This is a genomic window from Adhaeribacter aquaticus DSM 16391 (genome assembly GCF_000473365.1).
In the GTDB taxonomy this organism is placed as follows: domain Bacteria; phylum Bacteroidota; class Bacteroidia; order Cytophagales; family Hymenobacteraceae; genus Adhaeribacter; species Adhaeribacter aquaticus.
Genome location: NZ_KI421517.1, coordinates 403,699 through 461,369, shown reverse-complemented (window position 1 = coordinate 461,369; position 57,671 = coordinate 403,699). Strand labels below are relative to the sequence as shown.

The 57,671-nt window shown below is 39.6% G+C and carries 54 protein-coding genes and 1 riboswitch (1 of these 55 running past the window's edge); of the genes, 29 read left to right on the top strand and 25 right to left on the bottom strand.

Features of this window, described 5'->3' with window-relative positions; all coding sequences use genetic code 11:
* Positions 1-2,111 carry the 3' portion of a bifunctional UDP-N-acetylmuramoyl-tripeptide:D-alanyl-D-alanine ligase/alanine racemase gene (locus ADHAQ_RS0104020; RefSeq protein WP_026461842.1) on the top strand. Its footprint begins 370 nt before the window's first position, so 2,111 of the gene's 2,481 nt are visible here — the last part of the coding sequence; the start codon falls outside the window, past its left edge; it ends in the stop codon at positions 2,109-2,111.
* A 40-nt stretch (positions 2,112-2,151) separates the two neighbouring features.
* On the opposite strand, the gene ADHAQ_RS0104015 is transcribed toward ADHAQ_RS0104020, so the two are convergent.
* On the bottom strand, positions 2,152-2,565 hold the full coding sequence (locus ADHAQ_RS0104015; protein WP_026461841.1) for an STAS/SEC14 domain-containing protein: 414 nt from the start codon (positions 2,563-2,565) through the stop codon (positions 2,152-2,154).
* Between the two features lie 326 nt (positions 2,566-2,891).
* On the opposite strand from ADHAQ_RS0104015, the gene ADHAQ_RS0104010 reads away from it, so the two are divergent.
* Both ADHAQ_RS0104010 and feoB read left to right on the top strand, forming a co-directional pair.
* Positions 2,892-3,122, top strand: a complete 231-nt coding sequence (locus ADHAQ_RS0104010) for a FeoA family protein (protein ID WP_026461840.1) — start codon at positions 2,892-2,894, stop codon at positions 3,120-3,122.
* A gap of 6 nt (positions 3,123-3,128) precedes the next feature.
* Positions 3,129-5,282, top strand: a complete 2,154-nt coding sequence (feoB, locus tag ADHAQ_RS0104005; RefSeq protein ID WP_026461839.1) for a ferrous iron transport protein B — start codon at positions 3,129-3,131, stop codon at positions 5,280-5,282.
* Positions 5,283-5,329: 47 nt separating this feature from the next.
* Here feoB and ADHAQ_RS0104000 read toward each other — a convergent pair whose 3' ends face one another.
* The 4 genes from ADHAQ_RS0104000 to ADHAQ_RS0103985 form a co-directional block, all read right to left on the bottom strand.
* The gene (locus ADHAQ_RS0104000) at positions 5,330-6,046 is read right to left on the bottom strand and encodes an SAM-dependent methyltransferase (RefSeq protein ID WP_026461838.1); all 717 of its coding nucleotides are present in this window, start codon (positions 6,044-6,046) and stop codon (positions 5,330-5,332) included.
* A gap of 135 nt (positions 6,047-6,181) precedes the next feature.
* The gene (locus ADHAQ_RS0103995; RefSeq protein ID WP_026461837.1) at positions 6,182-6,961 is read right to left on the bottom strand and encodes an alpha/beta fold hydrolase; all 780 of its coding nucleotides are present in this window, start codon (positions 6,959-6,961) and stop codon (positions 6,182-6,184) included.
* A gap of 8 nt (positions 6,962-6,969) precedes the next feature.
* Positions 6,970-7,554 carry a PH domain-containing protein gene (locus tag ADHAQ_RS0103990; RefSeq protein ID WP_026461836.1) on the bottom strand — a complete coding sequence of 195 codons (585 nt, stop codon included), beginning with the start codon at positions 7,552-7,554 and terminating at the stop codon, positions 6,970-6,972.
* 262 nt (positions 7,555-7,816) lie between these two features.
* Positions 7,817-8,530, bottom strand: coding sequence for a pyridoxine 5'-phosphate synthase (locus tag ADHAQ_RS0103985; RefSeq protein WP_026461835.1), 714 nt, complete (start codon positions 8,528-8,530; stop codon positions 7,817-7,819).
* A gap of 243 nt (positions 8,531-8,773) precedes the next feature.
* On the opposite strand from ADHAQ_RS0103985, the gene ADHAQ_RS0103980 reads away from it, so the two are divergent.
* From ADHAQ_RS0103980 to ADHAQ_RS0103920, 13 genes are all read left to right on the top strand, one after another.
* Positions 8,774-9,235, top strand: coding sequence for a GatB/YqeY domain-containing protein (locus ADHAQ_RS0103980; RefSeq protein WP_026461834.1), 462 nt, complete (start codon positions 8,774-8,776; stop codon positions 9,233-9,235).
* Between the two features lie 175 nt (positions 9,236-9,410).
* A complete protein-coding gene (locus ADHAQ_RS0103975; RefSeq protein WP_026461833.1) occupies positions 9,411-9,929 on the top strand; it encodes a CvpA family protein in 519 nt (172 codons plus the stop codon).
* A gap of 70 nt (positions 9,930-9,999) precedes the next feature.
* Positions 10,000-10,560 (top strand): anthranilate synthase component II, encoded by a 561-nt coding sequence (locus ADHAQ_RS0103970; RefSeq protein ID WP_342667260.1) that lies wholly within the window; start codon positions 10,000-10,002, stop codon positions 10,558-10,560.
* Between the two features lie 43 nt (positions 10,561-10,603).
* Positions 10,604-11,380 (top strand): alpha/beta fold hydrolase, encoded by a 777-nt coding sequence (locus ADHAQ_RS0103965; RefSeq protein ID WP_026461831.1) that lies wholly within the window; start codon positions 10,604-10,606, stop codon positions 11,378-11,380.
* 22 nt (positions 11,381-11,402) lie between these two features.
* Positions 11,403-12,068: a CBS domain-containing protein gene (locus tag ADHAQ_RS0103960; RefSeq protein ID WP_026461830.1), complete on the top strand. Its 666-nt coding sequence runs from the start codon at positions 11,403-11,405 to the stop codon at positions 12,066-12,068.
* Positions 12,069-12,122: 54 nt separating this feature from the next.
* Positions 12,123-13,004: an NAD kinase gene (locus ADHAQ_RS0103955; protein WP_026461829.1), complete on the top strand. Its 882-nt coding sequence runs from the start codon at positions 12,123-12,125 to the stop codon at positions 13,002-13,004.
* Positions 13,005-13,136: 132 nt separating this feature from the next.
* Complete coding sequence (locus ADHAQ_RS0103950; protein WP_026461828.1) at positions 13,137-14,114, top strand: DUF6089 family protein; 978 nt, start codon at positions 13,137-13,139, stop codon at positions 14,112-14,114.
* A 33-nt stretch (positions 14,115-14,147) separates the two neighbouring features.
* The gene (gene porG, locus ADHAQ_RS0103945; RefSeq protein ID WP_034256561.1) at positions 14,148-14,903 is read left to right on the top strand and encodes a type IX secretion system protein PorG; all 756 of its coding nucleotides are present in this window, start codon (positions 14,148-14,150) and stop codon (positions 14,901-14,903) included.
* Positions 14,904-15,017: 114 nt separating this feature from the next.
* A complete protein-coding gene (locus ADHAQ_RS0103940; protein WP_026461826.1) occupies positions 15,018-15,761 on the top strand; it encodes an undecaprenyl pyrophosphate synthase in 744 nt (247 codons plus the stop codon).
* Between the two features lie 6 nt (positions 15,762-15,767).
* The gene (gene bamA / locus ADHAQ_RS0103935; protein WP_026461825.1) at positions 15,768-18,284 is read left to right on the top strand and encodes an outer membrane protein assembly factor BamA; all 2,517 of its coding nucleotides are present in this window, start codon (positions 15,768-15,770) and stop codon (positions 18,282-18,284) included.
* A 154-nt stretch (positions 18,285-18,438) separates the two neighbouring features.
* On the top strand, positions 18,439-19,119 hold the full coding sequence (locus ADHAQ_RS24445) for an OmpH/Skp family outer membrane protein (RefSeq protein WP_051359695.1): 681 nt from the start codon (positions 18,439-18,441) through the stop codon (positions 19,117-19,119).
* A gap of 23 nt (positions 19,120-19,142) precedes the next feature.
* Positions 19,143-19,781, top strand: a complete 639-nt coding sequence (locus ADHAQ_RS0103925) for an OmpH/Skp family outer membrane protein (RefSeq protein ID WP_026461824.1) — start codon at positions 19,143-19,145, stop codon at positions 19,779-19,781.
* Between the two features lie 92 nt (positions 19,782-19,873).
* Positions 19,874-20,899, top strand: a complete 1,026-nt coding sequence (locus ADHAQ_RS0103920; protein ID WP_026461823.1) for an RluA family pseudouridine synthase — start codon at positions 19,874-19,876, stop codon at positions 20,897-20,899.
* An 85-nt stretch (positions 20,900-20,984) separates the two neighbouring features.
* Here the strand turns inward: ADHAQ_RS0103920 and ADHAQ_RS0103915 are convergent, their stop codons facing one another.
* The 8 genes from ADHAQ_RS0103915 to mazG all read right to left on the bottom strand — a co-directional run bounded on the left by ADHAQ_RS0103915 (position 20,985) and on the right by mazG (position 28,274).
* Positions 20,985-22,583, bottom strand: coding sequence for a tetratricopeptide repeat protein (locus ADHAQ_RS0103915; RefSeq protein ID WP_026461822.1), 1,599 nt, complete (start codon positions 22,581-22,583; stop codon positions 20,985-20,987).
* A gap of 44 nt (positions 22,584-22,627) precedes the next feature.
* A complete protein-coding gene (locus ADHAQ_RS0103910) occupies positions 22,628-23,578 on the bottom strand; it encodes a PstS family phosphate ABC transporter substrate-binding protein (RefSeq protein ID WP_026461821.1) in 951 nt (316 codons plus the stop codon).
* Positions 23,579-23,735: 157 nt separating this feature from the next.
* Positions 23,736-23,981: a hypothetical protein gene (locus ADHAQ_RS24440; protein ID WP_051359694.1), complete on the bottom strand. Its 246-nt coding sequence runs from the start codon at positions 23,979-23,981 to the stop codon at positions 23,736-23,738.
* Positions 23,982-24,091: 110 nt separating this feature from the next.
* Complete coding sequence (locus ADHAQ_RS0103900) at positions 24,092-24,904, bottom strand: energy transducer TonB (RefSeq protein ID WP_026461820.1); 813 nt, start codon at positions 24,902-24,904, stop codon at positions 24,092-24,094.
* Positions 24,905-24,907: 3 nt separating this feature from the next.
* The gene (locus tag ADHAQ_RS0103895; protein WP_026461819.1) at positions 24,908-25,423 is read right to left on the bottom strand and encodes an ExbD/TolR family protein; all 516 of its coding nucleotides are present in this window, start codon (positions 25,421-25,423) and stop codon (positions 24,908-24,910) included.
* Between the two features lie 15 nt (positions 25,424-25,438).
* Positions 25,439-26,044, bottom strand: coding sequence for an ExbD/TolR family protein (locus ADHAQ_RS0103890; protein ID WP_026461818.1), 606 nt, complete (start codon positions 26,042-26,044; stop codon positions 25,439-25,441).
* Between the two features lie 27 nt (positions 26,045-26,071).
* A complete protein-coding gene (locus ADHAQ_RS0103885) occupies positions 26,072-26,959 on the bottom strand; it encodes a MotA/TolQ/ExbB proton channel family protein (RefSeq protein ID WP_026461817.1) in 888 nt (295 codons plus the stop codon).
* Between the two features lie 511 nt (positions 26,960-27,470).
* Positions 27,471-28,274 (bottom strand): nucleoside triphosphate pyrophosphohydrolase, encoded by an 804-nt coding sequence (gene mazG / locus ADHAQ_RS0103875; protein ID WP_026461816.1) that lies wholly within the window; start codon positions 28,272-28,274, stop codon positions 27,471-27,473.
* Between the two features lie 282 nt (positions 28,275-28,556).
* On the opposite strand from mazG, the gene glmM reads away from it, so the two are divergent.
* From glmM to ADHAQ_RS0103850, 5 genes are all read left to right on the top strand, one after another.
* Entirely contained in the window at positions 28,557-29,942 is a 1,386-nt protein-coding gene (gene glmM, locus ADHAQ_RS0103870) for a phosphoglucosamine mutase (RefSeq protein ID WP_026461815.1), read from the top strand.
* Positions 29,943-30,048: 106 nt separating this feature from the next.
* The gene (locus tag ADHAQ_RS0103865; protein ID WP_026461814.1) at positions 30,049-31,176 is read left to right on the top strand and encodes a cysteine desulfurase family protein; all 1,128 of its coding nucleotides are present in this window, start codon (positions 30,049-30,051) and stop codon (positions 31,174-31,176) included.
* A 111-nt stretch (positions 31,177-31,287) separates the two neighbouring features.
* Complete coding sequence (locus ADHAQ_RS0103860; protein ID WP_026461813.1) at positions 31,288-32,244, top strand: L-threonylcarbamoyladenylate synthase; 957 nt, start codon at positions 31,288-31,290, stop codon at positions 32,242-32,244.
* 71 nt (positions 32,245-32,315) lie between these two features.
* Entirely contained in the window at positions 32,316-32,897 is a 582-nt protein-coding gene (locus ADHAQ_RS0103855; RefSeq protein ID WP_026461812.1) for an LOG family protein, read from the top strand.
* 85 nt (positions 32,898-32,982) lie between these two features.
* Positions 32,983-33,459 (top strand): hypothetical protein, encoded by a 477-nt coding sequence (locus tag ADHAQ_RS0103850; protein WP_157433336.1) that lies wholly within the window; start codon positions 32,983-32,985, stop codon positions 33,457-33,459.
* 40 nt (positions 33,460-33,499) lie between these two features.
* Here ADHAQ_RS0103850 and hemH read toward each other — a convergent pair whose 3' ends face one another.
* Positions 33,500-34,528: a ferrochelatase gene (gene hemH / locus ADHAQ_RS0103845; protein WP_026461810.1), complete on the bottom strand. Its 1,029-nt coding sequence runs from the start codon at positions 34,526-34,528 to the stop codon at positions 33,500-33,502.
* Positions 34,529-34,784: 256 nt separating this feature from the next.
* On the opposite strand from hemH, the gene era reads away from it, so the two are divergent.
* The 3 genes from era to ADHAQ_RS0103825 all read left to right on the top strand — a co-directional run bounded on the left by era (position 34,785) and on the right by ADHAQ_RS0103825 (position 37,465).
* A complete protein-coding gene (era, locus tag ADHAQ_RS0103835; protein WP_026461809.1) occupies positions 34,785-35,675 on the top strand; it encodes a GTPase Era in 891 nt (296 codons plus the stop codon).
* Positions 35,676-35,904: 229 nt separating this feature from the next.
* Positions 35,905-37,218 (top strand): ribosome biogenesis GTPase Der, encoded by a 1,314-nt coding sequence (gene der / locus ADHAQ_RS0103830; protein WP_026461808.1) that lies wholly within the window; start codon positions 35,905-35,907, stop codon positions 37,216-37,218.
* A 46-nt stretch (positions 37,219-37,264) separates the two neighbouring features.
* Positions 37,265-37,465 carry a hypothetical protein gene (locus tag ADHAQ_RS0103825; protein WP_026461807.1) on the top strand — a complete coding sequence of 67 codons (201 nt, stop codon included), beginning with the start codon at positions 37,265-37,267 and terminating at the stop codon, positions 37,463-37,465.
* 102 nt (positions 37,466-37,567) lie between these two features.
* Here ADHAQ_RS0103825 and ADHAQ_RS0103820 read toward each other — a convergent pair whose 3' ends face one another.
* The 11 genes from ADHAQ_RS0103820 to metH all read right to left on the bottom strand — a co-directional run bounded on the left by ADHAQ_RS0103820 (position 37,568) and on the right by metH (position 51,363).
* On the bottom strand, positions 37,568-38,134 hold the full coding sequence (locus ADHAQ_RS0103820) for a hypothetical protein (RefSeq protein ID WP_026461806.1): 567 nt from the start codon (positions 38,132-38,134) through the stop codon (positions 37,568-37,570).
* A gap of 263 nt (positions 38,135-38,397) precedes the next feature.
* Positions 38,398-39,555 (bottom strand): 3-dehydroquinate synthase, encoded by a 1,158-nt coding sequence (locus ADHAQ_RS0103815; protein WP_157433511.1) that lies wholly within the window; start codon positions 39,553-39,555, stop codon positions 38,398-38,400.
* A gap of 145 nt (positions 39,556-39,700) precedes the next feature.
* Complete coding sequence (gene eboC / locus ADHAQ_RS0103810; RefSeq protein WP_026461804.1) at positions 39,701-40,612, bottom strand: UbiA-like protein EboC; 912 nt, start codon at positions 40,610-40,612, stop codon at positions 39,701-39,703.
* A 9-nt stretch (positions 40,613-40,621) separates the two neighbouring features.
* Complete coding sequence (locus tag ADHAQ_RS0103805; RefSeq protein WP_026461803.1) at positions 40,622-41,542, bottom strand: TatD family hydrolase; 921 nt, start codon at positions 41,540-41,542, stop codon at positions 40,622-40,624.
* A 39-nt stretch (positions 41,543-41,581) separates the two neighbouring features.
* Positions 41,582-42,451 (bottom strand): EboA domain-containing protein, encoded by an 870-nt coding sequence (locus tag ADHAQ_RS0103800; RefSeq protein WP_026461802.1) that lies wholly within the window; start codon positions 42,449-42,451, stop codon positions 41,582-41,584.
* 158 nt (positions 42,452-42,609) lie between these two features.
* The gene (locus tag ADHAQ_RS0103795) at positions 42,610-43,395 is read right to left on the bottom strand and encodes an NIPSNAP family protein (protein ID WP_026461801.1); all 786 of its coding nucleotides are present in this window, start codon (positions 43,393-43,395) and stop codon (positions 42,610-42,612) included.
* Between the two features lie 134 nt (positions 43,396-43,529).
* Positions 43,530-44,258, bottom strand: coding sequence for a diacylglycerol/polyprenol kinase family protein (locus ADHAQ_RS0103790; protein ID WP_245590569.1), 729 nt, complete (start codon positions 44,256-44,258; stop codon positions 43,530-43,532).
* 289 nt (positions 44,259-44,547) lie between these two features.
* Entirely contained in the window at positions 44,548-45,057 is a 510-nt protein-coding gene (locus ADHAQ_RS0103785) for a hypothetical protein (protein ID WP_026461799.1), read from the bottom strand.
* Positions 45,058-45,332: 275 nt separating this feature from the next.
* Positions 45,333-46,094, bottom strand: a complete 762-nt coding sequence (locus ADHAQ_RS0103775) for a tetratricopeptide repeat protein (protein WP_026461798.1) — start codon at positions 46,092-46,094, stop codon at positions 45,333-45,335.
* 502 nt (positions 46,095-46,596) lie between these two features.
* Positions 46,597-47,550 (bottom strand): methylenetetrahydrofolate reductase [NAD(P)H], encoded by a 954-nt coding sequence (metF, locus tag ADHAQ_RS0103770; protein WP_026461797.1) that lies wholly within the window; start codon positions 47,548-47,550, stop codon positions 46,597-46,599.
* 111 nt (positions 47,551-47,661) lie between these two features.
* The gene (gene metH / locus ADHAQ_RS0103765; protein ID WP_034256558.1) at positions 47,662-51,363 is read right to left on the bottom strand and encodes a methionine synthase; all 3,702 of its coding nucleotides are present in this window, start codon (positions 51,361-51,363) and stop codon (positions 47,662-47,664) included.
* Positions 51,364-51,450: 87 nt separating this feature from the next.
* Positions 51,451-51,561, bottom strand: a riboswitch (SAM riboswitch).
* Positions 51,562-51,800: 239 nt separating this feature from the next.
* Here metH and ADHAQ_RS0103760 point away from each other — a divergent pair.
* The 5 genes from ADHAQ_RS0103760 (at position 51,801) to pstA (ending at position 57,585) form a co-directional block, all read left to right on the top strand.
* Positions 51,801-52,781 (top strand): nucleoside hydrolase, encoded by a 981-nt coding sequence (locus ADHAQ_RS0103760; protein WP_026461795.1) that lies wholly within the window; start codon positions 51,801-51,803, stop codon positions 52,779-52,781.
* Between the two features lie 445 nt (positions 52,782-53,226).
* A complete protein-coding gene (locus ADHAQ_RS0103750; protein WP_084523724.1) occupies positions 53,227-54,534 on the top strand; it encodes a porin in 1,308 nt (435 codons plus the stop codon).
* Positions 54,535-54,562: 28 nt separating this feature from the next.
* Entirely contained in the window at positions 54,563-55,468 is a 906-nt protein-coding gene (locus ADHAQ_RS24435) for a phosphate ABC transporter substrate-binding protein (RefSeq protein ID WP_034256557.1), read from the top strand.
* 23 nt (positions 55,469-55,491) lie between these two features.
* Positions 55,492-56,697, top strand: a complete 1,206-nt coding sequence (pstC, locus tag ADHAQ_RS0103740) for a phosphate ABC transporter permease subunit PstC (RefSeq protein WP_026461793.1) — start codon at positions 55,492-55,494, stop codon at positions 56,695-56,697.
* A gap of 3 nt (positions 56,698-56,700) precedes the next feature.
* Complete coding sequence (gene pstA, locus ADHAQ_RS0103735) at positions 56,701-57,585, top strand: phosphate ABC transporter permease PstA (protein ID WP_034256555.1); 885 nt, start codon at positions 56,701-56,703, stop codon at positions 57,583-57,585.
* Positions 57,586-57,671 lie beyond the last annotated feature (86 nt).

Here is a 57,671-nt window from a genome sequence, read left to right as displayed (position 1 = left end):
GTAACGGTAAAACTATTGTGAAAGAATGGCTTTCGCAATTATTAAATCCAGACGAAATGGTGGTAAAAAGCCCCCGGAGTTACAATTCACAGATTGGGGTACCATTATCAGTTTGGCAACTTAACGATAATCATACAATAGGCCTTTTTGAGGCAGGTATTTCGCAACCTGACGAAATGGAAAATCTGCGCCAGGTAATTAAACCTACCTTCGGAATATTTACCAATATTGGACCTGCCCACGACCAAGGTTTTATCAGCCGGAAAGAAAAGGTAAATGAAAAATTAAAGCTCTTTCAGGAGGTAGAATTACTGTTTTATTGCCTGGATCAGAAGGAAGTTCAGGAAGCGGTAGCTGCCCAACAAATACCAGCCTTTACCTGGTCTAGGCATTTGCCGGCTGACCTGCAAATTTTGTCTAGTACACCTATTGGTAATGAGACTACTATTTTATTTAAGTATAAAGGAGTAGAACAAGGGCTGCATGTACCTTTTGCCGATGAGGCTTCTCTTGAAAATGTATTGCATTGTGTGGCTGTTTTGTTGTGGCGGCAACTACCTATTGAAGAAATTCAGCAACGGGTATATAAACTAACACCAGTTGCCATGCGACTGGAAATGAAAGAAGCCATTAACGGGTGTTACCTGATTGATGATACTTACAACAATGATTTAAGTGGCCTGGCCATTGCGTTAGATTTTTTACAGCATCAACCTCGGCAGGGGAAAAAGGTCTTAATTTTATCGGATTTACTCGAGTCTGGGCTTGGGGATGAAGTTCTGTATAGCCAGGTAGCCGAAATAGTTAAGGCAAAGCAGTTAGATAAACTTATTGCAATAGGAGAAAAGATAAGCCAGTACCAGTCTGAGTTTGATTTAGATAGCCAATTTTATTCTTCTACAACTGCTTTTTTAAATGCTTTTACTCCGGACAGTTTCCGCAACGAAACCATCCTCATAAAAGGAGCCCGTAAGTTCGAATTTGAAAAGATTGTAGCTGCTTTCCAGCGTAAAGTTCATGGCACTGTGCTGGAAGTTAATATGGATGCGCTGGTGCATAATCTAAATTTTTACCGGGCAAAACTTAAACCGGAAACTAAAATTATGGTTATGGTAAAAGCTTTTGCCTATGGAAGCGGCTCTTATGAAATAGCTAATTTGCTTCAGTTTCATAGAGCTGATTATTTAGCAGTTGCTTATACCGATGAGGGGGTGCAATTGCGGGAAAATGGCATTACGCTGCCTATTATGGTAATGAATCCGTCGCCTGATAGTTTTACTAAGATCCAACAATTCCACCTGGAACCGGAGATTTATTCTTTTGAAATTCTGGAAGCTTGTTTGGCAGCGCTGCCAGATCAGAATGCTACTCTAAATATTCATATAAAGCTGGATACGGGTATGCATCGGCTGGGCTTTACGGAAGCTGAGATTCCTGAAATTGCAAAAATCATTAAAGCAAATCCAAAAATTCATATAGCGAGTGCCTTTAGCCATTTAGCCGGGGCGGATGAAGCTTTTCATAACGATTACTCCAAACTACAGATAAGTAAGTTCAGGAAAATGGCGGCCGGGCTGGAAGAGCAGTTAGGTTATTCTGTTATTAAGCATACGTTAAACTCCGCCGGTATTGTTCGGTTCCCGGAAGACCAACTGGATATGGTACGCCTGGGTATAGGCTTATACGGAGTGGAGGCTACCAATACAGAGCAGAAAAGTTTACGCACCGTGGGTACTCTTAAAACTACAGTATCTCAGGTAAAACAAATACGGGCCGGGGAGACAGTAGGCTACAGCCGGCGCGGTATTGCCACTGAAGACAAAGAAATAGCTACTATTGCTATAGGTTATGCCGATGGGTACGACCGTAGGTTTGGCAATGGCGTAGGAAAAGTTTTAATAAACGGCCACCTGGCACCTGTTTTTGGTAATGTATGTATGGATATGTGTATGGTAGATGTTACCGGTCTCGGAGTGAAAGCCGGTGACCCAGTTGTTATTTTTGGAGAGGAGGTAAGCATCACCAAACTCGCTAAAAGTATTGGCACCATTCCCTACGAATTACTCACCAATGTTAGCGCCCGGGTAAAACGCGTATTTTATTCGGAATAACTAAAGTCCTTAATAGGCGACTGGAATATAAAAGAAGCGATTAAGTGGTTAATAACCATTCTTTTGCATCAGTTGGTGTTTTAAAGTGGCGGTGGATGCAAATACCCAGATCATTTGAAATGTTTTCTACTGTTTCTACGGCCAGTCTGGTAAAAATATTCTCATTAACTACTACAGCAATATGTAAGAACTTGCTGGAAGCGTACTGTGCTAGTTGCGGAATAATGGTAGTAGCCAACCATTTCTGATCATCAGGAGCAGCGATCTCCATTTTACGAATATCTACATATAGCCGGTTTAAGGCACTAATCTGAAATGCTTTCAATAACTCCAGGTGTAAAGCCCTGAATTCTTGAGATGTAGTTTTCCGTTTATAAACAACAGCTACCGAATTTATTTCTTTATCGGTAAAAATAACCACAGAATCGGTTTCGAAGTGGATATTTGGTTTCATGGTAGTAAATTAGGAGCTTAAAATCGTTCAAATATAGGTATTAATTTGTTGAAATACTTGTTTAGAAGGAGCAGGTATATCGGGAATAAATAAATATTAGACCTCTTGGAGAGGCTTACCTGACTACTTGTTTTAAAATTTAGTTAAAGACCTTGAGAAACAGAAGCATTAGGATATTAAAATTTTTATGGAATGTAACATATAGTATGAGCAGGTTGAAGAGGCAGGACTTGGTACAGCTGGTTTATAAATTAAAAACTATTTTGGAATAAAACGGAACACCTGTTAACTTGCATTTGTTTATAAAAAGTCTAAATAAGAATAAGGTGAAAAAAGGCCAGCGCAGTGTACGGGATCTTAAAATTGGTGAAAAAGGTACCATTTGCTGCCTTACTGATCCGGAAATGTCGCTTAAGTTATTAGAAATGGGTTGTATACCTGGTACAGAGGTAAAGCTGAACAGCAAAGCTCCGCTAGGTTGCCCGGTTACAATAATAGTAAACGATTATACCCTTTCTTTACGTTTAGACGAAGCAGCAACAATTGTGCTCAAATAAGGGTTTATGGCAGGAGTGATTGATACGGCAGAGGCGGCGGAAGTAAAGAAAGTAGTTGATAATTCTATTTCCAAGATAGCACTTATTGGTAATCCCAATTGCGGTAAGTCATCTTTGTTTAATCAACTTACTGGTTTAAACCAAAAAGTTGGTAATTTCCCCGGCGTTACCGTTGACAAAAAAACTGGTATTAGCCAGCTTACTCCCCAACACAAAGCTCAGGTTATAGATTTACCCGGAACCTACAGCCTTTATCCTAAATCTCTCGATGAGAAAGTAATCATAGATCTGCTTTACAACAAAAAGTCTGACCTGTACCCGGATGTTCTTATAATAACGGTAGATGCTTCTAACCTCAAGCGGAATCTTTTACTTTTTACGCAATTAGCAGATTTAGAAATTCCGGCAGTTTTAGGCCTGAATATGATGGATGTGGCCGAAACCCACGGCGTAAAAATCAACCTGAAGCAATTGCAGGAAGATTTAGGGGTGCCGGTTATTCCGTTAAATGCCCGGAATGGAATAGGCGTTGCGGCATTAAAAATTGTGACCTCGCAACCCCTGGATAAGCCTGAAAGAAAGTTCTTTCAGATACCAGAAGAGTTAATGGTTCTGGTTCGGCAAATCCGGTATTACTTTGAATTAAAAAATGATTACCTCGCGCTGCAATATGCGCATCAGTATAAAAAACTTTCTTTCTTAAGTGAAGCTGACAAAGATTATATAGCGGATTTACTTCAGAAGTATCAATTCAAATCTAATGCCTTACAGGCTTCCGAAACCATTGAGCGCTATACTGTAATAAATGAATTGCTCCTGGATTCTGTACAGGTTACCCGCGCAGAGTCAAATGAGAAGTTCAGTAATAAACTAGATCAGGTTTTAACGCATAAAGTTTGGGGCTACCTGATTTTCTTTACGGTATTGTTTATGTTGTTTCAGGCAATTTTTGCCTGGGCGCAATACCCCATGGACTTAATTGATCAGGGCATAGCCAACTTAAATAGTTGGATTCAGGGTCGATTTGATGGGCCTTTAGTGAATTTGCTAACCGAAGGTGTATTAGCCGGATTAGGTGGGGTATTCATGTTTATTCCTCAGATTGCCATTTTGTTTGCTTTTATTGCAATTCTGGAAGAAACCGGCTACATGGCGCGGGTTACTTTCATGATGGATAAAATTATGCGCAAGTTTGGCCTGAACGGTAAAAGTATTGTGCCTCTGATTTCGGGTGTAGCCTGTGCCGTGCCCGCCGTTATGGCGGCGCGTAATATTGATAACTGGAAAGACCGGATGATAACCATATTTGTTACGCCACTTATGAGTTGTTCTGCCCGGATTCCGGTATATACCGTACTTATTGCCCTGGTAGTGCCCGAAAAATATTACTTTGGTTTTCTTAACCTGCAGGGGATAATACTTATGGGATTATACCTGTTTGGCTTTATAGCAGCAGTCGGATCGGCCTGGGCCATGAAAAAAATCCTGAAAGCCCGTGAACGCAGTTACTTCATCATGGAATTTCCGGTTTACAAAATGCCTCGCTGGAAAAACGTGGGCATCACCATTGTGGAGAAAGTAAAGGCTTTTGTTTTTGAAGCGGGAAAGGTAATCATAGCCATTTCGGTTATCTTGTGGGTGCTAGCTTCTTATGGCCCTGGCAATAACTTAGAAAGGGTGGAACAAAAGGTACGTCAGGAAGCAGTTATTAAAAATCTAAGCGAAGCGGAAACTAATAATCTGGTTGCTTCTCAAAAGTTAGAGGCCTCTTATGCTGGTATATTTGGCCGCGCCATTGAGCCCGCTATTCGTCCGCTGGGCTTCGACTGGAAAATTGGAATAGCCTTACTTACGTCCTTTGCTGCCCGGGAAGTTTTTGTAGGTACGATCTCTACCATTTACAGTGTAGGAGAAGAAGAAAATATTGGTACCATCAAAGAAAAACTAATGGCTGAGAAAGATGAATTCGGACAGCCTTTCTTTACTCCAGCCCGCGCTTTTTCTTTATTAATTTACTACGTGCTGGCCATGCAATGCATGAGTACATTGGCAGTAGTTTACCGGGAAACTCGTTCCTGGAAATGGCCGGTGATGCAGCTCTTTTACATGAGCGGCCTGGCTTACCTCTGTTCGTATATTGTCTTCCAGGTTTTTAAATAACCTAATCTAAGCACGGTAGTATATTCTTATCAAATACTAGTTTAACCCTATTTGTAAAGCAAAAAAACAGTCGGTTGTTTGTGTAAATCAGGTAAATTTCTCTTCCAGTTGGCAATAGTATCGGTACGGATGAGTTCGTTAGGGGCGGTGATATTGGCGGCAATGCACAAACGATAGGTACCGGTGAGGTATTGAGTTAAATCCTGCAAAAGCTGATTGTTGCGGTAGGGCGTTTCCATAAAAATTTGGGTTTGATCTTTCTGCAACATTTCTTTTTCCAAGTTGCGGATAGCGGCAATGCGGTCTTTCTTCTCGATGGGAATGTAGCCATGAAAAGCAAAGGATTGGCCGTTAAAACCCGAAGCCATTAAGGATAATAAAATAGCGGAAGGCCCAACTAAGGGTACCACTTTAATGTTTTGGCGGTGCGCAAATTTTGCTAATTCAGCTCCCGGGTCGGCCACGCCCGGGCAACCAGCTTCTGAAATAATACCGGCGCTTGTACCGGCTTTTAAAGGCTCCAGCGCCTTTTTTACTTCAGCTTCCGAAGAATCCTTATCGATAACTACAATCTTTAATTCTTCAATTACTTTTTCGGGTGCCACGGTTTTAATGTAGCGACGGGCTGTGCGGGCATTTTCTACAATAAAATAAGAAAGGCTGGCTACACAATCTCTGACCTGAAGCGGAATTACCTCTTTAGCTGTGTCTTCGGCTAAAACGGATGGGATAAGATAAAGTATGCCTTTTTTGGTTACGTCCATAGGTGCAGGGCTCTTATACCAGCACTAGTAATTGCTGGTAGATAGAGTGGTTACTTTGGTTATATATTCTTATTAAACCCCACTAGCCAGAGGAAGCAGGCGGGGTTTAATAATTTAAGCAGATGCAGGTTTTATTTAAATTTTGCCTTCTTCTGCCAAAAAGTTAATTAGTAGGTTATAAAATTTTTCCGGTGCTTCGGCGTGTACCCAATGTCCGGCATTTTCAATGGTTTCTATTTTAGCTGCCGGGAAAATTTTTTCTATGGTAGCGGTGTCCTCGTCAGGTTTAATATAACGCGAATTTGCCCCCCGAATAAATAAAGTTGGTTTAGGAAAAGGTGTAGCGCTTTTTGTTTCCTGGCCAACTTCTTCAATATGTTGTTCTATAACCGGAAAATTCATGCGCCAAGCAAAAGAGTTGTCTTCTTTCCGATACAGGTTTTTAGCCAGGAACATCCGTACATCCAATTCCTGAATATGCTGAGCCAGGGCTTCATCTACCTCTGTGCGGTTTGTCACTTCAGCTAAATTAACAGCATGCAGGGCCGCCAAAATATCCTGGTGGTGCGGACGGTAAAATTTAGGAGCAATATCTACCACAATCAACCTGGTAACCATATCGGCATGACGCAACGCAAAATTCATGGCTACTTTTCCTCCCATGGAATGGCCCATGATAGTAGCTTCCGGGAGTTGCTGATCTTGCATAAATTGTAAAATATCCTGCTTCATAACATCATAGTTAAAGTCCGGGCTGTGAGGCGAGCGTCCATGATTGCGCAGGTCTATTAAATAAATCTTATATTCTTTTGCTAAATATTTAGCCAGTGTTTGCCAGTTATCTGATGAGCCAAATAAGCCATGTAATATTAATAAAGGTGAGCCTGTACCTAATTCTCTGAAATGTAATTTCATAAGCTGTGTTAAATAAAACAGATAGTTTTTTTCTGGATTGAAATAATGTTAGGCTTTATATACCGGGTTATTTTATCCAGTGGCATCAACAAAGAAGTAAGTGTAATTTGTTGGCCAGTCCGCAATTCAAAGGTAATGTATTCGTAGTTACTCCAGAAATACTTTGAAGTTCGGCATTTTACCTGAATAGCCTCAATAATGTCTTCTTTGCGATAATAAAGTTTCTGCCGGATGTCATAGATGGTAAATGTCTCATTTTTTTTATCTATTTCTACCAGCTTCTGAAAATCATTGAAAAAATACTGGAGGTGCAAAACAAATACCGGAAAAGAGAACGAAGCTAGCATCAAACCTAAAACTAAAAGCAACGAAGCCTCTAAAGGCGGTACCTGGGGCCGGCCAAAGTAAACTACTAGTAAAGGCCCCGAAATTAACAGGCACAACAAGGCCCAAAAGAGCATGAAAAAGTGTCGGCTTGCATCAGGAACATAAACACTTCTTTCTTTAGATAACAAGGTAATTAAGAAACGGAGCACATACATGAGTGCGGCCATCATTCCTAAAAACTTCAATAATTTTATGTATAGAGCCATTAAATATAGTGGTGGTGGAACAGCTGTTTTTCTATTAATAAACGAGTTTTATCCTGATAAATTTAGTTAGAACGTATTTAAAATTTTAATTACTTACCCTAAATGCGTCGGAGGAACTTTAAAGTAAAATAAGCTTAAGAGGTAACTGCAATACTAAATTAAGCCAGGCAGTAGCTGAACTGGCCTAAACCGAATTACTGCTTCCTGCCTGGCTTATGAAAATTTATTGGAATTAAATATTTTATTTTAAGCAGTAGGGGGCTTATTGTAATTGTCTTAGATAAAGCTGAATTGTGTTTTCCATGCCATAATAAAGGGCATCACAAATAAGTGCATGGCCAATAGAAACCTCTAATAATCCAGTAATATTTTGCTTAAAGTATTTTAGGTTGTCTAAATCAAGGTCGTGACCGGCATTAATTCCTAAACCTAATTCATTGGCTTTTTGTGCTGCCTGGGCATAAGGCGCTACCGCTGACGCCGGATCGTTTAGATAATTGGTAGCATAAGCTTCGGTGTATAACTCAATCCGGTCGGTACCTGTTTTAGCTGCTCCTTCCACCATTGCCACTATCGGATCTACGAAAATGGAAACACGGGTACCTATAGCCTTTAAGTCGGCAATAATCTCTTTTAGATAGTCCTGATTTTTAATGGTGTCCCAGCCAGCGTTAGACGTTATGGCATCGGGCGCATCTGGTACCAATGTTACCTGCTCCGGTTTTACCTTTTTTACCAGTTCCAGGAATTCGGGAGTAGGATTACCCTCAATGTTAAACTCAGTAGTTACTACTTTTTTTAAATCTAACACATCCTGGTACCGGATGTGCCGTTCATCAGGACGGGGATGAACAGTAATGCCTTGGGCTCCAAAACGTTCACAATCCAGGGCAACTTGCACTACATTAGGTCGGTTGCCACCCCGGGCATTCCGCAGCGTGGCAATTTTATTTATATTTACACTTAATTTTGTCATTGCTTTTCAGTTTCAATTGTTAGCAATTATTGTATACACCAAATGTACTTTGGTATTTTAAATTATAGAACAACCGGAAAGAAATCCGGTGGCGACCAAAAATAATACGTTTTTATTTAATATTATTTATTGTTTGTAGCATCCTGAATAAATCCGGTACTTTGTCTGTTTAATCCTGGAATGGTTCCAGAGGAGTTAAAAAGAATCTTTAACCAACACTTAACCTTAAATAATTCTTTAAAAATGAGCTTGAAAGAAAGAATAGAAGCCGATATTAAAAAGGCTATGTTAGCCAAAGATAAAACCCGTTTAACTGCTTTACGCAGCATTAAATCGCAAATTTTATTAGCCGAAACCGAAAAAGGGGCAGCGGAGGTTCTTACTCCGGATGCAGAAATAAAATTATTAACAAAGGCAGCAAAGCAACGTCGTGAGTCGGCAGATGTGTATGCAAAACAATTCCGGACCGATTTGCAGGAAACGGAATTAGCAGAGCTGGCCATAATTGAGGAATATTTGCCGCAGCAATTATCAGAAGGCGATTTGCTTAGTAAACTTGCTGAGATTATACAGCGGGTAGGTGCAGCTGGTCCATCAGATTTAGGAAAAGTAATGGGAATAGCCTCTAAAGAATTAGCGGGTTTAGCCGATGGTAGAGCTATTTCAGCGGCTGTTAGCAGATTGCTTAATAATACAAATGCTTAATCAAGGGTAAGTTTTAAGTTATAGGTACCCTGCTGCATGAAAAGTTTTGGGTAAAATGCCCTTCTACTATTTTTTACCCAAACCACATCTTGCTTGATAACTTTTTAATAGGTAACCCAGGTTGTATTAAAATTAGGGAAAGCTTATAACTTAAAACTTACCATTGCCTACAAAGATGAGTACATTTGATGTTTTCCTGCTAATACCTCTTGCATTTGGTGCATTTCAGGGTTTCCGTAAAGGATTCATGCTGGAAGTGCTGTCAGTGATTGCTTTATTCCTTAGATTTATTTTAGGCCTTAAATTTTTAACTACGGCCATTCCGGTTGTACAAAGTTATATAGGCAATGCTTTTGGTTTATTGCCGTTTCTTTCGTTCCTGTTGGTATTTGTTTTAATAATAATGGGGGTGCGCCTGGTAGGAGTCATTCTTAAGAAAGTTTTAGATTTTACGCCTTTTGGAATGGTGGATAATTTGCTGGGTGGTTTATTAGGTGGGTTAAAATGGTGTTTAGCTATAAGTTTACTACTTTATGTAGGAAGCCTGGCCGGTATTGCCATTTCAGAAAAAAGTGTTCAGGAATCCATTATATATCCTTTTGTAATTAAGGCTACTCCGGTGGCTTTAGACGTATTAAGTTGGATGCTGCCTTTCATAAAAGTTATTCTTACTACTTTAAAAGGCTTATTCTGAATTTTCTGCCTTGATTTCTCGTTTCTTATTATAGGTGTTTTACTATATTTAGATTAAGTTGATTCTGCTGTTGGATAATTTTGATTCTTATACCTATAATTTGCTGGATTACTTTGGCCAATTAGGTATTGAATCTACAGTAATAAGAAATGATGTGCCGTTAAACGAGCTTGACCAAATAGCTTTTGACGCTATTGTGTTATCACCCGGGCCTGGAACCCCGGCAACGGCAGGAAATTTAATGGCAGTTATAGATCGGTATCATCAATCTAAACCTATATTAGGTATTTGTTTAGGCCATCAGGCCATTGGCCAATACTTTGGCGCTTCTGTTACCAAGGGCTTGCGGCCAATGCACGGAAAAATTTCAGAAATATTTTGCACAAAGGACGCAATTTTTGAAAACCTACCGCTTCAAATGCCGGTAGTAAGGTATCATTCTTTGGTGCTTAAAGAAGTTCCGGAGGTATTATTACCCTTGGCATATACTGCAGAACAGGAATTAATGGCTTTTCGGCACCAGAAATTACCATTATATGCTTTACAGTTTCATCCGGAAGCTATTTTAACTACCTATGGATTAGATATATTACGAAATTGGGCTATTCTTACAGGTATGGTGGTTAAATAAAAAAACGTACCTTGGCAACTGAAATACCTTTTATTAATATAGAATGAATTTAGAAATCAAAGAAGAAGGGGGATATAAATATATAGATGAGGGCCAGGGAGAGGTCTTGTTATTGCTCCATGGTTTATTTGGAGCATTAAGTAACTGGAATGGAGTAGTTGAGGCCTTTTCAAAAGAGTACCGGGTTGTTATTCCGTTAATGCCCATTTATGAAATGCCTTTGCGGGAAGCAGGTGTGCCAGGATTAGTGAGGTTTGTAGAGGGTTTTGTAAAATTTAAATCATTAGATAACCTTTCTTTGCTGGGTAATTCATTAGGTGGCCATATTGCCCTGGTATATACCTTGAATAACCCTAACCAGGTAAACCGCCTGATTTTAACGGGGAGCTCGGGCTTATTCGAAGATTCTATGGGCGGCTCTTTTCCGAAACGCGGAAACTACGAATATATTAAAGAGCGGGTAGAGTATACATTTTATAATCCGGCTACCGCCACAAAAGAGTTGATAGACGAGGTATTTAATATAGCAAATAGTAATTCTAAATGCCTTCGGATAATAGCCATTGCCAAATCAGCTCAACGACACAACATGGCAAAAGACATAACCCGTATCAAAGTGCCAACTTTACTTATATGGGGGTTGAATGATAATATTACGCCTCCCGTAGTAGCACATGAGTTTAACCGGTTAATAAAAGGATCAGAACTGTATTTTATAGATAAATGCAGCCATGCGCCAATGATGGAACATCCAGGCCTGTTTAACCAGTACTTAGAAAGTTTCTTAGTAAGAACAAGAACCGAAGCAGCAGTAAATTAAGCTATTGCTTTAAAGATATGCTATGATTGCCGAAGAGCTCATAAATCAAATGATTCCGCCCCTGAAGAGTACCGACACGGTAGATAAAGCTGTGCGTTGGATGGAAGAATTTCGCGTGAATCAGTTGCCGGTAGTAAAAAACCGGCAGTATGTGGGCTTGGTTAGTGAGAGTGCACTCCTAGAGAACAATGATAGAGAAGCAACGCTGGATCATTTTCCTTTTGATTATGCCGATGCCGTAGTTATGCATTACCAGCATTTTTATAATGTAATGGAAGTAGCTATCCGGAATAAAATTCAGGTTGTTCCGGTTTTGGATGAGCATCGCGAATTTTTAGGAGTAATAACTGTAAACGACACCTTTGCTGCTTTTGGTCAAATGTCGGCCTTACAAGGTCAGGGGGGAATATTAGTGCTTAGCATGAATGAGCGCGATTATTCTTTAGCTGAAATTAGCCGGCATGTAGAGTCTAATAATGCCAAAATTCTGAGTGCGTTTGTTTCTCCGGATGAAACAGATGGATTTAAAGTAAAAGTAACTTTAAAAATAAATAAGAATGATTTGAATCGGATCATAGCTACCTTTGAGCGTTTTGATTACCGGATTACAGCTCAATTTCAGGAAGCTACTGATTTGAAAGATGATCATGACCGGCTGGATTTGCTTCTGAAATACATAAATATTTAACTACTATACTATAGCAACAGCTTTAGCAAATAAACCTTCCTCTGAGTAAAGCCCATGAAAATAGCAGTAATTGGTAAGCCTTTTTCCGATAAGCTGAAACCTTATATTCAGGGCCTTTTTGAAGAACTCATAAATCGCAACGCAGAAATAATTGTAGTAGAGTATTTTAAAATCTATTTACAAAATAACATATCCATACCCGAAGGAATGAGAGTATTTCGGCGGGGTGATAAATTAACAGACGTAAACTTTGTTTTTAGTATTGGTGGTGATGGCACTTTGTTAGATGCGGTAACGTACGTAGGAGCTCAGCAAATACCTATTTTAGGGATTAACACTGGTCGTTTGGGTTTCCTGGCTACCATTGCTTATGATAATATTCCTGCAGCCATAGATGCTTTGTATAAGGGGCACTATACGATTGATGAACGATCATTAATTAGAGCCGACACAGATCAGGAGGTATTTGACGGGATTAATTTTGGGTTAAACGAATTCTCTATTCTTAAAACCGATACTTCTACCATGATTGTGGTGCATACCTACCTGGATGGTGAGTACCTGAATTCTTATTGGGCTGATGGGCTTCTGGTTTCTACCCCAACTGGCTCAACGGGTTACTCCTTAAGTTGTGGCGGACCGGTAGTGTTACCTCAAACAAACAATTTTATTATTTCTCCCGTATGCCCTCATAATCTTAATGTAAGACCCTTGATTGTGCCTGATAAGAGCGTTATTACCTTTGAAATTGAAGGAAGGAGTAATAATTTTTTAATTTCTCTTGACTCGAGATCCAGGTCTGTAGATGCCTCTATTCAAATTGCTGTAAGAAAAGAAAACTTTAATGCGAAACTAGTTAAGATGACGCACGTAAATTTTCTGAACACACTACGCACAAAATTAAATTGGGGATTTGATAAGCGGAATGATGGTTAATATTAATTTATAATTATCATACTGAGATATTTATATTTTATATATTATATCTAATATTTTTATTGTTAATTTTGGGCAAACGTTTTATAGCATAAATTTACAGGCATTTAAAGATCTATTACTGGTTGGACTATGAAGAAGATATTCTCTACTATTATTCTTGTGGGCATTTTATTATCGCTGGTCACGACCGAGGCAGATGCCCAACGGTGGTCTAAGCGCAGGAGGTATTATTCTCTTGGTGTGAATGTGGCGGCCATGAACTATTTTGGAGATATAGTTCCGCAAGCCGATTTTACCAGTTTACGGTTACGCTCTACACGTCCTAGCCTTGGCCTGACCTATGAATATAAAATGTATCCAAGAGTTTCGTTTCGGGGAAGTCTTGCCTGGGGGCGTATTACTGGCGATGACCAAAAAAGTGCATCTCAGAACGAGGCCGAAAATTTACCACGGTTCAAACGTAATTTAAATTTCCGGAACGATATTAAAGAGTTGAGCGGAGCAATTGTAATAGATTTATTCGAAAACCGCGGTACTTATACCAGACGTCCTGATTTTGCACCGTATGGATTTATTGGAGTAGGTTTAATTCATCATAACCCTAAAACTTATTATGGTGGTGGCGCAATCTTACCTAACGGACAAGAGATGGCAGCCGGTTACTATGAACTACAACCATTAGGAACTGAAGGCCAGTATTCTAATGGTAGCGGTTACCCTGAACCATATAGAAAATTAGAGTTTGTTATACCATTTGGTATTGGTTTCCGTTATAAACTAGACCGGCAGTGGGATTTAGGCTTTGAAATTGGCTGGCGTAAAACCTTTACCGATTACTTAGATGATGTAAGTACTAATTATGCCTCTAAAGCTGATTTATTACAAAGCGATCCATCAGGGAGGGCAGCCATTTTATCTGACAGAAGTAGTGAATCAGGCTATCCAAGTCAACCAGATCCATCTGGAACGCCTTATGCCCACGTACCGGGTTATGGTGTAAAAGGTGATCAACGTGGTGATGCTACCGACAAAGATTGGTACATAACTACAGGTATAAGTTTAAATTACATTATACCAGTAAGAACCAGAGGACCTAAATTCAGATAATAAGTAAGAATTTTATTTACTTATTAAATATTTATGAAGAAAATTAAATTAGTGATGATGCTCCTTGTTTGTTTACAAATAGGGAGCTTTTCTTTTTTAGAAGCTTTTGCACAAAAAACAAGTGAGGTCGGCTTGGGAATAGGGGGTGCCAATTATAAAGGCGAAATTTCTCCTAATTACAGATTCCTTAATAACAGACCTGCCTTAACGGTTTTCTATAAAAAAGATATTTCTAAGGCAGTAGTGGCCCGGGCCGGTATTTTATTTGGGCAAACCAGGGCTAAGGACATTAATGTGGATTTGCCTGTAAACCAATTCCGCCAGGCTGATATGCGCACCAATTTAGGTGAGTTAGCTATTGGCATAGATTATAATTTTCTGGATTATTATGATATGAAGCGTCGGGTGCGTTGGACGCCCTATTTCTTTACCGGGGCTGCCTTAGCTAATTATAATAACAAGGTAGTATTTAATAATGATTTAATAAAACCTTTTGAAAATGGCTTTATATTAGGTATTCCAATGGGAGTAGGGGTTAAGTATGCCTTATCTTACCACTGGAATTTAGGTTTGGAAGTAGCTGCCCGAAAAACCGTTTTAAAAGGTGGTGATAAGTTTGATTACCTGAAAACAAAAGAATATTCGCCTAATCCGCCTCAAAACTTGCAGTTTGCCAATCCATACGACAAAGACTGGTATTTTTACAACGGAATCAGCATTTCTTATACCTTCTATAAAATAGTTTGTCCGGACGTTTACAAAAAGGACCCGAAGCTGTTAAGGCGTTAATTAACAGGTAAATTTTGTAATTAATTACAAATCCGTACATTAATTAGTTTAAACTCCTGTTGCCATTCTGAAAGTTGGCCATATTTTTATAACTTGCGGCGAAATTTGCTTTGAATGGACCTTCTGGAAAAAGTTGATATAAACAATTTGCCGAAGCACGTTGCCGTTATAATGGACGGAAACGGACGGTGGGCTAAGAAAAAAGGTGGGCTTCGGATTTTCGGGCACCAAAACGCTATTACAGCTGTTCGGGAAACCGTGGAGGCTGCAGCAGAATTAGGTATACAGTATTTAACCCTATACGCATTCTCTACTGAAAATTGGTCACGCCCGCAATATGAAGTAAACGCATTAATGCAATTACTGGTTTCAACTATTAGAAAAGAAACGGCCACACTAACTAAGAACAATATTCGTTTACAGGCTATTGGAGATATAGCCTCTCTGCCGGATGCCTGCCGGCGGGAGTTGTTTGAAGCAATGGAAATAACGGCCTCCAATACCCGGATGACTTTAAACTTAGCATTGAGTTATAGCGGCCGGTGGGAAATAACCCAGGCTGTAAAACAAATTGCTCAATTGGTAGAAGCGCAAAAGCTTAAGGCTACAGATATAACAGAAACTATTATCAGCAACTTTCTGGCTACAGCCAACATGCCTGATCCGGAATTGCTGATTAGAACTAGTGGTGAGCAGCGTATCAGCAATTTTTTGTTGTGGCAGCTGGCTTATACAGAATTATATATTACTGACTTATTATGGCCGGACTTCCGGAAAAAGAACCTGTACGAGGCGCTCGTATCTTACCAGAGTCGAGAAAGAAGGTTTGGCAAAATAAGTGAACAACTAACGAAATAATTTTTAATGGTAAAAAGATTTGGGTTGCTGTTTATTTCTTTAATAGCAGCCATTTTAACAGCTCAGGCACAAGTAGGCTTATCTCCCGCAAACGGTGGTGCTTCTATTGATTACACAAATCCACGTAAATATACTGTAGGGGGAATAACAGTAAGTGGTGCCAAATTTTTAGATCCCAATTCCCTTGTTTCCATTACAGGTTTAAAAGTAGGAGATTCGGTAACCTTGCCAGGTGAAGATATTAGCCGGGCAATCCACAAATTATGGGGACAAGGTATTCTGGGCGATGTAGAGGTAAATATTGTTAAAATAGAAGGCGATAAAGTTTTCCTGGACTTCTTTTTAACGGAGCGGCCCAGGTTATCTCGCTTTGAGTTCTCTGGTATCAAGAAAGGGCAGTCAGATGCTTTACGTGATAAAATTAAGTTAATCCGCGGAAAAGTAGTAACCGATGCCTTATTAAATACTACCCGCCATACTGTAAGAACATATTTTCAGGATAAGGGTTACCTGAACACCAAAGTAAATATTCTGCAAAGACCTGATTCAGTACTGGCTAATAGTGTAGTGCTGGATATTCACGTAGATCGAGGCGAAAAAGTGAAGATTGGCGAACTTAATTTTGTTGGGAATGAAGCTATCTCGGATAAGAAGTTAGCCAGCCGGATGAAGAAAACCAAGGAGAAAAGGCCTTTCAGAATTTTCACGGCATCTAAATTTAAACGTCCTGATTACGAGGAAGATAAGAAGAAGTTAATTGACTACTATAATTCTCAGGGCTACAGAGATGCTTTAATTGTTTCTGATTCAGTTTATAATCTATCTGATGAACGTATTGGTATTACCATTCGGGTAGAGGAAGGTCGGCAATACTTTTTCCGGAATATTTCCTGGAAAGGGAATTACATTTATGACGATAAGCAATTAGCCAGTGTTTTAGGTTTTAAGAGAGGCGATGTTTACAGTAATGAACAATTACAAAAAAGAACACAGTACAATCCAACGGGAGCTGATATTTCTTCGCTTTATATGGATGATGGTTACCTGTTTTTCCATGTTGATCCGGTGGAGGTATTAGTAGAAGGTGATTCTATTGATATTGAAATGCGGATATTTGAAGGTGCTCAGGCCCGGATTAAAAACGTTTCTGTTTCGGGTAATGACAAAACAAGTGATCACGTAGTTCTTCGTCAGCTTTATACCATTCCTGGTCAGAAGTTTAGCCGTACTAACTTAATTAATTCGCAAAGGGAGATTGCCACGTTAGGTTATTTTGACCCGGAGAAGATTGGCATGAATCCTGTTCCGAATGAAGCAGACGGTACCGTAGATATTAAATATACAGTAGCAGAAAAACCAAACGACCAGATTACCCTGTCTGGTGGTTGGGGTGGTGTTTACGGAATTATTGGTACTGTTGGGTTAGTGCTAAATAACTTCTCAGCCCGGAAGGCTACCGATTGGAAAAACTGGCGGCCTATTCCTAGTGGTGATGGACAAAGGTTAGCTTTAAATATTCAGGCGAATGGTCTGCGTTATCAATCTTATTCTCTTTCGTTTACTGAACCTTGGTTAGGCGGCAGAAGACCAAATGCTTTTACAGTTGGGATGAACAAAACCATTTCCCGTCAGATTGGTCTCGATAATACTGTAAGTGGAGCAATTAAAATTAATGGAGCTTCCGTTAGCTTAGGACGTAGGTTACGGAAGCCAGATAATTATTTCTCATTATCGCACTCATTGGGGTATAACCAATATATTACCAGTGGAAGATTTATGGAAGTTTATAATTTCGGTAATGTTGATCGGGATAAGCAGGAAGCTTCTGCTAATAGTATTTCTTTTACAAACACCATTGCCCGGAACAGCTTAGACCAAATTACTTTTCCAAGAAGAGGTTCTTCCTTAAGCTTAAGCCTTAACATGACTCCTCCATATTCTTTATTATTTAAGAATGTTGAACAGAGTAAATGGATTGAGTTCCAGAAGTGGATGTTTGATGCTTCCTGGTTTACAACCTTGAGCCCTAATGGTAAATTTGTATTGAATACCCGCGCGCACTTTGGGTTCCTGAATACTTATAGCAATAAGCGGCAAGTAGGACCTTTTGAACGTTTCAAACTTGGTGGTTCTGGTTTAGGTATTGGTAACTTTATTGTAGGTACAGATTATATTGGTTTACGTGGTTATGAAGATGAATCACTTTCTCCGGAACAACGTGGTGGGATTACCTTCAGTAAATACGTGACCGAGCTTCGTTATTTAGTATCTCCAAATCCGGCTGCTACTATTTATGTACTAGGTTTCATGGAAGCAGGTAATAGCTTTAATAATTACAGAGACTACAATCCGTTAAAATTATACCGGTCAGCCGGTTTAGGTGCCCGGGTATTTATGTCAGCTTTTGGATTACTAGGATTTGATTATGGCTGGGGCTTTGATCGGGTTCCTGCGGTGCAAGGAATACCAGGTACTAAACCAGGCGGACAGTTCCACTTTATTATTGGTCAGCAAATCAGGTAATAAAATTTATTTTTAATTAATGTTTGGTATCATATTCGCTTAATACTTTATTAGATAAAGCAATCGTTAAATAAAAAGAAATAATCAAGTGCTTGTTTAGTAGGTAAATAAGTATAATAACGATAGAAGAGTTAAACCAAACAATTTTGTAAGAATGAAAAAATTATTATTTTTAGTTTTCTTTGCCTTGCTTACCTTTCAGGCTGCTTATGCGCAGAAGTTTGGTTATGTAGATTCTGAGTTCATCATGAGTAAGGTTCCGGCCTATACAGCGGCTCAGAAAGAAGTAGATAAGCTATCGGCTAATTGGCAAAAAGACATTGAGAATAGGTATGCAGCCATAGACAAAATGTATAAAGCCTACCAGGCCGAAGAAGTTCTGCTTACGGATGAAATGAAAAAAAGGCGTCAGAACGAGATTGTTGAAAAGGAACGGGAAGTCAAAGAATATCAGAAAAGCATTTTTGGTTTCGAAGGCCAGCTGTTCAAAAAGCGACAAGAATTAATTAAGCCAGTGCAGGATGAAGTGTATGACGCCATTGAAAAGGTTGCTAAACAAAAGCAATTGCAAATAATATTTGATAAATCAGGAGGTTTGGTAATGCTTTATACCAATCCGGTACATGATTATACTGAGTATGTTTTAGAAGCGTTAGGATTAGCATCAACAGAAAGGAACTCACCAGGCAAAGCTCCTGTTGTAAGACCAACTGATACGCCTGCCGCTGCGGTAACAGATGTAGGAGAGGATGAAGCCTCAACACAGCCAAAAGCTGCAGGAGGTGCCGTGAAAAGAACAACACAAACAACCAAGTCACAACCTAAAAAAAAGTAATATCTATTAATTAATTATTTAAAATGAACAAAATTAAATTATTTGTAGCAGCCGCATGTATGATGGCCATCACTGTGGTTTCTAACGCACAAACAGCTGCTCCTAAAATTGGTTACACCAATGTGTCTTATATTTTAGGTTCAATGCCAGAAAGCAAACAAATAGAATCTGATTTAAAGGCCTACAGCACCCAGTTAGAAGCTCAGCTACAAACTAAATTTAAAGAGTTTGAAACGAAACGTGATGCTTACCAAAAAGGTGCTTCTACCATGACAGAAGTTATTCGGGCTGATAAAGAAAAAGAATTGATGAATCTGCAAAATTCTATTGAAGAATTCCAACGTAATGCAGAAGCCTCTTTACAAAAGAAACAACAATCTTTATTAGAGCCTGCTTATACTAAAATGCAAAAAGCGATTGATGATGTAGCTAAAGACAATGGATATACTTATATCTTTAATTCTGATGCTGGTTACGGATCAACTACTATTCTTTTACACGCTCCGGAAGAAGGTAACGTATCTGATTTAGTTTTAAAGAAAATGGGTGTAACACCTCCTGCTAAAGGAACAGCAAGTGCTGCTCCGGCAGCGATGCCAGCTTCAAAAGCTACTACACCGTCAGCTACTAATACTGCTCCAACAGTAAAGAAGAAGAAGTAATCTAGTTTAATTTTATAATAGGATAGCCGGTACATTCTTTGTACCGGCTATTTCTTTTTTATGTAGTTTTGAAATAAAAATATCAATGTTTAATGGCTGAAGAATTCTTAGACAGCAATATTGACACAGATGAGTTGTACGAGCACCACCGTATCGTAGCAGACAAAGGTCAGGCGTTAATTCGGATTGATAAATTTCTGATGGATCGGTTACCAAACGTGAGCCGGAATAAGCTGCAGGAAGCTATCAGTTCTGAATCTATTCAGGTGAATAACAAACCTGTTAAATCAAGTTATAAGGTTAAGCCTTTTGATATTATTACGGTTACTTTGCCGGACCCACCACGTGATACAGAAATTGTTCCGGAAAACATTCCCTTAACTATCATATATGAGGATGAAGAACTGCTACTCGTAAATAAGCCTGCGGGAATGGTAGTCCACCCAGCCTACAGCAACTGGTCAGGCACCCTGGTAAATGCCTTAACTTATTACTTGCAAAATTTACCAACCAGTAGAAATGGGGAGGGTAGACCTGGCCTGGTACATCGGATTGATAAAGATACTTCTGGTTTATTGGTTATTGCCAAAACTGACTATGCCATGACCTACCTGGCCAGGCAGTTTTTTGATCATAGCATTGAAAGAACCTATTATGCCTTAGTTTGGGGAGTGCCTAAAAAAGAAACAGGAACCATTGTGGGTCATATAGGCCGGAGCGCTAAGGACAGGAAAATAATGGCTGTATATCCGGAAGGCGATTACGGTAAACATGCCGTAACGCATTATAAAGTATTGCAGTCGTTTCAGTATGTTTCCCTTGTCCAATGCAATTTGGAAACCGGGCGCACCCATCAAATAAGAGCTCATATGAAACATATTGGGCATCCGTTATTTAATGATGCCACTTATGGCGGTGATCAGATTGTATATGGAAGCCGGACCTCCTCTTTTAAAGCCTTTGTGGAAAATGCTTTTAAACTTATACCCCGACAAGCCTTACATGCTAAATCTTTAGGCTTTAAACATCCGGTTAAAAAAGAATTTATGCAATTTAATTCAGATTTGCCGGAAGATTTCATTGCTGCTCTTGATAAATGGAGCCTATATAAAAGTTAAAGGTATTTTGTTAAAGCATTATAAAAAGTAAAAGCCTGCTCTTTGTAGAGCAGGCTTTTACTTTTTATAAATAAAATTAGCTAATTTATTTTCTAGCTGATTTTGATGCTACGTCAAGATTTTTTAAAGCGTTGTCAACATCTTTGTTAGTTGGGTCTAAACGTTTTACTTCTGTCCAATACTTTCTAGCCGTAGTAAAATCCTTAGACTTGTAAGCTTGATAACCTAAGTAATAATTAGCTTTCATTAAACCACCTTTATAAGAAGGGCTGCTCGCTTTAGCTGGATCTTCCATAATTAGCTTAACATACTCCTCATAATAAGGTTTTGCAGCACCACCTTGGTCTTTATCCTGCGCTTCAGCAATTTCAGCCCTACGTAAAACTGCTGGAGTATAATTAGGTACTTCTTTTAATAAAGCAGCATAAATTTCATCAGCCTCAGCGTATTGTTTAGCTGCAAAATAAGCTTCTGCTAATTTAAAGTTATCCGTTCTAGAAGGTTTAGCGGCAATTTTTGCTTTATAAAGAGCAATTGCTTTTGGATATTCTTTTTGTTTGATATAAAAAGCAGCTACATCATCTTGTAATTCTGCATTGTCCGGATCCATTTGTATTGCCTTATCAAATTGAGCCTGTGCTTCTGCCCCTTTGCCTGCTTTTGATAACATCTGGCCATAATAAGAATAGTCAGACGCAATGAATTTAGATTGATCAGCACCTTTAAAATAAGTATCCATGGCAGCTAAAGCTTCGTCTGTTTTACCAGCTTCAAATAATGCTTTTGCTAAAACACTATTTATAGCAGTGTTTTCTGGGCTTTGTTGTAAAGCTGCACGAGCCTCTCTTATTGAACCTTCATAATCTTTGGTTAAAAATAAGAATGAAGCTAATTGCATGCGAGTTTCCGGGGAATCCTCAGCCATTGAGATAAACTTTTTGAAGTTCTCAGCAGCTTGGTCATATTTACCTACGAAGTAATACATTTCACCTAAATCGCGGTAAACCGGAGCAAAGTTAGGGTCAGCTGTTATAGCAGCCTGATAAGAAGCCTGAGCTTCGTTATAGTTTCTGGCCTGCACAAATAACTTGCCACGTTTAGCGTGTGCTTTAGCTAATTTGCCATCAATTTGAGTGGCACGTTCAAAAGCCGTTGCGGCCTCGCCACCACCATTTGTTCTTAAAAGATGTAAATCACCTAGAACAACGTAAGCTGGTGCACTGTTGTTTTTAGTTATTTTTAAGGCTTCGTTTACATATTCAATTCCTTTTGCAGGCTCTTTAACTTTAGCATCTACATAAGCCTGTCCTATTTGAATATATACATTTGGATCTTTCTTTTTAGAGGCTTTTATCGCCGCTTCAAATAATCCTTCTGCTTCTGCTGTGTTACCTTTGAGTAAAGCCGCTTTACCAGCACCAACCATGGCAAGAGCTGATTTTGGATTTGCAGCATAGCCTTTAGCATAGGCCGCTGTTGCCTCATTCAACTTACCAGTTCTCAAATACGCGTCTCCTAAATAAAGCGATGCCTCGTCACTGTTTATGCCAGATAATGTTTTGGTTGCTTCATTATATCTTTCCAAGTCAATTGACCGTTGGGCATCTTTTACACTTTGCCCAAAGGCAGTAGTAAAGCTTAACGAAGCTCCTAAAACGAGGATATACTTCCAATTCTTGATCATTTGTTTTTGTTTGTTTGGTTAAAAAAATTGGTAAAAGAAAAAATTTACTCTGTTACGGTTACTAATCTTAGTACCGCATTAGCGGGTACCAGTCCTGATTTTAAAAATATTCTTTGTCCTTTATCCCTTGCTACAAATGCTGCAAAACCTGTGCCAAGTCCTACTCGCGCCTCACGACTTATAATATATAAGTTTCTTCGGAGCGGATAAGTTCCCTGGGCCAGGTAAGCCTGGAAGGGTTGGTAGTAAGTATCGGGCTTACTTGGATTAACTTTTAAACCTACTGACACTACATTTATTTTATCTAAAAAGCCCATTGCGTTAGGATCATCAAAATCGCTTATCCAACTCACCCCTAATACCCCAATGGCATTAGGATTATTGGCTACGTAATCTATTAACGCTTTATGTGATTTAGCTGCAAAAGCGTTTGGGGCCAAGGGTTGTTTATGATTGATGGAATCAAGGATATACCTTGCTGTACTGGAATTGTTATTGTCAAATACAATTGTAATATCTGATAATGATGATTTTGAATTAATTTGCTTCCAAGACTTTACCTTACCCGTAAATATATCCTGTAATTGCGGAATAGCCAAAAGGGTATCCGGATTATTAGGATGCACAATTAAAGCTACTCCATCTATCGCTATTTTTGTAACGCGTGGGGTGATCTTTATATTTTTGAAGACCTTGTTTTCTTCGTCTGTTAGTTCTCTGGGAACAATTGCCAACCGCACGCTGTCATTTAATAAATCACGTATGGCTTCTCCTTCTGGTTTATAAGAAGCCCTAATAGTGGCATATTTATATGTTTTTTCGAAAGTATAGACATGAGAGTCTAAAATTGGTTCAAAAGACTCATCTACTACTATTTTTATATCGCCGGATGTGCCAGTATCCGTTACAGGTGGTTTACCTGAGTTATTATTACAAGCAGTTAGGCCACTGCTGCCTATTACTAAAAAGATTATATATCTTAATAATGTATTCATTTTAACTGTCTTTGAAAACTAATAAAGTTTCCGGTGCACAAATCTAATAAATAGATTTATATAAATGGTTAGATATAAATCTCTTCAAATTTAACCATCATTATTTAGACGAATTCAGATTCAAAAGGTTAGCTATTAGCTCTTATTCTTTAAGAAGTTAATCTTTAAAAGTTTCATCTTTTTGCTCAGCATGCCTTTTGTAGGTTCTGATGAATCGGAAGATTCCGTATAAAAATAAAACTGCACCAATAGCCATTTTTGTTTTAGCTGGTAAGGCTATTTGTTCGGGAGTAGAAAAGAAAAGGTATACTCCAATGGCTGGGTATACAAGTGCCATTACCAGGCTAAAATATTTAAGAATAGATTGAAAATTATTTTTAGGGCCGTTGGAATCTGCTCTCATGAATGCTGCGTTTAAGTACTCCTCTCAATATAGATGAATAAAAAACTCCGAATCCATAACTGAACCCGGAGTTTTTATTTATTAAATTATAAACAAACCAAAGTTTATAATTATTGAATTTTGAAACGAACTGGTAAAGTATATCTTACACTTACTGCTCTACCGTTCTGACGGCCAGGAGTCCATTTTGGCATAGATTTTACTACCCGTATAGCTTCCTCGTCTGTACCACCTCCAAGAGGCTTAAGAACTGTAATATCAGATATTTCACCTTCTTTGTTTACTACAAATTGTAAGGTTACAGTACCTTCCAACTGGTTACGTAATGCCACGTTAGGATATTTAATGTTTTTACCTAAATATCTGAACATGGCTTCCATACCACCTGGGAAAGTAGGCTGCTGCTCTACGAAGTTGAAGATTTCTTCTTTAACAACTTCACCTACGGCAGTTGGCGCTTCTACTTCTGTTAGTACCTCCTGAGTGGTAGTACCTACTACTGTTTTAGTAGCAATTACCACATCTTCCAGTTCCTTCTGATCTGGAATTTCTTCTTCTTCTCTTACCTCTTCGTCCTTTTTAATTACCGGTGGGGTAAATTTAACCGTTGAGGTTACCGGTGGTGGAGGAGGAGGAAGGTCAGGTGGCGGCGGTGGCGGCGGTTTGTTTTCTAATGAAGGTGGTTCTGCCAATTCAACTATTTTCTCTACCTGAACTTCTTCGTCTGCTTCATCACCACCTATCATATTGGCGATGATTGGGGCACTTAGAACAAGTATGAAAAGAGTAATAGCGATAGCAGTAGCAATCTTTACGTGCTTATTATATACTTGACGTAATACATAAGCACCGTAAGTTTTATTGCGACCCTCAAAGACGATGTCGTCCATCGAGGCATTTGCATAATTAATGTTACTTGCCATTTCTTACTGTACTTTTTTAACTAATTCTTCATCACGAGGGTCCACATCAATAATGGCATATTTACCAATACCGGTGATATTCATTTCATCCAGAATATCTACCATGTTTTTGTAAGTACCTTTTTCCATTGGTTTGATAAGTACCATCAAGTCTTTGTTGCTTCTGCGAGCCAGTAATACTTTCCGAATACCATTTGCGGAGTAATCGGTTACTTGTACACCTGGTGCGGCCGGGGCGTCTGGTAAGCCTGCGTACCAAAAAACTTTATTGTTCTCACCCATTAAAATGGTAAGTGCATTTGAAGCTTTTAGTTGCGATTGCTCTTCCTGGTCTTTTGCCTTAACCGGCATGTTAATTTCCATGGTCTGCGGCTTGGCTAAGGTTGTGGTCATAACGAAGAACGTTAGAAGCAAGAAACCTAAATCCACCATGGGAGTCATGTCTATCTTGGTTGAGTGCTTCTTCGCTTTTGGTTTCCCACCCTTACCGCCGCTATCCTTTGCTTGTATTTCTGCCATTTTCTTACTATTTAATTAAATGGAACTTGGTCCGCCTTCTTGAGAAGTGATCAGGTTAAACCGGTTCACCTTATAATCTTGAAGTGTTTTAATTACTTTTTTGATTGTTGGCACGTCGGCTCCTTCGTCACCTTTTATGGCTATAACTGTTTGCGGATTAGCCATACGAGTCTGGTGCACCCAGTTACCCAGTTCATTATTTAAAGAATCCATTGGTACGCCCGGTTGGTTAGCTTTTTTAAGCTGCTCCTTTGGTAGGGCCAATAAAGACTTTAACTGAGTGATAGGTACTCCAAAACTTGGTAAGTTTGCAAACTTTGCTCTTTCTTGTTCAGAGAAAGTAACATTGTATTTAGCCGCCATCTTGTCCAGTAATTCAGCCTTGGTATTCTTACCATCTACTCCGAAAAATACCCGACCACCTTTATCCACGGTAAGTGTGATAACATTTGATTCTGGGATCTTAATCTGAGATGTTGATGATGGTGTTGTTACAGTTACAACCTCTTCCGGTTGGAACTGTGAAATCAACATAAAGAAAGTTACCAAAAGAAAGGCCAAATCCACCATAGGTGTCATGTCCAGAGAAGGAGCTGCTCTATGTGTTTTTATTTTTGGCATTTTGTTCTTTTGTTCTAATTATTTTAATTAAACGTGAGAAGTAGTTGCAGTATTACCTTCTTGAGAAGCAAATGTTTGAATGATGCTGAAACCAGTTTCATCGATGCTGTGTGTCAGTTGGTCAATTTTGCTAGTGAAGAAGTTATATGCAATAATTGCAATAGTAGAACCAGTAATACCAAGAGCTGTGTTAATCAAAGCCTCAGAGATACCGTTCGCAAGAGCAGTTGCATCAGGAGTACCAGCAGTTGCAAGAGCGGCGAAAGCCACGATCATACCACGTACTGTACCGATAAGACCAATCAGAGTAGAAACGGAAGCAATTGTAGATATAATTACTAAGTTTTTCTCTAACATTGGTAATTCTAAAGCAGTAGATTCTTCAATTTCTTTCTGAATAGCTAATACTTTTTGATCTTTTGCTAAAGTAGTGTCTTTTTGCATTTCTTGGTATTTTAATAAACCAGCACGCACTACGTTGGCTACAGAACCTCTTTGAGTATCGCAGGCAGCAAGAGCACCGTTAATATCATGGGCATTTAATTTCTGACGGATAGTTCTTACAAAAGACTCAACACCTTTGCTACCTTTAGCTTTGTTGATGGTTAAGAAACGCTCGATAGCAAATAAAATGATCATAATGTTTACGGCAATCAAAACTGCCACAATTGGTCCACCTTTATAAACCTGGCCTAACATGTTTCCTGGTAGTGGGTGGTTGGCATTATCGCCACCTTCAAAGTTAGATCCGTTACCTAAAATGAATGTGTAAATTAATATACCGGCTAAAATTGCAATTGGAATAGCAAAGCTGGCAAAAGCACCACCTGATTTTCCTTCAACTTTACCCGTGTTCTTGTTTGCAGTTGCTGCTGGCTTTGGCGCATTTGTAACTACGGCATTCTTTTTTTCCATTGTTGTTGTAATTTAATTGTTAAGTTGTTTGTGTTTGGTTTTAGATTTTAATTGTTTGTTTTAAGATTTTGCTTGACCAAGTTGTTTAGATGCTAGCGTAAATTCTAAATTTTAGATGTATCGTTTATGCAAATATCTAAATCGAAACGAAAAATCAAAGTAGTTTTTTAATCTCTTTTTAATTTTTTTTTAGCCTATACCATTATACAAACCTAATTAAAATCAATTTTCCTTCAAAATCAACAAATTTGCCTGTTTTGATCATATTCAATAATAAACATAAAAGCTTGGTTTTATGCTAACAGGGTTTTGGTTTTTTTAAGAAATAACTCAGATTTGCAAGAAATATTTATAAATTTTATAAGGAATAAAACCAGGCATTTTAAGCCATTCTCCATTACTACATCCTTATAACTTTGTACTTTTTACAAAATTGAGTTGAAAATTACCAAAATCAGGGATTGATTTTAATGGTTTTTCTAAAAGTAAATTCTAAACGGTTAGTAACCAATTAAAATTGTTTAGCCTGTTCCCAGTATTTATCCATTTCTGCCAGCGTAAGCGACGATAAAGATTTGCCATCCTTTGCCGAGGCCTGTTCCATAAATTGGAAACGCTTAATAAATTTAAGATTAGTGCGTTCCAATGCTTCTTCCGGATTTATGTCAATAAACCGGGCAAAGTTTACCAATGAAAACAATAAATCACCAAATTCATCTGTTGCTTTTTGCTGGTCTATGGTAGTAGTATCTGTTACATTAAATTCTTCTTCGAATTCCTGCAACTCTTCTTCTACCTTTTGCCAAACCTGACTTTTTTCCTCCCAATCAAAACCTGCGCCACGGGCTTTTTCCTGAATACGCATGGCTTTTACCAATGCGGGCAATGAAACCGGAACTCCGCCCAATACCGATTTATTACCTTCTTTTATTTTAAGTTTTTCCCAATTTTGTTTTACCTCCTCTTCTGATTGTACTTCTACATCTCCATAAATATGCGGATGCCTGAAGATTAATTTTTCACATAATGCATTCAGTACATCGGCAACGTCAAACGTGTTTGTTTCAGAAGCTATCTTTGCATAAAATACCAGGTGCAGCATTAAATCTCCAATTTCCTTTTTCAGGTCCTGCATATCCTGCCTCATTATGGCATCCGAAAGCTCGTAGGTTTCTTCAATGGTTAAATGCCGTAAGCTTTCAATGGTTTGTTTACGGTCCCAGGGACATTTCTCCCGCAGGTCATCCATAATATCCAGCAGCCGGTTGAAAGCCTGTAGTTGCTGTTCTCTTGTTTCTCTACTAGTAGTCGACATTGTATATAAATTACATTTCTTGCCATCAAGGATTTCATGCTTTAGGCCTGGAAGCAAAATACTCTTGAATGTAGCATTGGGTGCAATTTATATTATTTAGATGCAGGGCCGGTAAAATTTCCATAAATCTTTTTAATAATTTTTAAGAAAAGGTGAAGTCCCAATTTTCTTTATTCAAGCAGGTTTATGCGTCCTTTTTAAGGTTGGAAAAGAGAAATATTCCCGGTAGTACATTTAATAAGTAGGAATTAAGTACTTTTGCAAAAAATCAAGAAAACAGAAGTGGCATTAATAAAATCAATTTCAGGGATTAGAGGTACAATTGGTGGTAAGGCTGGTGAAGCTCTTACACCTTTGGATGTAGTAAAATTTACCGCAGCCTTTGGAACTTGGGTGTTGCAAACTACGCAAAACAATACGATTGTAGTAGGGCGGGATGCGCGTTTATCTGGTGAGATGGTAAATAAATTAGTGTGCGCTACACTTCAAGGTTTAGGAATAAATGTAATAGATGTAGGACTTTCTACTACGCCAACTGTGGAAATGGCAGTGCCTGCTAAAAAAGCCGGTGGGGGTATTATTTTAACAGCCAGCCATAACCCTAAACAATGGAATGCACTTAAATTATTAAATAATCAGGGCGAATTTATATCGGATGCTGATGGTAAATTAATACTGGAGCTAGCCGATAAAGAGGCTTTTGAGTTTGAAGGAGTAAATAAACTTGGGAAATATACCCAAAGTGAAAATGCGCTGCGGCGTCATATCAAAGCCATTCTGGATTTACCTTTGGTAGATGTAGAAGCTATAAAGGCTAAAGACTTTCGGGTTGTAGTTGATGCCGTAAATTCTTGTGGTGGTTTTGCTGTACCTATGCTACTAGAGGCTTTAGGGGTAGAGCATATAGAAAAGTTGTACTGTGAACCAGATGGTAATTTTCCGCATAATCCGGAGCCTTTACCAGAAAACCTGCGCGATATTTCTAAGCTTATAGAAAAAGGTCGGTTTGATTTAGGTATTGTCGTGGATCCGGATGTAGACCGGTTGGCCTTAATCTGTGAAGATGGCAGCATGTTTGGCGAAGAATATACCCTGGTAGCCGTAGCAGATTATGTTTTACAACATACCAAAGGTAATACTGTTTCAAACTTATCTTCTACCCGTGCTTTGCGCGATGTAACCGAAAAAGCCGGTGGCGAATACTCGGCGGCAGCGGTAGGCGAAGTAAATGTAGTAAATATGATGAAAGCAACCAATGCCGTAATTGGGGGGGAAGGCAATGGTGGTATTATCTATCCGGAACTGCATTATGGTCGCGATGCTCTGGTAGGTATTGCTTTATTTCTGTCCCTTCTAGCTAAATCAGGTAAAACCACCAGCCGTTTGCGGGGTACATATCCTAACTATTATATATCTAAAAATAAAATTGAGTTAACTCCTGAAATAGACGTGGATGCCGTGTTGGTAAAAGTGCAGGAGAAATATGCCAAACACCCAATTAATACTATTGATGGGGTAAAGATCGAGTTTGAAAAGGAATGGGTACACTTGCGTAAATCTAATACAGAACCTATTATCCGAATTTACGCCGAGTCAGATGCGATTGCCACCGCCGATCATTTGGCTAATAAAATTATTGCCGATATAAAAGAGATAATCAATAGTTAGTAAGGCCTACTAATTTGAAAGAAAATACTTAAATCGGACAGTCTGGTTTAAGTATTTTCTTTTTATAGACATATGTATTTAAGCATTTACCTTAAAAAGTAATAACATGCAGGTTTACCTAGACAATGCGGCTACTACGCCTTTAGATAAAGAGGTACTGGAAACCATGATGCCTTATATGCTGGAGCATTTTGGCAATCCATCTTCTATACATGCCCATGGGCGGCAAGTAAGATCTGCCATTGAAAAAGCCCGCAAAACAATAGCTGGGTTATTAAATACCTCACCTGCTGAAATATTCTTTACTTCGGGCGGAACTGAAGCGGATAATGCTGCTATTTTTGGGACCATTCGCAGTTTGGGAATAAAACATGCTATTACCTCCCCATTGGAGCATCATGCAGTTTTGCATACCTTGGAAAGCCTGGCTAAAAATGGAGAACTAGAGCTAAGCTTCTTGCACCATGATGACAAAGGTGGTTTGGATTTAGAACACCTGGAACAGTTGCTGGCAACGAAACCAACTTCTTTCGTATCCCTGATGCATGCGAATAATGAAATTGGTAATTTAAACGATATCCAGACTATCGGTGAAATTTGCCAGACCTACGGCGCTATTTTTCATGCGGATACCGTGCAGACAATGGGGCACTACCGCCATGATTTACAAAAGCTGCCGGTACATTTTATAGTAGGATCGGCACACAAGTTTCATGGGCCAAAAGGTGTCGGGTTTATTTACACCAATCCGGCCGTAAAAGTGCCACCCCTCATTCATGGTGGCTCTCAAGAACGCAACATGCGGGGTGGTACCGAAAATGTCTACGGCATTGTGGGCTTAGCAAAAGCATTAGAAATTGCTTACCGCGACATGGATCAGCATCAGCAGTACATTCAGGGGTTAAAGGATAGGCTCATCCATAAGTTAAAGGAACAAGTACCGGATGTATCCTTTAATGGCTATTCTGCCGAGGCAGATAAAAGTTTATATACCGTGCTGAATGTAAGTTTGCCCGTTTCTGATATTAATGAAATGTTGTTGTTTAAACTTGATATCAATAAAATATCAGTTTCAGGCGGAAGTGCTTGTACCAGTGGCTCTAATATTGGGTCACACGTTTTGCAGGGTATTCATTCCGATCCTAACCGAGGAGCCGTTCGTTTCTCCATGAGCAAATACAATACGCCCGAAGAGATTGATTATGTAGTGGAAAAGCTAGCGTCCTTATATTAGAAATAACGCCGGTTTAAAAATTTAATTAATTAAAAAGCCTGTTGCTAACCCAATAGGCTTTTTTTAGGTACAGATACCAGAAATATAATAGCTTTGCACCTAAATTTAGAAATGGCAGCAATAGGTACCGATATAGAAAAAGCAGTTTCATTATTGAAGAATGGCGAATTGATAGCCATTCCTACGGAAACCGTATATGGATTAGCCGCCAATGCCTACGCTGATGATGCAGTGGTAAAAATTTTTGCTGCGAAAGACCGTCCGGCTTTCGATCCTTTGATTGTTCATACCCATAGTGTAGCGGCTTTTTCAACGATTGCTACTAATATTCCGGACAAAGCGTATCAGTTGGCAGAGGCTTTTATGCCTGGACCTCTAACTTTGATATTGCCCAAATCACCTGAAATTCCACTTTTAGTTACCTCTGGCAACGATTCGGTAGGCGTTCGAATTCCCAATCATTCCTTAACCTTAGCACTGTTACGTGCATTAGATTTTCCATTAGCCGCGCCTAGTGCTAATCCATTTGGTTATGTTAGTCCTACCACGGCTCAGCACGTAAACCAACAGCTCGGCCAAAAGATACCTTATATATTAGATGGTGGTACTTGTAGTGTAGGTATTGAGTCTACTATTATTCATGTTGTAAATAATGAAGTAGAGATACTGCGGTTAGGGGGGCTGGCTTTAGAAGAAATTGAAGCAGTTATAGGCGAAAAAATTATAAAGATTAAAACTTCCAGTTCTAACCCAACAGCTCCGGGTATGCTTAGCAGCCACTATGCTCCCCGTAAAAAAGTAATTTTGGGCCAGATAGATGCCTTACTCGCTGATTACAAGGATGCCAAAGTTGGTATTTTGTCTTTTGAGAAACACTACAAAGAAGTTCCGGGAAATCAACAGGTGCAATTATCGCTATCTGGTAATTTACAGGAGGCTGCTCGTAATTTATTCTCTGCTCTGCGCCATTTGGATTTGCAGCCTATTGATCTTATTCTAACAGAATTAGTTCCGGATGAAGGTTTGGGCCGGGCAGTAAATGATAGATTACGCCGGGCCGCTCATTAACAGTCCGATTTTCTCTTCTAAAGAGCTTATATCACAGCTTACTTTTTTACTAAAGATAAAATTTATTAAATATGAAAAGTTTGGCAGTTTTTTGCGGTGCCAGTACTGGTAATAATCCTGTCTATGTAACCGCAGCCAGAGCCCTAGGTAAATTATTGGCGGAACAGGGTATAACTCTGGTATTTGGAGGCGGGAAGGTTGGTATTATGGGAGCAATTGCAGATGCCGTTCTGGAAACTGGTGGGAAGGCAGTTGGCGTAATTCCCAGAGCTTTAGTAGCGCGCGAAGTGGCTCATCCGAATTTAACTCAACTGCACGTAGTCGAAACCATGCACGAGCGAAAAGCTTTGATAGCGGAATTATCGGAAGGTTTTGTTGCTTTGCCGGGTGGCTGGGGGACCTTTGATGAAATTTGTGAAATTCTTACCTGGAACCAATTAGGTATTATCAACCATCCTTGTGCTTTTCTGAATACCAATGGCTTTTATAGTTATCTAATCCAAATGTTTCAAACTTGTGTGGAGGAAGGATTTGTAAGAGAGGAACGATTGAGTAACCTTATTGTAACCGCCGACGAAGCAGACTTACTACATAAAATGAAAAATTATCAGCCATTGCCTACTCCCCAATGGATGCGTTTAAACCAAGTATAAATTAAATTTTAAGTATATTTAAATTACTAAATATTATTTCTATATTTCAATTTCTAATTATTTACTCCTAAATTTCAATACTGACGTGAGATATACTTTTACGCTGCTTTTTTCTCTTTTTGTTGCTTTTGTAAGCCAGGCTCAGAATGTCTTTACCCTTGGGCCAATGTTGCATTATAATATTGGCAAGAATATTCCAAACAAATTGAGTTATGGATTGGAGGCGGCTTATTGGAATTTAGATAACGTTCCGGTTGGCTTCGATTTGGGGCTGGAATTTCAGAAGGGCGCCAAACGCGTTTATTTAGAAGGTCAGGTCGGGGCTGTTCTGGCCGGATTGGCAGCCGGGCCAGTGCTGGAAAAAAAGAATGATGAGCCGATGCACGTAGGTTGGCAGACAAATATCTGGGCTAATTATTTTGTCGGGGCAAATTTGCGCTGGCGTAGGATCAATAAGCAAAGCATTTTTGCCCCTGGTATTTATGCTAAATATCCTTTCTTGGGGAGTGGTTTAAATAATGGGAGTGATGGTGATACGGATTGGGACGATCTGTTTGATTAACATAAAAAAGCCTTATCTGATGTAGATAAGGCTTTTTTATTTAGTTTCTTAGTATCATTTGCTTTACTGCTTCCACCCAGAGCGGATGCGTATTCAGACTTTCCACTAATTGCCAGTGTTCGCCGCCGGCTTGTTCAAACATTTCTTTAAATTCCTGGCCAACCTCAATGGTCGTTTCTAAGCAGTCAGCCACAAAAGCCGGGCTGTAAGCCAGTACATTCTTAAAGCCCTTAGCTGGCAGTTCTTTTAAGATCTCGTCGGTATAAGGTTTTAACCACGGATCTTTGCCTAATCTGGATTGGAAAGAAACAGTATACTGCTCTTCGGTTAACCCCAATTCCTTCGCTAACAAGCGAGATGTTTCGAAACATTGGGCGCGGTAACAGTATCGGTTTAACTTATGGTACGTGTTGCAGCAACTACCCAATTTACAGTAATTCTTTTGGCTACCTTTTAATACATGCCGCTCGGGTATACCATGATAACTAAATACTACATGGTCGTATTTGCGGGCTTCCAGGTGTTTACGTCCTAATTCAGCAAATGCTTTAATAAATAAAGGATCGTCGCAGAAGTTGCTAATAAAGCTAATACTTGGTACCACCCACCAGTCCTTTACCACTTCCATTACTTTATCGTGGGAGGTGCCGGTAGAAGCTGAAGCATATTGCGGATAAAGCGGTAAAACTATAATGCGTTCTACCTGCTGGTCGCGTAATTCTTCCAAGGCACTTTTAATGCTTGGGCTTTGGTACCGCATACCAAGCACTACTATATATTGATCACCTAATTCCTGCTGTACCAAATCGCGCAAGTCGTGGCCGTAGTAAAGCAACGGCGACCCCCGTTCGTCCCAAAGCTCTTTATACACTTTAGCTGACTTAGGTGCCCGAAAAGGAGCAATAATGCCGTTAATTAAAAAATAACGTTGCAGAGCAGGTATATCAATTACGCGCTTATCCATTAAGAACTCGCGTAAGTATTTACGTACATCCGGCGTTTCGGGCGTATCAGGTGTGCCCAGATTTATAAGTAAAACACCTATTTTACCGAAAGGTGAAGAGGCCATAGTTTAGTTAAATTTCAAAATGCAAAGATAACAAGTCTTTGCTGCATTTGTTTTACACTTATTTAATTAAGGAGAAAAAGGTTTAAAGTTACTTCTGCAAGTTTCTAAATATAAGTACCTGATTAGCAAAACTTCTATAATATTTAGAAGGGTACAGTTAATTTCGTTTTATTGTTGTACTTTTGCACCCGCAAATAAAACAGCTTCTTCTGTTTTTAAGTATCTAAGGAAGAAGAAAAATAACTTTCTGTCATTCATGAGCCAAACTCCCCACAAAGCCGGTTTTGTCAGTATCATTGGGAAACCTAATGTAGGTAAATCTACGCTCATGAACGTGATGGTAGGTGAGCGCCTTTCTATTATTACTTCCAAAGCTCAGACCACCCGGCACCGGATAATGGGTATTCTGAATGGCGATGATTTCCAGATTGTTTATTCTGATACGCCAGGTATCATTCAGCCAAAATATGAACTGCACCAATCCATGATGCGATTTGTGCATGCTTCGTTGGAGGATGCTGATGTTATTTTATTTGTAACCGATATTTACGAAAAGCACGACGAAGAAGAGATTGTAGCCCGGTTGCAAAAAACAAGCGTACCCATTTTGCTGCTGATAAATAAAATAGATCAGGCCACCCAGGATGATGTATTGCTGAAAATTGAATATTGGAAAGATAAAGTTCCGGCTAAAGAAATTCTGCCTATTTCTGCCTTAGAGAAAAAAGGAACGGATAAGATATTTGAATTAATATTGCAATACCTGCCAGAACACCCCGCTTTTTATGATAAAGATGAGCTGACGGACAAGCCGGAGCGCTTTTTTGCGGCCGAAATTATTCGCGAAAAAATATTCCTTCTTTATAAAAAAGAAGTACCCTACAGTTGCGAGGTAGTAGTAGAAGAGTTTAAGGAAGACGAGAAAATCATCCGGATGCGGGCTGATATTAATGTGGAGCGGAAAAGCCAAAAAGGCATTATTATTGGGCACAAAGGCGAAATGCTGAAAAAGGTGGGTACAATGGCCCGGAAGGATTTAGAAGAATTTTTCGGAAAGCAGGTACACATTGAATTATATGTGCGCGTAAATGAAAATTGGCGCACCAACCAAAAAGCGTTAAACCGCTTTGGGTATAACCAGGAATAGTTTATTTTTCTTAAATAGAATTTAAACAAGTTATTCTTTGTTCATAAATATATTCAGGCTATTAAGCTTGTAATTTAGTATTCAGACTTCTTTCCCTGCAGAGAAGTATACAGGATAGCCGGAAGTTCTGACGAAAGAAAGAGCTGAGGCAACAGTTAAATAAATTTCTAAAACTGTTTCGGATACCCGGATGCAACAAAACCGGGCTGAAACAACAACTTAAAATTAAATGGCAAATATTGTAGCTATTGTAGGCCGGCCAAACGTCGGGAAATCCACGCTTTTTAACCGCCTGGTTGGCGAACGTAAAGCCATCATGGATAACGTAAGCGGCGTAACCCGCGACCGGCATTATGGTTATGGCGAGTGGTGCGGTAAATTTTATACCGTTATTGATACTGGTGGATATGTACATGGCTCGGAAGATATTTTTGAAGGTGAAATCCGGAAGCAGGTAGAACTGGCAATAAAAGAGGCTACCGTTATTTTATTTATGGTAGATGTGGATGCGGGTTTAACAGGCTTGGACGAAGAGTTTGCTGACGTATTACGCCGCACCGATAAACCTATTTATATTGTAGCAAACAAAGCTGATACAAACCTGCGGGCTAACCTTACCGGTGAGTTTTATGCGATGGGCCTGGGAGAAGAAATTTTTCCAATTTCTGCCGCCAATGGTTCTGGTACCGGTGATTTATTAGATGAAGTAGTAAAACATTTTGAAACCGAAGATTTAGAAGATCCGGATGAAGGTGTTCCCAGAATTGCAGTATTAGGGCGTCCGAACGTAGGTAAATCTTCTTTTGTAAACTTATTATTAGGGGAAGAGCGGAATATAGTAACCGATATTGCGGGTACTACCAGGGATGCGATTCACTCCCGGTATAATGCCTTTGGCAATGATTTAATTATTATTGATACTGCTGGTTTGCGCCGTAAATCCAAAGTGCACGAGGATATTGAATTTTATTCTGTGTTGCGTTCTATCCGGGCTATGGAAGAATCAGATGTGTGTATTGTTATGATTGATGCTACCCGTGGTTTAGAAGCACAGGACGTAAACATTATAGGTTTAGCAGATAAGAACCGGAAAGGTACTATCATACTGGTAAATAAATGGGACCTTATCGAAAATAAGGAAACTAACACCATGAAGCAACTGGAAGACCAGATTCGGGAGAAGTTGGCTCCAATGACGTATATGCCAATTATCTTTACTTCGGTTTTAACGAAACAACGTGTACATAAAGCTATTGAAGCAGCGGTACAGGTTTATAAAAATAAAACGCAAAAGATACCTACATCTAAATTAAATGATGTTATCCTGAAAGAGATAGAGACCTATCCGCCGCCGGCAATTAAAGGGAAGTTTATTAAAATAAAATATGTTACCCAATTGCCAACGCACAACCCAACATTTGCTTTTTTCTGTAATTTACCGCAATATATTCGGGAGTCTTACACCCGGTATTTGGAAAACAAGATTCGACAACATTTTGGATTTGAAGGCGTGCCAATTAATATTGTTTTCAGAAAGAAGTAATTTGTAGCGAATAATTTAAAAATATTTATTCTTTTATAACATAAAAATGAAAAAGCTTGGTGCTCTACTGATCATCTTTAATAGTATTAGCTTTTATGCTTGTCAGCCGCGTAATGCGGATGGGGTAAATATTTCCATGCCATCGGAAGATGTTTTGGAAGGATCCACAGCTACCGATATGGCGGAAACGGCTTCAATGGTGCCTGATTCCTTAGCCTTGATAGCGCCTGATTCAACAAAAAAATAATTTATGGTTTAAAAATAAAAAAGGCATCTGTTAATAGATGCCTTTTTTTATTTAAAATTTATTTGGATCTAGCAAATAGGGTTAACCCATTCCTTTAATTTTTTATCCAATTCTTTTTTGAATCAAATTGCTTATTCTGTTATACAAAACACGCGGTTCTAAGGTGCGCCAATTAATATCTTCTAACGTGCCACCAAAATTTATATAATAATCCAGGTTAAATTTTTTCATCTCGTCCAGTACAAAATCCTGGAAGCAAATGGCCGTAATCCAGCCATCCTCTACGTCTTCGAACCATTCTTCATAATAAGAATCGTCTGAACCATGAAAATTAAACACGTTCTCCCCGATAAGAATATAACGGTGGATACCTTCCTGCAGCATCGGGTCTATTATGTTTCTTTTCAGTTGCATAATATCGTTATGTAAGGTATCATTCCATTCGCCAATGAATTCAATAATACCAAAACCCATATCGTAATCTACGAATAGTATTTTCAGGAACAGGGTTTCAGATTCTATATCGTCCCACTGGGGATGAATATAATACCCATAGATAGTGTTTGTAAACTCCATTAAGCTATTCTCCGCTCCATAGAGCGGTGATTTAGGGTCTTCTGAAGCACTGTATTGGTCTATCCAGTTATAATAAGGCTCTATGGTATGCATAGAAAAATGTACGCTAAAACTTGAAAATTTATTTTGTTTTACATACTAACATACAACAAAGAGGTTGTTCTAATTCCTGAATTCTTGAAATTCGGAGAAAAAAGAATGGGATGCAGCTGCAAAAAGGTAAATGTTTTTCGGAAGTAAATCAATAAAAAAGCCTTTAACTATAAGTATTATCTTTAGCTAAAGGCTTTTAAATAAGTTAAAGGACTATTTCTTTTTGGAGCGGAGGCAGAAGAAAACCTGGTTAATAAAACTTTTTAATAGGTTTGCAATTTTTTTATAGCTTCTATCACCAATTTATCATCTATCTCATGCACTTCTACTCCGTACCCTATTTTTTCTAACAGCATAATGGTTAACTGGCCACCTAAATGCTCCCGGAATTCCTGTAAGCCGTGTAATAAGCTGTCGGGGTGAGAGGCATCATCTAAGTGAGACGTCATTTCTGTTGCATACAGCTCAAAACCTAATGCTTTGATAACCGAAATAATTTGGTTTACCTCTGCTTCGGTTAGCCAGCCTATTAAATGAGAATAAACTGAATCCAATGCAATACCCATGGCAACTGCTTCGCCGTGCCGAATGCGGTAATTACTCAATGGTTCAATTTTATGCGCCGACCAATGACCGAAATCCAACGGTCGGGACGAACCTTTCTCGAAGGGGTCGCCGCTGCCAATGTGTTGGACGTGCATTTCGGCACTTCTCCGAATCAGATATTGCATAGCGGCCATATCGCGCTGCGCCAACTTTGCAGCATTTTCCTGAATAAACTGGAAGAAAGAAGCATCTTTAATTAACGCTACTTTTATGGCTTCGGCAATACCTGCCCGCCATTCGCGATCGGAGAGGGTTAGTAAAAAGTTAAAATCGTTAATAACGGCATTGGGCGGTGTAAAACAGCCCAGGAAATTTTTTTTACCAAAAGCATTGATGCTGTTTTTTACCCCAACTCCTGAATCGTCTTGGGCCAATACGGTAGTGGGTATGCGAATATGACGGATGCCCCGGTGCGCAATAGAAGCGGCATAACCAACCATATCTAAAATAGCACCACCCCCAATAACTATTATATAAGAGTGGCGATCTATGCCATGATCATTAATAATATCTAAAACCTGTTGCACATAAGTTGGATCATTCTTGCATTGTTCGCCTCCCGGAATAATAACTGGTTCTGTTACTAATTGGAAAGCATCAGCATTTTGCTGAGAGTAAGCCTGAATGTCCGAAACCAAGGCCGGTACAGCTTCTGCTACGTGATGATCGATAACAAAAAGTACTTTAGGGGCCTCCTCAGTACGGTCCTCTAATATTACATTGCGAAGTAGGGGGTTAGATAAATTAAATAAGCCTTCGGTAAAATGAACGGTATATTTAAAGGTTATCTGAAACTGTTGGTAAATAGGAGCTATCTGCATTTAATTTTAAAGCGCTAAAACTATAACGTATAACTCAAAAGCCATACCAGTTATAGTACAAAACTAAGTATAAAATAAGCGTTATTCATGCTCATTTTTTAGACAAAATTAAAATAAATAATTTCTGTTGCGCCATTATTTAAGTAACTGCAAATTGCTTGGCCAGAAAGCGGGAAATTGGAAATAAGGCCAATACAATTAAGCCATACTGCCAGCCGGCAAATCCGGCAGCAATGGTGGCATCCATTACAATAAGGGCTATTACACCTGCTTTTACTGCCAAGCGAATATGAAGCGGCTCCAGGGTTTTAATGGCTTGTAGTAATGCCGGAAAAATAAAGTAAATAAATAAAGCTAAAAAAGGTAAAGCATATAATAGATTATATTGCTGCAATCGGTCCAGGATGAATATTCCGGCAATCACTACTAAGTACAAGCAAAAAGCACCTTTTAAAATTCTTTTATCCCCCCCGTGTACTTCGCCGCGACTAATAACTGTAATGGCTGCAATGTAAACAATAGGGATAAGTGCCATATACCAATAAACCTGAACGGCCGATGGTACGGCACTTAAACCCAGTAATAAATTAAAGCCCCGGCACATACCCATATTGAGCGGGCCCAGAATAGGATGGGACTTAGCTAAGGCATTATATACTAGCGCCAGAATAGCCGTAATTACTGCTAGGGCACCACTAAGCATAGATACCTGGAAAGCGGCACCAATACCCCCAATTAATAAAAGAGCACCAAGTACTGTTGCGCTGGTACGCGAGGCAGCCCCACTTGGAATTGGACGCTCCGGCCGTTCTACCCGGTCCAGGTCGGCGTCAAATACATCGTTAAAAACTACACCACCACCATATAATCCGATGGTGGCTAAAATAAGCCAAAAGAGCAAACGCAACTGCGGACTCCCAATTTGAATGTTATTACTTTCTAGCAGCATCATGACGGAACCCGATGCGGCAAAACCCAGCATAATATCGGCGATAGCAGTAATAATGTTGGCAGGACGCATCAGCACCAGGTGCGCGTATATTCGGTTCATGTAGCGGGACTATCGGATAATATTGGATTCGTTTTTGTTTTCACCGGTATCAACACGGGGAGTTTGTCCGCCACGTAAAATAGAATTACCGGAAAATTTCTGGCTCTGGTCAATTGGGGTAACTTCCAGCCAGTCGCTTTCCTGCATTTGCCCACTTTGCCCGAAAGCCGCCAGTGCATTTTGGTAAGTAACCATGTGCACAGATTCCTCTGAGATACCCCGTTCTAACATTAGCTGGGCTGTTTTTGGTACCGCTAAAGGATCGCTAATGCCCCAGTCGGCAGCACTATTAATCATGATGCGCTCGTGGCCATACTGCCTCACAATTTCTGTCATGCGCTCATTACCCATTTTAGTATGCGGGTATATGGTAAAAGCTGCCCAGAAGCCTCTGTCCAGTACTTCTTTTACTGTTTCTTCATTATTATGGTCCACAATTACCAAGGCAGGGTCCAAACCGTGTTCCAGGGCAACTTCCATGCTGCGGATGGTGCCTGTCTTTTTATCACGGTGCGGGGTATGAATTTGTACCGGCAGGTTTACTTCTTTGGCTAATTCCAATTGTAAACGGTAATATTTGTCTTCAGCGGCAGTTTGGTCGTCATAGCCAATTTCTCCTATCCCAACCACACCTTCTTTCATGACAAATAAGGGTAATAATTCCATTACTTCTTCGGCCAGAGGCTCATTATTGGCTTCTTTGGAATTTAGGCCAATTGTACAATAATGTTTAATGCCGAACTGGCTGGCCCGGAACCGTTCAAAACCAATTAAGTGGCTGTAATAATCTTTAAAAGTGCCAGCCTCGGTGCGGGGTTGGCCCATCCAAAAGGCAGGTTCAATCATGGCTACCACACCGGCTTTACGCATTGCTTCGTAATCATCGGTGGTGCGAGAGGTCATGTGTACGTGTGGATCTATAAATAACATATTTCTTCTTTGTTAATTTTAAAGATTATTACTTCTAAATTAAGAATAAGATTGTTTTCCAATTAAATTCCAGGTGATTTTACCTTCTTGTATACCCTTAACTATCTCAGGGTATTGAGCTAATATATGTTGAGCTTCCGGTAAATTACTTTCGGTTAAGGCAAGAGCCGCTGCGTGCAGTTGGATTTGCTCAGAGCTTTTAAGTAAGCGTTGTACATCAGCAAGATTATTTCCATTAATAAAGGGTGCTACTAAACGCCATAGTTCTGGCGTAAGGGTCCGGTTGGCTGACCAGCGCTCATGCGCATAATCTATAGCTATACGCGCTAAGGTTTCATTCCGACGGGCATCTAAGCCGTAAATCTGGTACAACGGTCTTACATTAAACACTGATTTTAAAACCATCTGATTCCAGGCTTCCTCTGGTAAATAATCGTGCGGGTAGGGGTTATTTAAAGCAATCGCATCAAACACTTGCGTCATGGTGGTGCGAACACCTTCTGCCGCCCGTTTCACGTGGAGCTCTTGGTAAGGCAATAAAGGTAAGGCAGCATATAAAGCAGTCAGTTCCCCTAGGTCGGCGGTTGAAAATATTTTGTTAAGGATGGCTATAAATTGTTCCGGAGTCTGGTGTGGAATGGCGAGAACCAATAGCGTTCTGGCTACCTGATCAACAGTCCAATTATTAGGATTAAAACCTTCTCGTAGTTGTGTTGCCTGCTGAAGCTCCTCCTCGGTAAGTATTAGTTGTTTCTTGCCTGTGAACCGGGGAGCCATACTAAACGCGAGGTAAAATTCTTTCTCTGATTTAATTTGATTTAACTGTTTCTCCAGCCAGTTCTGCCCTTGGGGGGGAAGCTGGGTTTGTACTAAACCAGACAAAAATTGTTTATACGCTTCAGCAGACATAAAAATAGGTTCTCAATAAAACGTTAACTCAGTACTAGACTGAAATAATGGGTGCTATAATACAAATATAGCTGCCTCTTTCGGAAGCAGCTATATTTAAATAATAATCTAAACTTTATTGCTGATTCTGGTTTAACTACCAGCTAGAAACCAACTACTTATTTAATAGGAGAGTAATCAGTTGGTGTCATGTAAACAGATTCTACTTTGCTGGTAAGGGAGCCTCCGCCTTTTTCTTCCGAAGCTTTCTTAGCAGCGGCCCAAGCTGAATCGCCCTGGAACGCTTTCCAGGAAGCGGTAGCAGCATCCCGGTTTTTATAAGCCAGGATATATAAAATCATATTGTTTTTGTCGCTGTCTTTGTCGGTTGGTTTCCAGTAGCCAATGCTGGACATGCCATGCTTCTTAAACATTTTTAAGGTATGGTTCCGGAAGCGGTCGTGTAAATTGTCAGCATTATTCGGCGAAGCGGTGTAAGTGCGCAATTCAAATATCCGTTGGTCTTTTTTGTTTCCAGTGGTTTTAACGGCTGGTGAATAACCCGTTGTTTCCAAATACCAGCTGTCGACTTTAGTTACCAGTTTACCATTCGCTTCCGAAGCTTTGGCAACGGCCTGCCATTCCGGATCAGCACCAAAAGCCTTCCAGGAGGCATCACGGGCTTCTTTGCTCGGATACGATAAAATGTAGATTAATTTATTATCTGTATTTTCAACCGGCACCCAGTAACCAACATTGGTCATACCATGCTTTTCAAAAATTTTGGTGGTATGGTTCCGGAAACGGCTTTGTAAATCTTCTAATTTACCGGGCGCTGCATAATAAATACGCATTTCGTAAAATTTGCCATCATTTGCAGGTGGTGTAGCTGCTGTGGTGTCAGAAATTGTCATGTAACCAATTAAAGTTAGGGTAAGGGTTAGTACACGGAAAAAGTTTTTCATGTGGTGTGTGTATGTTTAAAAGAAATCAGCGACTAATCTACAATTTATAGTTGTAAGTTGGTAATCGTTAGTATTACAATATTAATAAATAAGTAAAAATTACTACAGGAATGAAATAGCTTGAAACAAAAAAATTAAGCTAAAACAGCATAAGCAATACCAGCAGCTGCTACCTGAATAGTTAAATTATCTAACCCATGATTACTGATCGCTTCTACGGCGGCACTTCCAATGCCGCATAACAAAGCTGTTCCTAAGGCCGTGAGAACCGGATAGCCTAAAAAAAAGAAGCCAGCAAAAGCAACTAATGAACTTACTACCACCACCGCGGCAGAACCTTCCAGGCTACGCTGCGCTGGCACACCCATAAGCGAAGGCACGGCATAGCGATGTTTGCCCCAACGGGTGCCTACTGGTTCGCCTACGGCATCGCCCCAACCACCTACCAAGTAGCCAATAAAGGCAAACTGGCCAAAGAACATATTTATCAGAACACCCCCCAGAGCTGTAGTAATTAAAGGAATTATAATGAATAAGGTGCGATACGGTCGATCAGTTTCTCTGGCCATTACCTCATAAAAAACAAATCCCTCACCAGCTAATACTGCTCCCAGCACAAATAAACTTACAATAGAACCAAATAAAACTACCAGCGGCAAACCAAACTGGAATTGGAACACACCGGCCGTGGAAAATATTAAAAAGTGAAATATTTTACGGGTATAGGGCGTGCGGACCTGCCGGTATTTTTTTAAATAACTGACTAAAATGGCTACCAATAACACATAAATAAAAATGAAAGGACCGGTGAGAAAAATCAGTTCTTTACTGGGAATGGCTCGCTCCAGGAATTCTTCTAGCATAAAGGGCAGTTTAGAGATAAACCTACTGTTATTATACTTGCAACTAACAAAAGCCTGTTCAAAAAGTAAAATTTAAGCCTAAATATTGAAAAGCAAATTTGTAAAGTTGCTACTATAAAAAGTAAGCCCTGATCTATGAGAAAAAGTCAGGGCTTTACTAGTTATCAAGGTTGATTAATTAATCTAAAGCATCTTTTACTTTATCTACAATACCACTTATGCTGTTTAAATTTCTGATTATTGTTTTTTTTAGGCAAATGTGCGCTGATTTGTGTCTTTTTATAAAAGATTATTTCGCACTTATAATATCGGTTCCTGGCATTACCGGAACAGCCATATCTACTTCGCGGCTAAAATTAAAACGCCTTATACCCACAAGAGGTAATCGGCAATGGGCTTCTACATTAGCCTGTATTTTTTTGCCGTCAGCTATTTGTTGTTTTACTAATGGCTGCGCTTTAGTATGTTCTACTTTAACAGGAATGCTTAACGTCTGAACCTTGCCCACTTTAGAATCAGGAGAAAATTTCTGATTTCCCTGCGCCAGGCTTTGATTATACACATGAAAATTATAAACAATACTATCTACAAATACAGGGATTAGTTTGGAGGTAACCTCTAATTGTACATCCATGGTAGCCGTAGTATCACCTATAATGGCATTTGTTACCGTTACATACTTCACCTCTGGCGTAACGTAGGGTAATAATTTCTCACGCGGAATAAAATAAAATATCAATGCTCCCGCCAAAACTAAAAGGCTTAATAGAATTCCTAAAGCCACTAATACCTTCTTCATATCTAATTTACTTTATTTAACCCTCTTTCTCTTTTCTTCCCTTAGTATGAACTGTTATGTTACAGGCCATAAAAATATTAGCTCCTTATACGGGAATAGAGATAACTGTTTTAGAAGAAGTTGGTTTAAGAAAAGCCCTGAATTAGGAAGTAAAAAGGCAGATAAAGAATACTCCTTATCTGCCTTTTAATTATGTTGAACTATTAATATGTATGGACGCTGGGGTTATATTACCTGCTAATGTCTCTCTATAACAGCAGGAAACAACCCGATGATTATTTCTTTAAAGCTTTAATTGTTGCTAAGGCTTCCGTGTAACCCATTTCTTCGGCTTTAACTAAATCAACCATAGCGCCTTTTTTATCACCTAATAAATATTTAGCTAAGCCCAAGTTATAGTATACTTCCTCGGCATTGCTGGTGGTTAAGGTTAATACCTGGTTTAAATCCGTAACGGCTAAGGAATATTTTTCTAAATAAAAGTTTTCCATAGCTCTGTTAAAGTAAGCTATATAATTGGCCTTATCTAACTCAATAGCCTGGGTATTGTCTATTATGGCCCCTTGTACATCGCCTAAAAATGCTTTTGATTTAGCCCGTAAAGTATAAGCCTCGGCGGAAGGGTTAGTATTAACCAAAACGTTAAAATCTAATAACGCTCCCAGAAAATCTTCTTTCACCAATTTGGCCTCTCCCCGTAACTGATAGTAATTAGCCACGTTAGGCGAAAGCTTAATTAGGTGATTTAAATCTTTGATGGACCCGGCAGCATCATTTAATTTTAGTTTTAATTGAGCACGCTCAAAATAGGTTTCCTCATCTGCCGGATTATTTTTTAACCGTAGATTTAACTCTTTTAATAGTTCTTTTTTATTTGAAGGAGCAGTTGCAGGAGTTAAGGTGTTAGGAATATTGCTGGCATCAACACTGTAAGAAACTAATGCTAACTGAGAAGTAGTATTAACGTTATCGTTAGTTTTGGCGAAACAAGTGGAGCCTGTTAAAATTAACCCTAGCAGAATATTTACCCGATTCATCTGATTTATATTATATAGATATTTTCCTATTTTTCATTCACTATTAAGGTTTTTAATTATTTTGATTCGATAATCATTAAAAACTTTATTTGAATTGTTATAAAGGTAATTTTTAATGATTTAAAAAAAAATAATTATATCGATTTATTAGAAAGTTTATAATTATTTAAATTTTATTGGATATTTTTTATTCTCATTAGAAAGTAAAAAGCTTTAAATAATCCTTTCTCTTTTTATTAATGCAGAGCTAAATTTTTTTAAGCCAAATGATTCTACTTTTTATCAAAGTATTTGAAATAGTTAGGTGTAAGTTCTACAAGACTAGAGAAGAAATTGAGGCAGGCAATATTGCTTAACAACAATAATTAATTGAATTACCCAATTAAGCTTTTACCTGGAGTCAGAACAAAGTTGAAAAGGTGGTATAGCTTTAAAAAGAATAAATAAAAAAGCCAACACCGGGGTGGGTATTGGCTTTTTTATGTGAAGGAGTTAGATGTTATTAAAAGACCTCTTTGGCTATTTTTACTACGGCATCCGATTTACTCATGGTATAAAAGTGAAGGCAGGGCACACCAAATTTCATCAAGTCTTTAGATTGCTGAATAGCCCATTCTATACCTACCTGTCTTACGCCTTGCGGCGTTTCTGCGTCTTCAATGGCATTTACCAGATCATCCGGAAAATCAATGTGAAACAAGTTTGGTAATAGTTTCAACTGGTTTTTAGTGGTAAGTGGCTTAATACCTGGAATGATTGGTACATTAATGCCGGCTTCTCTGCAAGCGTTTACAAAGTCATAATACTTTTGGTTATCGAAAAACATTTGGGTAATTATGTACTCGGCTCCCATGTCAACCTTTTTCTTCAAATATTTTAAATCGGTAGCCATGTTAGGTGCTTCGGCATGTTTTTCGGGGTAACCGGCTACTCCCGGACAAAAATTAGTAGGTAGCGGATTGGCAATATCTTCATCCAAGTATTTGCCATGGTTTAGGTTAACTACGTGCTCTAATAAATCGCAGGCATAAGCATGGCCGTCCGGATGAGGCCGGAACGTAGATTCCGTTTTTATGGAATCACCGCGTAACACCAATAAATTATCAATCCCCAAAAAGTTTAGATCAATTAGGGCATTTTCGGTTTCTTCCTTGCTGAAACCACCACAAATAATATGGGGCACCGCATCTACTTTATATTTATTCATTAAAGCAGCACAAATACCTACTGTACCAGGCCGCTTCCGGATCGAAATCTTTTCTAGTAATCCGTTTTCCCGCTCTTTAAATACATATTCTTCCCGATGATAGGTAACATTTATAAAGGGAGGGTTGAATTCCATCAAAGGGTCTATGCCATCATAAATAGATTGGATGCTGGTACCTTTAACGGGTGGTAATATCTCAAAAGAAAATAAGGTGCTCTTCGCGTTTCTTATATGTTCAGTAACTTTCATTTAAATAAAATGAGGGCGTTTTTAAATTTTGAATGCGTAAATTTTGAAGGAGCGAGTAGGAACAGAGTTTATTTTGCAAGCTACTCCTTTATTCAATCACTCATTCATACATTAATTATCGTATCCCAGGTTTGGCGCCAGCCAGCGTTCCACTTCGGTTATGGTCATGTTTTTTCGTTGGGCATAGCTTTTTACCTGGTCTTTGTTTATCTTACCTAAGCCAAAATAGCGGGCATGCTTGTTCGCAAAGTACATCCCCGAAACTGCGGCGGTTGGGAACATGGCCATGCTTTCGGTTAAGGTAATACCAGTATTCTTCTCCACATCCAGCAGCTGGAATAAAGTTGTTTTTTCGGTATGATCCGGGCAGGCTGGGTAGCCTGGTGCCGGGCGAATGCCCTGGTAATCTTCTTTGATTAATTGGTCATTAGAAAATTGTTCTTCCGGTGCGTAGCCCCAGAATTCCCGACGCACGCGTTCGTGCAACAATTCAGCAAATGCTTCAGCCAAACGGTCGGCCAGGGCTTTCACCATAATGCTGCTGTAGTCGTCGTGTTCAGCTTCAAACTTCTGCACAATCTCGTCGATGCCAATGCCGGCGGTTACGGCAAAGCCGCCGATATAATCTTGTATACCGCTTTCTTTGGGGGCTACAAAATCAGCTAATGAAATATTTGGAACACCATTGCCTTTTTGACCTTGCTGGCGTAAATTCCGGAAAGTAGCCAATATTTCAGTGCGCTCTTTGTTGTACACTTCAATATCATCGGAATTAACCGTATTAGCCGGATACAAGCCAACTACCGCCCGGGCTTTCAGCCATTTCTCTTTCACTATTTTCTTCAGCATAGCCTGCGCATCGTTCATTAAGCGCGTGGCTTCGGCTCCAACAACTTCGTCGGTTAAAATTTTAGGGTATTTCCCGTGCAACTCCCAAGCCTGGAAAAATGGGGTCCAGTCTATGTAGTTAACAATTTCGCTTAGCGGGTATTCTTCAAAAACTTTGGTGCCGATATATTTTGGTGTGTAAACCAATTCCGGCGTCCAGTCTATCTTGAACATGTTTTCGCGGGCAGCTTCTATTGTTAAATAATTGCGGTCTTTTTTGCGGTTGGCATAGCTCTCGCGCAAAATTTCATATTCGGCTTTAATTTTCTTAGCGTATTCAGCTTTTTGCTCGGGCTGTAGTAGGCTACCTACCACCGGCACACTGCGCGACGCATCCAGAACGTGCACGACCGGGCCGCTGTAGTTCTGATCTATTTTTACGGCTGTATGGGCTTTAGACGTAGTAGCACCGCCAATTAATAATGGCACATTAAATTTAAGACGTTCCATTTCTTTGGCTACGTGCACCATTTCATCCAGCGATGGAGTAATTAAACCACTTAGGCCAATAACATCCGCGCCAATTTCTAATGCCGTTTGCAGGATCTTTTCGGTGGGCACCATTACACCCAGGTCTACAATTTCGTAGTTGTTGCAGGCTAGTACTACGCCCACAATATTTTTTCCGATATCGTGTACATCGCCTTTAACAGTGGCTAATAACACTTTGCCCGCATTTCTGCTTTCGTCGCCGGGCTGTTTTTCAGCTTCAATGTAAGGTAATAAATAAGCCACCGCTTTTTTCATTACGCGGGCGCTCTTTACTACCTGTGGTAAGAACATTTTACCTTCTCCAAACAAATCACCCACTACGTTCATGCCGGTCATTAACGGACCTTCAATTACGTGTAGCGGGCGTTCGGCTTGCTGACGGGCTTCTTCAATATCAATATCTATGTAGTCGGTAATGCCTTTTACCAAAGAGTGGGTGAGGCGTTCCTGAACCGGCGCATTCCGCCAGGCTTCGTCTTTTACTACTACTTTACCTTTATTTTTTACCTGTTCGGCAAACTCCAGCATCCTTTCGGTAGCATCCGGGCGGCGGTTTAGCAGTACATCTTCTACGCGCTCTAACAGGTCTTTGGGAATTTCTTCATATACCTCAATCTGACCAGCATTTACAATACCCATATCTAAACCAGCTTTAATGGCGTGGTACAGGAAAGCGGTATGCATGGCCTCACGCACGGTATCATTGCCTCTAAAAGAGAAAGAAATGTTACTTACCCCACCACTTACTTTTACGCCCGGTAGGTTTTCTTTTATCCAGCGGGTAGCATTAATAAAATCTACAGCGTAGTTATTGTGCTCCTCAATACCGGTAGCAACCGTTAAAATATTCGGGTCAAAAATGATGTCTTCGGGTGCAAAGCCTACTTCTTTAGTTAATATGTTGTAAGCACGTTCACATATTTGGATCCGACGTTCGTAGTTATCGGCCTGGCCTTGTTCATCGAAAGCCATTACCACTACCGCAGCACCGTAGCTGCGCACTTTACGGGCTACTTCTTTAAATTTTTCTTCGCCTTCTTTTAAGCTGATGGAGTTAACAATACATTTACCCTGCACACATTTCAATCCGGCTTCAATCACGCTCCATTTGGAAGAGTCAATCATCACGGGTACCCGCGAAATATCGGGTTCCGAAGCAATCAGGTTCAGGAAGTGCGTCATGGCTTTCTCTGAATCTAACATGCCTTCGTCCATGTTGATATCAATAATCTGCGCACCGTTTTCTACCTGCTCGCGGGCAATGGAAAGGGCTTCGTCGTAATTATCGTTCAGGATTAAACGGGCGAATTTCTTAGAACCGGTTACGTTAGTACGTTCGCCGATATTTATAAAAGTAGAACCTTCGAAAATGGTTAAAGGCTCCAGGCCGCTGTATTTAGGTACGGCGGGTAATTGTGGTTTCTGACGCGGGGAATACTCGGCCGCAATACGGGCAATTTCTTTTATGTGTGGCGGCGTAGTGCCGCAACAACCACCTACAATATTTACAAAGTTATGCTCCAGGAAATCGCGGATATGCTCGCCCATCTGTTGTGGGCTTTCATCGTATTCGCCAAAAGCATTTGGCAAGCCAGCATTAGGGTAGGCACTCACATAAAACTTAGCTGATTTAGATAAGGTTTGAATATGAGGCCGTAGCTGCTTGGCCCCCAATGCACAATTCAAGCCTACACTTAATAAAGGCAAATGCGAAATGGAATATAAGAAGGCTTCTACTGTTTGGCCCGATAAGGTCCGGCCACTGGCATCGGTAATAGTACCCGAAACCATTATAGGTAAGCGTTTGCCGGTGCGCTGCGAGTACTGGTCGATGGCAAATAGAGCGGCTTTGGCGTTAAGCGTATCAAAAATGGTTTCTACCAATAAAGCATCCACGCCACCATCTACCAGCCCTTCAATCTGCTCGGTATAAGCAATAACTAAATCATCATAAGTTATAGCCCGGTAAGCCGGGTTATTTACATCCGGCGACATGGAGGCGGTGCGGTTGGTTGGGCCAATAGCACCAGCAACAAAGCGTGGCTTATGCGGTTCGCGGGCCGTAAATTCATCAGCGGCTTCGCGGGCTAATCTGGCTGATTCGTAATTGAGTTCATAGGCCAGGCTTTCCATGCCATAATCCGCCATACCAATAGTAGTGGCACTAAAGGTGTTGGTTTCGGCAATATCAGCGCCCGCTTCAAAATATTGGCAGTGAATTTCTTTTATAATATGGGGCTGCGTAAGCGAAAGTAAATCATTATTACCTTTTAAATCGGATGGGTAATCTTTAAAGCGCTCGCCCCGGTAATCGGCCTCTTCCAGCTTATACTGCTGAATCATGGTGCCCATGGCGCCATCTAATACCAGAATGCGCTTCTTAATCTCTTCTTCAATTGGCGTAATTGCCGCTTCAGTTTGTACAGTAGTCATGTATCAAGCAAAATAATAGCCTCTTTAAAAGCCAGTTTTGCTTATCAAGAATGTTTAGGTGAGGTTTCGGATTCAGAAAATCAGTTTATCTCATCTTCCCCACGGCCGTGTACCGCTTAAGGGATGGAAGTAGCACCCTGCTTGCCAGGGTTGCTAAGACATCAATGGGCCATATCCCTCCGTCTTTCTTGATAAGTTTAGCAAAGGTAATAAGATAGTTTTTAATCTGCAAATAGCATGCTCCAGGGTAAATAAGTGACAATATTTGACTTATTTCTTTTCTTTAAGACCTAAATAAAATAGTTTCTCCATAAATTTTTTATCGACCAGTTAGGGTTATCCATTTTCCCAAAAGGTAAGGCTGCCAAAATCCTTTTGTAAAGAAGTATAAGATTCCCTATTATTAACTTTTCTAAATCTAACAAAAAGGGTCCCTTATGAAACTCAGCATACTCTGCCTTTCTATTATTTTGTGTTTTACAAACCAGCTGGTGTTAGCTCAAACCAAAACTGCTACTAATGCAGCTGCAAAGAAGAAGGTAATTTTTGATTGTGATTTAGGAGATGATATTGATGATGCTTATGCTTTGGCCTTATTATTAGCTAGTCAGGAGGAAATAGAAATATTGGGTATTACTACAGCCTATGGCAGAACAAGGGATCGGGCCGAATTAGCCTGTAAAATGCTATATGAAACTGGTCAAGAAAAAATTCCGGTGGCAGTAGGGAGGGCCACAGATGATCCTTGGGGAAAGCCGGCCCCTTATTCTGAGCAATATTATTATGCTAAAGGATTTAATAAAGTGAAGCCCATTAAACAAAATGCTGTTGATTTTATAATAGAGAACCTTCGTAAATATCCGAATCAGGTAACTATTATTACAGTAGGGCCGGTGCAGAACATGCAGGACGTGCTTAAAAAAGATCCGGGAGCACTAAAACTGGCTAAAGATATTTATGCTATGTTTGGCTCCTTTTACATTGGGTATAATGGTAGTCCTAAAATTGATAAAGAATGGAATGTGCGGGTAGATATTCCGGCTTCTAAAGCATATACTTCGGCAGGCGTGCCTATTGTTTATGCCGGATTAGATGTAACCACCTTTGTAAAATGGGATGAGGCCAGGCAGAAGCAAATACTATTACGGCAGTCTCCGCTTACTAATGCTTTAGTTGGCTTAAAGACACTTTGGGGGTATGAAAAAACGCCAACATTATTTGATGCGGTGGCCGTTGGCATGGTTCTTTGGCCCGATTTATTTACTACGAAGCCAGCTTTTATGTATGTAGATGATGAAGGTTATACCATAGTTGATGCGGGTAAGGCTCCTAACAGCCAAATAGGGGTGTCCATTAAAACAGACGAATTTTTAAAGCGGTTAATGCAGGTATATATGCATCAGAACCTGGGGCGGTAAGGTTCTATGGCCCTGATTATAGTAGTAGCTTATATATACCTTCATAATATTTGCTTTCCAAGCAGGTAGCTTAAGTGAATTATTCAATTTTGCCTATGCTTTTTTGAGTTAATGTATAATTAAATTTTTATTTGTTGGTTTTTGTAAGGCTATCATAAAAATGTTATCAGCTAACTCTGCCAGAAAAAAGGAAAAGATTATTTGGGGTTTTGTAAAAGTATAAAAGGTTAACAATTTGTTAACATTGGGGCAACATGGCGTAATATTCAGATAATATTAAGGAGGTAGTTTTGCAGCGTGAAATTATTAGGAGAGACTAACTAATAATTTTTCAAAGTTGCCAGGAGTAAAATATCGGGTAGCTGTTTAAAAAAATGGGGTGATTCTGACTAAATCAGCCTGTTAGCGTAAAACTAAACTTTAATATTAACCTTAAAATTCGTTTATGTTCTCACCCATAAACAGAGTTTTTGGAAAATCTATTTTCCGGAAATTATGTGTAGTTTGTGTATTCCTGCTTTCAGGAGAAGTCGCTTTTTCTCAGATTGATACAACAGCTACAAACAAAACTACGGCCACGGTGCCAAAACCTATTGCCGATACTAAGCCGGAAGCGGTGAAAAAGTCTGCCCACTGGTACGATAAAATTTCATTAAGAGGTTACGTGCAATTACGTTATAACCGCCTGCTGGAAACTAATCCGAGTTTAAGAACTGATTATGACCGATCGGTTGGTGAAAATGGCGGTTTTCTTATTCGTCGGGCACGGTTAGTATTCAGCGGAAATGTTCATGACCGCGTATATATTTATATTCAACCAGATTTGGCTTCTACACCAACAGGAAGCTCCTTGATTCACTTTGCCCAGATTCGGGATGCCTACTTTGATTTGTCTTTAGATAAAGCGAAAGAATTCAGGTTTAGAGTGGGACAAAGTAAGGTGCCTTATGGATTCGAAAACATGCAATCTAGTCAGAATCGTTTAACATTAGATCGGAATGATGCATTAAATAGCGCTGTACCTAATGAGCGGGATCTAGGCGTGTTTTTCTACTGGGCACCAGCTAAAATCAGGGCCCGGTTTAGCGAGTTAATAGCTAAAGGATTGAAAGGCAGTGGTGACTACGGCGTATTTGGTGTAGGGGCATACAACGGCCAAACTACCAATAAGCAAGAAGCAAATAATAATCAACACGTCGTAACCCGCTTCTCTTACCCGATTGCCTTGCCTAACGGACAAATAATTGAACCAGGCATACAAGCCTATACCGGGAAATACACCGTTACGGCCGACCAATTAACAGCTGCTTCCAGAGAGCTGACCGGAATAAAAGGTGGAACTTTTGATGACAGAAGAATTGCAGGAAGCTTAGTTGTTTATCCGCAACCGCTCGGGTTTCAGGCTGAATATAACGTAGGGCAAGGTCCTCAGTTTGATGCTGCCACCAGGACCATTCAAGTAAAATCTTTAAAAGGCGGGTATGCCCAGGCTATGTATAATTTAAAAGTAAAAGGACATACGCTGATACCATTTGTAAAAGCCCAATATTACGAAGGCGGGAAGAAAAGCGAATTAGATGCCCGCTACAGCAAGGTTTATGAAACAGAAATTGGGGTAGAGTGGCAGCCAATACCAGCATTTGAGTTAGTAACTCAGTATACTATTTCTGACAGAACTACAAGTGACGGCAAAGCAGTAAATAACAGACAGTTTGGTAATTTGTTGCGCATTCAGGCTCAATTTAACTTCTAAGCCTTACTGAAAATACTTTTAAATACCTATGAAAATTAACAAAGTGAATTCATTCAAAACACAATTAGCAGGATTATTTCTTTCCGTTTTTCTTTTGGGAGCCTGTGGCCAAAGTGGAGATGGTAAAAAAGAAAATACCGAAGCTGATAAATCAGGGGCAGCCAGTGGCGCTACCATGACTTTAAAAGGCAGCGATACCGTTTTGCCATTAGCGCAGCAGGAAGCTGAAAAATTCATGGCTAAAAATTCTGGTGCTTCTATAACCGTAGTGGGTGGTGGTACTGGTGTAGGCCTTTCAGCATTAGAAGAAGGAACTACCGATATAGCTATGGCTTCCCGGGAAATGAAAACCGGCGAAAAACTAAAATTACAGGGAGCAAAAAAAGATATCAAAGAAACGCTTATTGCTTATGATGCTTTATCGGTGATCGTAAACCCGGGTAATAAAGTAAGCCAACTAACGCGTGAACAAATAGAAAGCATTTTTACCGGAAAAGTTTCTAACTGGAAAGAAGTAGGTGGGTCTGATGAAAAAATTGTAGCTTACTCCCGCGAAACAAGCTCTGGAACATATGAGTTTTTTAAAGAACATGTTTTAGATAAAAAGAATTATGCCCAGGGTATTTTAATGATGCCGGCTACTGGTTCTATTGTGCAATCTGTTAGCCAGACAAAAGGAGCCATTGGTTATATTGGCTTAGCGTATCAAACCAAAGAAGTTAAATCTTTAGCAGTTTCTTACGACCAGGGCAAAACTTTTGTAGCGCCAAGTGTAGAAGCCGCAAAAAATAAAACATACCCGGTGTCCCGGCCTTTGTATTTCTTTTATGATGCTTCTGTAGAAGGAAAAGTAAAACCATTTATTGACTTTATAACTTCTGATGAAGGTCAGAAAATTGTGCTGGAAACAGGTTATGTTCCGGTAAGTAAATAACTCAGCTTTTAAAAATCATATCCTTGAAACGGTACTTCCATAACTTTGGTGAGCGCGTAATAGAAGGAGTTCTAACGATTAGTGGTACAGTTACCAGTTTAACTGTGCTTCTAATCGTTTTCTTTTTATTTAAAGAAGGGTTAGGCATTTTTAACCAGTCACCAGTTGCCGAAGGTTCAGCTATTGTGGTTAATAACCAGAATCCGGTAAAAGAACTTTCAGCGAAAGAATTAAAAGAAATTTTTGATCAGAATATCACCAATTGGAAACAAGTAGGTGGTCAGGATGCTCCCATAAAGTTATTTCGCATTGACGATATAACCGACTACTACACCGAAGAGCAAATTGGAAAGGACTTTGAATATTTGCCGCAACGGCTTAGTGAAGTAGTAGCCAAAGAGCCAACTATAGTAGCTTTTTTCCCTGAGCAGTATTTGGCTAAGGATTTCCAAGGCCACAGAATAAATCTGGAGAATATTTCTGTTTCGGAATTTTTAGGTGGCACTGAATGGTACCCCACCATTCAGCCAGCGGTGCAAATGGGGGTGCTGCCTTTAATATTAGGTACTCTTTGGGTAAGTTTAGGAGCCATCTTAATAGCCTTGCCGTTAGGTTTGGCCACCTCTATTTACTTAGCCGAAATTGCTGACAAAAGAGTTCGGAACCTTTTGAAACCGGTTATTGAATTACTGGCGGGAATTCCGTCGGTGGTTTACGGATTCTTTGGTTTAGTAGTAATTGTGCCGCTTATTCAGGATTTATTTGGCTTACCCGTTGGCGAAACAGCTTTAGCCGGAAGTATTATTCTGGGCATTATGGCTTTACCTACCATTATTTCAGTTTCGGAGGATGCCATGCGGACCACGCCACGGGCTATGAAAGAAGCAAGTCTGGCCCTGGGAGCTACCAAATGGCAAACTATTTATAAGGTAGTTGTTCCTTATTCTATGTCTGGTATTTCAACAGCCGCAATATTAGGTATTGGTCGGGCGATTGGCGAAACCATGGCCGTGCTTATGGTAACAGGTAATGCCTCCGTTATTCCGCATACCTTTCTGGCACCGGTACGTACTATACCGGCTACTATTGCGGCAGAATTGGGAGAAGCTCCGCAGGGTGGCATGCATTACCAGGCTTTATTTGCCTTGGGCTGTATCTTATTTCTAATGACCCTTATTATCAACCTTTCTGTTGATTTTGTTTCAGCAAAAAGAAAAGCAAACCGGTAAGTCATGAGCTTTAGTCAAAATCAAAGTATAAATAATTCCAAGCGGCTAGCTCAAAGCGTTGCATTTACAATTTTTAAGCTGCTTAGTTTTTTGGTAGTAGCTATTCTTATTGTTATTCTGGGCTTTATTCTGGTAAATGGTGCGTCGGTAATCAGTTGGGAATTTTTAACCGAAATGCCCAAAGAAGGCATGACGGCAGGCGGTATTTTCCCGGCCATTGTAGGTACTTTGTGTTTGGTAGCAGGCAGTATGCTGTTTGCTTTTCCAATAGGAGTACTATCAGGAATTTATATTAATGAATACTCCAAAGATGGCTGGTTTAAGCGTTTTATTAAACTTATGACCAATAACCTGGCAGGTATACCATCCATCGTTTTCGGTTTATTCGGTATGGCCTTATTTGTAAACCGTTTTGGTTTTGGGGATTCCATTCTGGCGGGTTCCTTAACTTTAGGTTTGCTGGCGCTACCTGTTGTAATCCGGACAACCGAGGAGTCTTTGAAAGCCATAGATAAATCTTTTAGAATTGGTAGTTTAGCCTTAGGTGCCACCAAATGGCAAACAACCAGCCGGGTAGTGTTGCCCATGGCTTTTCCCAACATTATAACGGGCTTAATTTTATCAGTCGGACGGGTTTCCGGAGAAACAGCTCCTATCTTATTTACTGTGGCGGCGTATTTCTTGCCAAAATTGCCAACCAGTATTTTTGATCAGGTAATGGCCTTGCCGTATCACTTGTATGTAATTTCCACGAGTGGGACCAATATTGAGGCATCCAGATCTATGGCCTATGGAACGGCATTTATTTTAATTCTGATTGTATTAATAGTAAACCTATTAGCAAACTGGCTTCGCCGCTACTTTAGCAAAAAAGTAAAAATGCAATAAATTTAAGTAGTAAAATGGTATCTTATATGCTGGCAGAAGTAAGGTGCTACTAACGTAATAAATAAGTATTAGAAGTTAACTAGTTT

Coding starts and splice junctions, on each gene's coding strand:
- ADHAQ_RS0104015 (WP_026461841.1), bottom strand. CDS start 2,565: ATGAAACCAAATATCCACTTCGAAACCGATTCTGTGGTTATTTTTACC.
- feoB (WP_026461839.1), top strand. CDS start 3,129: ATGGCAGGAGTGATTGATACGGCAGAGGCGGCGGAAGTAAAGAAAGTA.
- ADHAQ_RS0104000 (WP_026461838.1), bottom strand. CDS start 6,046: ATGGACGTAACCAAAAAAGGCATACTTTATCTTATCCCATCCGTTTTA.
- ADHAQ_RS0103995 (WP_026461837.1), bottom strand. CDS start 6,961: ATGAAATTACATTTCAGAGAATTAGGTACAGGCTCACCTTTATTAATA.
- ADHAQ_RS0103990 (WP_026461836.1), bottom strand. CDS start 7,554: ATGGCTCTATACATAAAATTATTGAAGTTTTTAGGAATGATGGCCGCA.
- ADHAQ_RS0103985 (WP_026461835.1), bottom strand. CDS start 8,530: ATGACAAAATTAAGTGTAAATATAAATAAAATTGCCACGCTGCGGAAT.
- ADHAQ_RS0103980 (WP_026461834.1), top strand. CDS start 8,774: ATGAGCTTGAAAGAAAGAATAGAAGCCGATATTAAAAAGGCTATGTTA.
- ADHAQ_RS0103975 (WP_026461833.1), top strand. CDS start 9,411: ATGAGTACATTTGATGTTTTCCTGCTAATACCTCTTGCATTTGGTGCA.
- ADHAQ_RS0103965 (WP_026461831.1), top strand. CDS start 10,604: ATGAATTTAGAAATCAAAGAAGAAGGGGGATATAAATATATAGATGAG.
- ADHAQ_RS0103960 (WP_026461830.1), top strand. CDS start 11,403: ATGATTGCCGAAGAGCTCATAAATCAAATGATTCCGCCCCTGAAGAGT.
- ADHAQ_RS0103955 (WP_026461829.1), top strand. CDS start 12,123: ATGAAAATAGCAGTAATTGGTAAGCCTTTTTCCGATAAGCTGAAACCT.
- ADHAQ_RS0103950 (WP_026461828.1), top strand. CDS start 13,137: ATGAAGAAGATATTCTCTACTATTATTCTTGTGGGCATTTTATTATCG.
- porG (WP_034256561.1), top strand. CDS start 14,148: ATGAAGAAAATTAAATTAGTGATGATGCTCCTTGTTTGTTTACAAATA.
- ADHAQ_RS0103940 (WP_026461826.1), top strand. CDS start 15,018: ATGGACCTTCTGGAAAAAGTTGATATAAACAATTTGCCGAAGCACGTT.
- bamA (WP_026461825.1), top strand. CDS start 15,768: ATGGTAAAAAGATTTGGGTTGCTGTTTATTTCTTTAATAGCAGCCATT.
- ADHAQ_RS24445 (WP_051359695.1), top strand. CDS start 18,439: ATGAAAAAATTATTATTTTTAGTTTTCTTTGCCTTGCTTACCTTTCAG.
- ADHAQ_RS0103925 (WP_026461824.1), top strand. CDS start 19,143: ATGAACAAAATTAAATTATTTGTAGCAGCCGCATGTATGATGGCCATC.
- ADHAQ_RS0103920 (WP_026461823.1), top strand. CDS start 19,874: ATGGCTGAAGAATTCTTAGACAGCAATATTGACACAGATGAGTTGTAC.
- ADHAQ_RS0103915 (WP_026461822.1), bottom strand. CDS start 22,583: ATGATCAAGAATTGGAAGTATATCCTCGTTTTAGGAGCTTCGTTAAGC.
- ADHAQ_RS0103910 (WP_026461821.1), bottom strand. CDS start 23,578: ATGAATACATTATTAAGATATATAATCTTTTTAGTAATAGGCAGCAGT.
- ADHAQ_RS24440 (WP_051359694.1), bottom strand. CDS start 23,981: ATGAGAGCAGATTCCAACGGCCCTAAAAATAATTTTCAATCTATTCTT.
- ADHAQ_RS0103900 (WP_026461820.1), bottom strand. CDS start 24,904: ATGGCAAGTAACATTAATTATGCAAATGCCTCGATGGACGACATCGTC.
- ADHAQ_RS0103895 (WP_026461819.1), bottom strand. CDS start 25,423: ATGGCAGAAATACAAGCAAAGGATAGCGGCGGTAAGGGTGGGAAACCA.
- ADHAQ_RS0103890 (WP_026461818.1), bottom strand. CDS start 26,044: ATGCCAAAAATAAAAACACATAGAGCAGCTCCTTCTCTGGACATGACA.
- ADHAQ_RS0103885 (WP_026461817.1), bottom strand. CDS start 26,959: ATGGAAAAAAAGAATGCCGTAGTTACAAATGCGCCAAAGCCAGCAGCA.
- mazG (WP_026461816.1), bottom strand. CDS start 28,274: ATGTCGACTACTAGTAGAGAAACAAGAGAACAGCAACTACAGGCTTTC.
- ADHAQ_RS0103865 (WP_026461814.1), top strand. CDS start 30,049: ATGCAGGTTTACCTAGACAATGCGGCTACTACGCCTTTAGATAAAGAG.
- ADHAQ_RS0103860 (WP_026461813.1), top strand. CDS start 31,288: ATGGCAGCAATAGGTACCGATATAGAAAAAGCAGTTTCATTATTGAAG.
- ADHAQ_RS0103855 (WP_026461812.1), top strand. CDS start 32,316: ATGAAAAGTTTGGCAGTTTTTTGCGGTGCCAGTACTGGTAATAATCCT.
- hemH (WP_026461810.1), bottom strand. CDS start 34,528: ATGGCCTCTTCACCTTTCGGTAAAATAGGTGTTTTACTTATAAATCTG.
- era (WP_026461809.1), top strand. CDS start 34,785: ATGAGCCAAACTCCCCACAAAGCCGGTTTTGTCAGTATCATTGGGAAA.
- der (WP_026461808.1), top strand. CDS start 35,905: ATGGCAAATATTGTAGCTATTGTAGGCCGGCCAAACGTCGGGAAATCC.
- ADHAQ_RS0103825 (WP_026461807.1), top strand. CDS start 37,265: ATGAAAAAGCTTGGTGCTCTACTGATCATCTTTAATAGTATTAGCTTT.
- ADHAQ_RS0103820 (WP_026461806.1), bottom strand. CDS start 38,134: ATGCATACCATAGAGCCTTATTATAACTGGATAGACCAATACAGTGCT.
- eboC (WP_026461804.1), bottom strand. CDS start 40,612: ATGAACCGAATATACGCGCACCTGGTGCTGATGCGTCCTGCCAACATT.
- ADHAQ_RS0103805 (WP_026461803.1), bottom strand. CDS start 41,542: ATGTTATTTATAGATCCACACGTACACATGACCTCTCGCACCACCGAT.
- ADHAQ_RS0103800 (WP_026461802.1), bottom strand. CDS start 42,451: ATGTCTGCTGAAGCGTATAAACAATTTTTGTCTGGTTTAGTACAAACC.
- ADHAQ_RS0103795 (WP_026461801.1), bottom strand. CDS start 43,395: ATGAAAAACTTTTTCCGTGTACTAACCCTTACCCTAACTTTAATTGGT.
- ADHAQ_RS0103790 (WP_245590569.1), bottom strand. CDS start 44,258: ATGCTAGAAGAATTCCTGGAGCGAGCCATTCCCAGTAAAGAACTGATT.
- ADHAQ_RS0103785 (WP_026461799.1), bottom strand. CDS start 45,057: ATGAAGAAGGTATTAGTGGCTTTAGGAATTCTATTAAGCCTTTTAGTT.
- ADHAQ_RS0103775 (WP_026461798.1), bottom strand. CDS start 46,094: ATGAATCGGGTAAATATTCTGCTAGGGTTAATTTTAACAGGCTCCACT.
- metF (WP_026461797.1), bottom strand. CDS start 47,550: ATGAAAGTTACTGAACATATAAGAAACGCGAAGAGCACCTTATTTTCT.
- metH (WP_034256558.1), bottom strand. CDS start 51,363: ATGACTACTGTACAAACTGAAGCGGCAATTACGCCAATTGAAGAAGAG.
- ADHAQ_RS0103760 (WP_026461795.1), top strand. CDS start 51,801: ATGAAACTCAGCATACTCTGCCTTTCTATTATTTTGTGTTTTACAAAC.
- ADHAQ_RS0103750 (WP_084523724.1), top strand. CDS start 53,227: ATGTTCTCACCCATAAACAGAGTTTTTGGAAAATCTATTTTCCGGAAA.
- ADHAQ_RS24435 (WP_034256557.1), top strand. CDS start 54,563: ATGAAAATTAACAAAGTGAATTCATTCAAAACACAATTAGCAGGATTA.
- pstA (WP_034256555.1), top strand. CDS start 56,701: ATGAGCTTTAGTCAAAATCAAAGTATAAATAATTCCAAGCGGCTAGCT.